This is a genomic window from Pseudomonas grandcourensis (genome assembly GCF_039909015.1).
GTDB lineage: Bacteria > Pseudomonadota > Gammaproteobacteria > Pseudomonadales > Pseudomonadaceae > Aquipseudomonas > Aquipseudomonas grandcourensis.
Genome location: NZ_CP150919.1, coordinates 2509222 through 2565050 on the forward strand (window position 1 = coordinate 2509222; position 55829 = coordinate 2565050).

Annotated in this window: 57 protein-coding genes (2 of these 57 only partly in view); 27 read left to right on the forward strand and 30 right to left on the reverse strand. The window is 62.0% G+C overall.

Annotated elements, in window-relative coordinates; genetic code table 11:
• The 7 genes from AABM52_RS11245 to AABM52_RS11275 form a co-directional block, all read left to right on the forward strand.
• Window positions 1-491 carry the 3' portion of a LysR substrate-binding domain-containing protein gene (locus AABM52_RS11245; protein WP_347911813.1) on the forward strand. It extends 442 nt beyond the left edge of the window, so 491 of the gene's 933 nt are visible here — the last part of the coding sequence; the start codon falls outside the window, past its left edge; it ends in the stop codon at window positions 489-491.
• A 231-nt stretch (window positions 492-722) separates the two neighbouring features.
• Complete coding sequence (gene aldA / locus AABM52_RS11250) at window positions 723-2147, forward strand: aldehyde dehydrogenase (RefSeq protein WP_347911814.1); 1425 nt, start codon at window positions 723-725, stop codon at window positions 2145-2147.
• 84 nt (window positions 2148-2231) lie between these two features.
• A complete protein-coding gene (locus AABM52_RS11255) occupies window positions 2232-3566 on the forward strand; it encodes an MFS transporter (RefSeq protein WP_347911815.1) in 1335 nt (444 codons plus the stop codon).
• Window position 3567: 1 nt separating this feature from the next.
• A complete protein-coding gene (locus AABM52_RS11260) occupies window positions 3568-4785 on the forward strand; it encodes a mandelate racemase/muconate lactonizing enzyme family protein (protein WP_157709804.1) in 1218 nt (405 codons plus the stop codon).
• A gap of 66 nt (window positions 4786-4851) precedes the next feature.
• On the forward strand, window positions 4852-6462 hold the full coding sequence (locus AABM52_RS11265; protein ID WP_347911816.1) for a GMC family oxidoreductase N-terminal domain-containing protein: 1611 nt from the start codon (window positions 4852-4854) through the stop codon (window positions 6460-6462).
• Window positions 6463-6577: 115 nt separating this feature from the next.
• Window positions 6578-6985: a response regulator gene (locus AABM52_RS11270; RefSeq protein WP_347911818.1), complete on the forward strand. Its 408-nt coding sequence runs from the start codon at window positions 6578-6580 to the stop codon at window positions 6983-6985.
• A gap of 60 nt (window positions 6986-7045) precedes the next feature.
• The gene (locus AABM52_RS11275; protein ID WP_347911820.1) at window positions 7046-7708 is read left to right on the forward strand and encodes an HAD-IA family hydrolase; all 663 of its coding nucleotides are present in this window, start codon (window positions 7046-7048) and stop codon (window positions 7706-7708) included.
• A 19-nt stretch (window positions 7709-7727) separates the two neighbouring features.
• Here the strand turns inward: AABM52_RS11275 and AABM52_RS11280 are convergent, their stop codons facing one another.
• Together AABM52_RS11280 and AABM52_RS11285 are read right to left on the reverse strand one after the other, a co-directional pair.
• Complete coding sequence (locus AABM52_RS11280; protein WP_347911821.1) at window positions 7728-8387, reverse strand: isoprenylcysteine carboxylmethyltransferase family protein; 660 nt, start codon at window positions 8385-8387, stop codon at window positions 7728-7730.
• Window positions 8388-8459: 72 nt separating this feature from the next.
• The gene (locus AABM52_RS11285; RefSeq protein WP_347911822.1) at window positions 8460-9404 is read right to left on the reverse strand and encodes a GlxA family transcriptional regulator; all 945 of its coding nucleotides are present in this window, start codon (window positions 9402-9404) and stop codon (window positions 8460-8462) included.
• Window positions 9405-9528: 124 nt separating this feature from the next.
• Between AABM52_RS11285 and AABM52_RS11290 the strand changes: the two genes are divergently transcribed.
• Window positions 9529-10320, forward strand: a complete 792-nt coding sequence (locus AABM52_RS11290) for an SDR family oxidoreductase (protein WP_347911823.1) — start codon at window positions 9529-9531, stop codon at window positions 10318-10320.
• Window positions 10321-10424: 104 nt separating this feature from the next.
• On the forward strand, window positions 10425-11357 hold the full coding sequence (locus AABM52_RS11295; protein WP_347911824.1) for a pyridoxal-phosphate dependent enzyme: 933 nt from the start codon (window positions 10425-10427) through the stop codon (window positions 11355-11357).
• Between the two features lie 53 nt (window positions 11358-11410).
• On the opposite strand, the gene AABM52_RS11300 is transcribed toward AABM52_RS11295, so the two are convergent.
• Window positions 11411-11731: a DUF2388 domain-containing protein gene (locus AABM52_RS11300; RefSeq protein ID WP_347911825.1), complete on the reverse strand. Its 321-nt coding sequence runs from the start codon at window positions 11729-11731 to the stop codon at window positions 11411-11413.
• A gap of 118 nt (window positions 11732-11849) precedes the next feature.
• Here AABM52_RS11300 and AABM52_RS11305 point away from each other — a divergent pair, with 118 nt between their 5' ends.
• The 4 genes from AABM52_RS11305 (at window position 11850) to AABM52_RS11320 (ending at window position 15161) form a co-directional block, all read left to right on the forward strand.
• Window positions 11850-12959, forward strand: coding sequence for an NAD(P)/FAD-dependent oxidoreductase (locus AABM52_RS11305; RefSeq protein WP_347911826.1), 1110 nt, complete (start codon window positions 11850-11852; stop codon window positions 12957-12959).
• A 72-nt stretch (window positions 12960-13031) separates the two neighbouring features.
• Window positions 13032-13628 carry a DinB family protein gene (locus AABM52_RS11310; protein ID WP_347911827.1) on the forward strand — a complete coding sequence of 199 codons (597 nt, stop codon included), beginning with the start codon at window positions 13032-13034 and terminating at the stop codon, window positions 13626-13628.
• Window positions 13629-13923: 295 nt separating this feature from the next.
• Window positions 13924-14721 carry an SDR family oxidoreductase gene (locus tag AABM52_RS11315; protein ID WP_347911828.1) on the forward strand — a complete coding sequence of 266 codons (798 nt, stop codon included), beginning with the start codon at window positions 13924-13926 and terminating at the stop codon, window positions 14719-14721.
• A 29-nt stretch (window positions 14722-14750) separates the two neighbouring features.
• A complete protein-coding gene (locus AABM52_RS11320; protein WP_223464459.1) occupies window positions 14751-15161 on the forward strand; it encodes an SRPBCC family protein in 411 nt (136 codons plus the stop codon).
• Window positions 15162-15296: 135 nt separating this feature from the next.
• Here the strand turns inward: AABM52_RS11320 and AABM52_RS11325 are convergent, their stop codons facing one another.
• The 3 genes from AABM52_RS11325 to AABM52_RS11335 form a co-directional block, all read right to left on the reverse strand.
• Window positions 15297-16700, reverse strand: coding sequence for a HAMP domain-containing sensor histidine kinase (locus AABM52_RS11325; protein ID WP_347911829.1), 1404 nt, complete (start codon window positions 16698-16700; stop codon window positions 15297-15299).
• Window positions 16678-17361 (reverse strand): response regulator transcription factor, encoded by a 684-nt coding sequence (locus tag AABM52_RS11330; protein WP_347911830.1) that lies wholly within the window; start codon window positions 17359-17361, stop codon window positions 16678-16680. The genes AABM52_RS11325 and AABM52_RS11330 overlap by 23 nt, the downstream gene beginning before the upstream one ends.
• Window positions 17362-17567: 206 nt before the next feature.
• Window positions 17568-18173, reverse strand: coding sequence for a glutathione S-transferase (locus tag AABM52_RS11335; RefSeq protein ID WP_347911831.1), 606 nt, complete (start codon window positions 18171-18173; stop codon window positions 17568-17570).
• A gap of 371 nt (window positions 18174-18544) precedes the next feature.
• Here AABM52_RS11335 and AABM52_RS11340 point away from each other — a divergent pair, with 371 nt between their 5' ends.
• From AABM52_RS11340 to AABM52_RS11350, 3 genes are all read left to right on the forward strand, one after another.
• A complete protein-coding gene (locus AABM52_RS11340; RefSeq protein WP_007907888.1) occupies window positions 18545-18949 on the forward strand; it encodes a TraR/DksA family transcriptional regulator in 405 nt (134 codons plus the stop codon).
• A 238-nt stretch (window positions 18950-19187) separates the two neighbouring features.
• Entirely contained in the window at window positions 19188-20792 is a 1605-nt protein-coding gene (locus tag AABM52_RS11345; protein WP_347912616.1) for a methyl-accepting chemotaxis protein, read from the forward strand.
• 129 nt (window positions 20793-20921) lie between these two features.
• Window positions 20922-21125, forward strand: a complete 204-nt coding sequence (locus AABM52_RS11350; RefSeq protein WP_347911832.1) for a hypothetical protein — start codon at window positions 20922-20924, stop codon at window positions 21123-21125.
• 5 nt (window positions 21126-21130) lie between these two features.
• Here AABM52_RS11350 and AABM52_RS11355 read toward each other — a convergent pair whose 3' ends face one another.
• The 3 genes from AABM52_RS11355 to AABM52_RS11365 all read right to left on the reverse strand — a co-directional run bounded on the left by AABM52_RS11355 (window position 21131) and on the right by AABM52_RS11365 (window position 22136).
• Window positions 21131-21367 (reverse strand): DUF2789 domain-containing protein, encoded by a 237-nt coding sequence (locus tag AABM52_RS11355; RefSeq protein WP_347911833.1) that lies wholly within the window; start codon window positions 21365-21367, stop codon window positions 21131-21133.
• Window positions 21368-21496: 129 nt separating this feature from the next.
• A complete protein-coding gene (locus AABM52_RS11360; protein ID WP_347911834.1) occupies window positions 21497-21727 on the reverse strand; it encodes a hypothetical protein in 231 nt (76 codons plus the stop codon).
• A 160-nt stretch (window positions 21728-21887) separates the two neighbouring features.
• A complete protein-coding gene (locus tag AABM52_RS11365) occupies window positions 21888-22136 on the reverse strand; it encodes a hypothetical protein (RefSeq protein ID WP_347911835.1) in 249 nt (82 codons plus the stop codon).
• A 412-nt stretch (window positions 22137-22548) separates the two neighbouring features.
• Between AABM52_RS11365 and AABM52_RS11370 the strand changes: the two genes are divergently transcribed.
• From AABM52_RS11370 to AABM52_RS11385, 4 genes are all read left to right on the forward strand, one after another.
• Complete coding sequence (locus AABM52_RS11370) at window positions 22549-23019, forward strand: hypothetical protein (protein ID WP_218483702.1); 471 nt, start codon at window positions 22549-22551, stop codon at window positions 23017-23019.
• Window positions 23019-23222, forward strand: a complete 204-nt coding sequence (locus AABM52_RS11375; RefSeq protein WP_347911836.1) for a hypothetical protein — start codon at window positions 23019-23021, stop codon at window positions 23220-23222. The genes AABM52_RS11370 and AABM52_RS11375 overlap by 1 nt, the downstream gene beginning before the upstream one ends.
• Window positions 23223-23340: 118 nt before the next feature.
• Window positions 23341-24354 carry a glycine betaine ABC transporter substrate-binding protein gene (locus AABM52_RS11380; RefSeq protein ID WP_347911837.1) on the forward strand — a complete coding sequence of 338 codons (1014 nt, stop codon included), beginning with the start codon at window positions 23341-23343 and terminating at the stop codon, window positions 24352-24354.
• Between the two features lie 101 nt (window positions 24355-24455).
• Window positions 24456-24893, forward strand: a complete 438-nt coding sequence (locus AABM52_RS11385) for a DUF3995 domain-containing protein (RefSeq protein ID WP_347911839.1) — start codon at window positions 24456-24458, stop codon at window positions 24891-24893.
• 33 nt (window positions 24894-24926) lie between these two features.
• Here AABM52_RS11385 and AABM52_RS11390 read toward each other — a convergent pair whose 3' ends face one another.
• From AABM52_RS11390 to AABM52_RS11420, 7 genes are all read right to left on the reverse strand, one after another.
• The gene (locus AABM52_RS11390; RefSeq protein ID WP_090456437.1) at window positions 24927-25289 is read right to left on the reverse strand and encodes a Na+/H+ antiporter subunit G; all 363 of its coding nucleotides are present in this window, start codon (window positions 25287-25289) and stop codon (window positions 24927-24929) included.
• The gene (locus tag AABM52_RS11395; RefSeq protein WP_151215032.1) at window positions 25286-25564 is read right to left on the reverse strand and encodes a K+/H+ antiporter subunit F; all 279 of its coding nucleotides are present in this window, start codon (window positions 25562-25564) and stop codon (window positions 25286-25288) included. The genes AABM52_RS11390 and AABM52_RS11395 overlap by 4 nt, the downstream gene beginning before the upstream one ends.
• Window positions 25561-26049: a Na+/H+ antiporter subunit E gene (locus AABM52_RS11400; RefSeq protein WP_347911840.1), complete on the reverse strand. Its 489-nt coding sequence runs from the start codon at window positions 26047-26049 to the stop codon at window positions 25561-25563. The genes AABM52_RS11395 and AABM52_RS11400 overlap by 4 nt, the downstream gene beginning before the upstream one ends.
• Window positions 26046-27731, reverse strand: a complete 1686-nt coding sequence (locus AABM52_RS11405) for a monovalent cation/H+ antiporter subunit D (RefSeq protein ID WP_347911841.1) — start codon at window positions 27729-27731, stop codon at window positions 26046-26048. Before AABM52_RS11405 ends, AABM52_RS11400 begins: the two co-directional genes overlap by 4 nt.
• On the reverse strand, window positions 27728-28072 hold the full coding sequence (locus AABM52_RS11410; protein WP_166361673.1) for a Na+/H+ antiporter subunit C: 345 nt from the start codon (window positions 28070-28072) through the stop codon (window positions 27728-27730). The genes AABM52_RS11405 and AABM52_RS11410 overlap by 4 nt, the downstream gene beginning before the upstream one ends.
• The gene (locus AABM52_RS11415; protein ID WP_347911842.1) at window positions 28072-30990 is read right to left on the reverse strand and encodes a monovalent cation/H+ antiporter subunit A; all 2919 of its coding nucleotides are present in this window, start codon (window positions 30988-30990) and stop codon (window positions 28072-28074) included. The genes AABM52_RS11410 and AABM52_RS11415 overlap by 1 nt, the downstream gene beginning before the upstream one ends.
• A 205-nt stretch (window positions 30991-31195) precedes the next feature.
• Window positions 31196-32215 (reverse strand): DMT family transporter, encoded by a 1020-nt coding sequence (locus AABM52_RS11420; protein ID WP_347911843.1) that lies wholly within the window; start codon window positions 32213-32215, stop codon window positions 31196-31198.
• Between AABM52_RS11420 and AABM52_RS11425 the strand changes: the two genes are divergently transcribed.
• Complete coding sequence (locus AABM52_RS11425) at window positions 32210-32773, forward strand: helix-turn-helix domain-containing protein (protein ID WP_008052559.1); 564 nt, start codon at window positions 32210-32212, stop codon at window positions 32771-32773. The genes AABM52_RS11420 and AABM52_RS11425 overlap by 6 nt on opposite strands.
• A gap of 14 nt (window positions 32774-32787) precedes the next feature.
• Window positions 32788-34194, forward strand: a complete 1407-nt coding sequence (locus AABM52_RS11430) for an FAD/NAD(P)-binding protein (RefSeq protein WP_347911844.1) — start codon at window positions 32788-32790, stop codon at window positions 34192-34194.
• A gap of 253 nt (window positions 34195-34447) precedes the next feature.
• Here the strand turns inward: AABM52_RS11430 and AABM52_RS11435 are convergent, their stop codons facing one another.
• Window positions 34448-36697, reverse strand: coding sequence for an Ig-like domain-containing protein (locus tag AABM52_RS11435; protein ID WP_347911845.1), 2250 nt, complete (start codon window positions 36695-36697; stop codon window positions 34448-34450).
• Window positions 36698-36732: 35 nt separating this feature from the next.
• Complete coding sequence (locus AABM52_RS11440) at window positions 36733-38079, reverse strand: hypothetical protein (protein ID WP_347911846.1); 1347 nt, start codon at window positions 38077-38079, stop codon at window positions 36733-36735.
• Between the two features lie 280 nt (window positions 38080-38359).
• Between AABM52_RS11440 and AABM52_RS11445 the strand changes: the two genes are divergently transcribed.
• The 4 genes from AABM52_RS11445 (at window position 38360) to AABM52_RS11460 (ending at window position 44103) form a co-directional block, all read left to right on the forward strand.
• Window positions 38360-39805, forward strand: a complete 1446-nt coding sequence (locus AABM52_RS11445) for a HAMP domain-containing sensor histidine kinase (protein WP_347911847.1) — start codon at window positions 38360-38362, stop codon at window positions 39803-39805.
• Between the two features lie 185 nt (window positions 39806-39990).
• Window positions 39991-41106 (forward strand): SCO family protein, encoded by a 1116-nt coding sequence (locus AABM52_RS11450; RefSeq protein ID WP_347911848.1) that lies wholly within the window; start codon window positions 39991-39993, stop codon window positions 41104-41106.
• A 101-nt stretch (window positions 41107-41207) separates the two neighbouring features.
• The gene (locus AABM52_RS11455; protein ID WP_347911849.1) at window positions 41208-42701 is read left to right on the forward strand and encodes an ATP-binding protein; all 1494 of its coding nucleotides are present in this window, start codon (window positions 41208-41210) and stop codon (window positions 42699-42701) included.
• A complete protein-coding gene (locus AABM52_RS11460; RefSeq protein ID WP_347911850.1) occupies window positions 42670-44103 on the forward strand; it encodes a sigma-54 dependent transcriptional regulator in 1434 nt (477 codons plus the stop codon). The genes AABM52_RS11455 and AABM52_RS11460 overlap by 32 nt, the downstream gene beginning before the upstream one ends.
• Here AABM52_RS11460 and AABM52_RS11465 read toward each other — a convergent pair whose 3' ends face one another.
• Window positions 44104-44484 (reverse strand): hypothetical protein, encoded by a 381-nt coding sequence (locus AABM52_RS11465; protein ID WP_347911851.1) that lies wholly within the window; start codon window positions 44482-44484, stop codon window positions 44104-44106.
• Between the two features lie 172 nt (window positions 44485-44656).
• Between AABM52_RS11465 and AABM52_RS11470 the strand changes: the two genes are divergently transcribed.
• Window positions 44657-45469 (forward strand): class I SAM-dependent methyltransferase, encoded by an 813-nt coding sequence (locus AABM52_RS11470; RefSeq protein WP_347911852.1) that lies wholly within the window; start codon window positions 44657-44659, stop codon window positions 45467-45469.
• A 14-nt stretch (window positions 45470-45483) separates the two neighbouring features.
• On the opposite strand, the gene AABM52_RS11475 is transcribed toward AABM52_RS11470, so the two are convergent.
• From AABM52_RS11475 to AABM52_RS11525, 11 genes are all read right to left on the reverse strand, one after another.
• Window positions 45484-45792 carry an addiction module antidote protein gene (locus AABM52_RS11475; RefSeq protein ID WP_007973802.1) on the reverse strand — a complete coding sequence of 103 codons (309 nt, stop codon included), beginning with the start codon at window positions 45790-45792 and terminating at the stop codon, window positions 45484-45486.
• A 2-nt stretch (window positions 45793-45794) separates the two neighbouring features.
• Entirely contained in the window at window positions 45795-46088 is a 294-nt protein-coding gene (locus AABM52_RS11480) for a type II toxin-antitoxin system RelE/ParE family toxin (protein WP_347911853.1), read from the reverse strand.
• Between the two features lie 183 nt (window positions 46089-46271).
• Window positions 46272-47066, reverse strand: a complete 795-nt coding sequence (locus tag AABM52_RS11485; protein WP_347911855.1) for a ChbG/HpnK family deacetylase — start codon at window positions 47064-47066, stop codon at window positions 46272-46274.
• Window positions 47038-48255, reverse strand: a complete 1218-nt coding sequence (locus AABM52_RS11490) for a GNAT family N-acetyltransferase (RefSeq protein WP_347911856.1) — start codon at window positions 48253-48255, stop codon at window positions 47038-47040. Before AABM52_RS11490 ends, AABM52_RS11485 begins: the two co-directional genes overlap by 29 nt.
• A 4-nt stretch (window positions 48256-48259) precedes the next feature.
• Window positions 48260-48949: an N-acetyltransferase gene (locus tag AABM52_RS11495; protein WP_347911857.1), complete on the reverse strand. Its 690-nt coding sequence runs from the start codon at window positions 48947-48949 to the stop codon at window positions 48260-48262.
• Window positions 48950-49037: 88 nt separating this feature from the next.
• Window positions 49038-50957 (reverse strand): hypothetical protein, encoded by a 1920-nt coding sequence (locus AABM52_RS11500; RefSeq protein WP_347911858.1) that lies wholly within the window; start codon window positions 50955-50957, stop codon window positions 49038-49040.
• On the reverse strand, window positions 50954-52258 hold the full coding sequence (locus AABM52_RS11505) for a lipopolysaccharide biosynthesis protein (RefSeq protein WP_347911859.1): 1305 nt from the start codon (window positions 52256-52258) through the stop codon (window positions 50954-50956). The genes AABM52_RS11500 and AABM52_RS11505 overlap by 4 nt, the downstream gene beginning before the upstream one ends.
• Window positions 52255-53256, reverse strand: coding sequence for a polysaccharide deacetylase family protein (locus AABM52_RS11510; protein ID WP_347911860.1), 1002 nt, complete (start codon window positions 53254-53256; stop codon window positions 52255-52257). The genes AABM52_RS11505 and AABM52_RS11510 overlap by 4 nt, the downstream gene beginning before the upstream one ends.
• Window positions 53257-53268: 12 nt before the next feature.
• A complete protein-coding gene (locus AABM52_RS11515) occupies window positions 53269-54405 on the reverse strand; it encodes a glycosyltransferase (RefSeq protein WP_347911861.1) in 1137 nt (378 codons plus the stop codon).
• Window positions 54398-55366 carry a glycosyltransferase gene (locus tag AABM52_RS11520; protein ID WP_347911862.1) on the reverse strand — a complete coding sequence of 323 codons (969 nt, stop codon included), beginning with the start codon at window positions 55364-55366 and terminating at the stop codon, window positions 54398-54400. The genes AABM52_RS11515 and AABM52_RS11520 overlap by 8 nt, the downstream gene beginning before the upstream one ends.
• A protein-coding gene (locus tag AABM52_RS11525) for an O-antigen ligase family protein (RefSeq protein ID WP_347911863.1) crosses the window boundary here: on the reverse strand, window positions 55363-55829 show its end. 901 nt of this gene lie beyond the right edge of the window; the window shows 467 of its 1368 coding nt (coding positions 902-1368); its start codon lies beyond the right edge, outside the window; the stop codon is at window positions 55363-55365. The genes AABM52_RS11520 and AABM52_RS11525 overlap by 4 nt, the downstream gene beginning before the upstream one ends.

The following is a 55829-nucleotide window of genomic DNA, read 5'->3' on the forward strand; positions in this document are numbered from 1 at the left end:
GCGATGGCGAATGGGACGGGCTGGACAGTTCGCTGCTGATCCAGGAGCGGCATATCGCGGTGTGCGCGCCGTCCCTGTATGCGCGGGAGTGGAGCGAGCAGGGCCTGGACCTCAATCGCCTGACGCTGCTGCATGTGCTGGCCCGGGAAGACCAGCGCTACCTGACCTGGAAACACTGGCTGGACGCGGCGCGCATCAGCGGTGTCGACACCCAGGGCGGCTATGAATTCGACCTGCTGGACCTGGCGATCCAGGCCGCCACCGATGGCCTGGGGATCACCATTGCCGACTGGCATATGGTCGCCTCGGAACTGGCCAGCGGGCAGTTGACCCAGGTGCTGAATGTGCACGTCGACGGGCACCAGTCCTACTGGCTGGTGACCCGGCCGGAGCAGACCGAGATGCCTCAATTGCAGGTGTTCAGCCAGTGGTTGCAGGAGGAGATCTGGTTGGCGCAGAGGCAGTTGGAGCCTTCTACCGCCGCCGTCTAGACACCACAACCCCCTGTAGGAGCGAGCCTGCTCGCGATAGCGGTGGGTCAGTTGTATTGATGGCGTCTGACACTCCGCCATCGCGAGCAGGCTCGCTCCTACAGGGAAATGTGTTGTTTTCAGGGTAACCTGCATTTTTCGAATGTTTCACAGCTCAATAAATCGTTTGTTCAACGCGGGCCAGACGCCAAAACTGCCCGGACTGGATAAAAACAACGATGGGCGATTCACATGCGACTCGAGCGAAACTTTGTTAACGGCCACTTCACTGAACCTGCCAGCGAGGCGCTGATCGCGGTCTATAACCCCGCGACCGAAGCGCTGGTGGGGCACGTCTCGGCGGCCACCGCCGATGAAGCCACGGCGGCGGTCGAAGCGGCCCTGGCCGCACAAAAAGTATGGGGCAAGCTCACCAGCATCGAGCGCGCCGAATACCTGCGTGCCTTCGCCGATGCCCTTGAAGCCAACGCACAAAATATCGGCGAGGCGCTCGCCGCCGAATCCGGCAAGAGCGTGGCCGACGCCAGCAACGAGGCCCGTTATGCGGCGCAAATCACCCGCTATCACGCTGAATGGGCGCGCCGTATCGAGGGCGAGATCATTCCCAGCGATTCGCCGAACGAAAACCTGTTTTTGCACCGCGAGCCGATTGGCGTGGTCGCCTGCCTGATTCCGTTCAACTACCCGGTCTACACCCTGTTGCGCAAGATCGCCCCGGCGTTGATTGCCGGCAACACAGTGGTGGTGCGTCCAAGCAACAACACGCCGACCTCGGCCTTCGAAATCGCCAAGGCCGTGCAGCAATCCGGTCTGCCGGCTGGCGTGGTGAACATTCTGACCATGGACCACGGCACCGCCGCTGTCGTCTGCACCCATAAGGCCGTGGGCCTGATCACCCTGACCGGTAGCGTCAACGCCGGGCGCATCGTGCTCGATTACTGCAAGGCCAACATCGCCAAGCCGTCCCTGGAACTGGGGGGCAAGACCCCGGCGATCATCGAGGCCGACGCCGACCTCGAAGCAGCCGCCAGCGCCATCGTCGCTTCCAAGACCACCCACTGTGGCCAGTTGTGCACGGCGGTGGAGCGGGTTTATGTGCAGGAAAGCGTCTACGACCAATTCCTCGGTCTGCTGAAACAGAAAATCAGTGCCGTGAAATTCGGCGACCGTGCCACCGATGCCAGCCTGATGGGGCCATTGGTCAACGCCAGCTCGCAGCAAAACATTCACGCCATGGTCGAGCGCGCCATCGCCGATGGCGCGGTGCTGGAAACCGGTGGCGTGTTGCCTGAAGGCAAGGGTCATTTCTACCCGCCGACCCTGCTCAGCGGCTGCCGTCAGGACATGGAGATCATTCAGGAAGAAATCTTCGGCCCGGTGCTGCCGGTGCTCAAGTACCGCGACATCGACGAAGCGCTGGCCATGGCCAACGACCACCAGTTCGGCCTGTCGTCGGTGCTGTATACCGAGAACTACCGCACCGCACAGAAAGTCGCCAACGCCATCGAGGCCGGTGAACTGTACGTCAACCGTACCCCGGCCGATCCGTACCAGGGCTTCCACGCCGGCTGGAAACGCTCGGGCCTGGGCGGTGATGACGGCAAGCACGGCATGCTCGAATTCACCCAGACCCGTCTGGTGGTGATGAAGTACTGATCCACCGGCAACACGCCTCACGCTGCACTTATAAAAACAATTATCAGGGGCGCCCGGACACCGGGCTGCCCGAGGTTTCTCCAGATGTCCAAGCCTGCAACCACTGTTGCCGCTGTTCAGGGTTCGAACGCGGGTTCAAAAAGCCACAGTGACAAAGGAAGTCGCTATTTCCAGTTGATGCTGTTGGTGCTCGCCGCCGGTGCGATCTACCCGATCCTGTACCTGCGTCAGGTCTACCAGACCACCATGCTCGAAGTGTTCCAGATCAACCACAGCGAGCTGGGTTACCTGTACTCGATGCTCGGCACGATCTTCCTGGTCTCGTATCTGCCCAGCGGCTGGCTGGCGGATCGCATCGCCCCGCGCTTCCTGATTTTCTTCTCGCTGGTGGCTACCGGCGCCTTGGGCCTGTGGTACTCCACCGCGCCATCGATGACCGGTTTGATGATCATCTTCGGTTGCTGGGGCCTGACCACCGGCCTGACCTTCTGGGCCTCGGTGCTCAAGCGGGTGAAGATGATTGCCCATCACACTGAACAGGGCCGGTTCTTTGGCGTTCTCGATGGCGGTCGCGGCCTGGTGGAAGCCTTGCTGGCCACCGTGGCCCTGGCGCTGTTCGCCTTCGCCACCGAAACCCGTGGCGAGTCGGTCGCCGAAGGTTTCAAGCATGTGGTGTACCTGTATTCCTTCACCTGTATCGCCATCGGCTGCGTGCTGGTGCTGATCAAGGACCCGAAGGCCATGGAAGACACGCCGGCGGTGGAGAAGGGCAAGTTCAACCTGCTCAGCGACCTGACCACCCTGGTGAAAATCCCCGAGCTGTGGCTGGTCACCGCCATTGTGTTCTGCGGTTATCACATTTTCTGGGCCACCTACAGTTTCTCCGATTACCTGCAGGGCGGCGGCATGACGGCGGTGATGGCCGGCACCATCACCACCATCAAGTTGTGGATGCGCCCCATCGGCGGTATCGGCGGCGGCTGGCTGGGTGACAAGTTCTCCAACATCTCGGTGCTGTGCGTGGCGTTGCTGCTGGCGAGCCTGGCGATGATCGGCCTGATCGTGTTCCCGGCCCTCAACAGCCTGGGCCTGCTGATCGGCACGGTGATTTTCATCGGCCTGATGACCTACGCCATTCGCGGGCTGTACTGGGCGATCCTCGACACCTGCGACATTCCGCTGCGCATCACCGGCCTGGCCATCGGCATTGTCTCGGTGGTGGGTTACCTGCCAGATGCCTTCATTCCCTTGGTCAACGGCTACCTCACCGAACATTTCCCCGGTGCCTTTGGTTACAAGCTGTATTTCGGCTACATCGCCTTCGTCGGCCTGCTCGGGACCCTGGCGGCCCTGACCTTGCGCGCACGTATCAACCGTAAGTCTTTGAACAAGACATTTTTGAACAAAACAGGTGCCTGAGATGAAAATCGTCGCCCTTGAAACCCATATTGTCGCCGTTCCGCCACCGCACATCGGCGGGATGTACTGGTTGTTCGTCAAAATCAAAACCGATTGCGGCATTGAAGGCGTCGGCGAAATCTACGCCGCAACCTTCGGCCCCAAGGCCATGCTGCCAATCATCGAAGACGTGTTCGAACGCTACCTGCTGAACCAGGACCCGCACCACATCGAACGCTTTTTCCGTCAGGCCTATTCGAGCGGCTTCACCCAGCGCCCGGACCTGACCATGATGGGCGTGGTCAGCGGCCTGGAGATGGCCTGCTGGGACATCATCGGCAAGGCGGCGAACAAGCCGGTCTACGAGTTGCTCGGTGGCAAGGTCAACGAACGCCTGCGTTCCTACACCTACCTGTACCCGGTCAACAGCAAGGGCGAGTACGACTACGACGACCCGGACCTGGCCGCCGAGTGCGCCATCGAGAACATGAACAAAGGCTTCACCGCCGTGAAGTTCGACCCGGCGGGGCCGTACACCGCGTACTCCGGTCACCAGATTTCCCTGGAAGTGCTGGAGCGCTGCGAGACCTTCTGCCGCAAGATCCGCGAGGCGGTGGGTGACAAGTGCGACCTGCTGTTCGGCACCCACGGGCAGATGGTGCCGTCCTCGGCCATTCGTCTGGCCAAGCGCCTGGAGAAGTACGACCCGCTGTGGTTCGAAGAACCTGTGCCACCGGGCCAGGAAGACGCCATGGCGCAAGTCGCGGCCAAGACCAGCATCCCGATTGCCACCGGTGAGCGCCTGACCACCAAGTACGAATTCTTCAAGCTGTTGCAGGCCGGCGGTGCGTCGATCCTGCAAATGAACGTCGCCCGCTGCGGCGGCCTGCTGGAGGCGAAGAAGATCGCCAGCATGGCCGAGGCGTATTACGCGCAGATCGCCCCGCACCTCTACAACGGGCCGATTGGCGCGGCGGCGAGCTTCCAGTTGGCGACCTGCACGCCGAACTTCCTGATCCAGGAAAGCATCATGACCTGGGGCGGCTTCCATGCCGAAGTCCTGACCAAACCGCTGCAATGGGAGGACGGCTACATCATCCCGTCCACCGAGCCGGGCCTTGGCGTGGAGCTGAACATGGACGTGGTGCGCAAGCATTCGCCGTACACCGGCGAGCGGCTGCACCTGCAAATGGCGCCGACTCCGGCGGATGTAAAAGATACATCGCCGGCCAGGGGCTGACGGGACGCTCCTACGGGGCATCACCCATTCCGTTTTTTTGTACAACGACTTACGCGGTAACCGTGCATGACATACGACTACATCATCGCTGGCGCCGGCGCAGCAGGCTGCGTTCTGGCCAATCGCCTCTCGGCTTCCGGGAAACACACGGTGCTGCTGCTGGAAGCGGGCGGGAAAGACTCGTCCTTCTGGTTCAAGATCCCGGTCGGTTTCGCCAAAATGTATTACAACCCGACCTTCAACTGGATGTACTACAGCCGCCCGCAAAAGCAGCTGGACAACCGCGAGATCTACGCCCCGCGCGGCAAGGTGCAGGGTGGTTCGGGCTCGATCAACGCGATGGTCTACGTGCGTGGCCAGGCCCATGACTTCGATGACTGGGCGGCCAACGGCAACGACGGCTGGGGCTTCAAGGACGTGCTGCCGTACTTCCGCAAGCTGGAAAACCACCCGCTGGGCGACAGCGAGTACCACGGCGGCAGTGGTCCGATCAGCATCACACCGATGAAGGGCCAGACCCATCCGATCTGCGATGTGTTCCTCAAGGGGTGCGATGAACTGGGCTACCCCATCAGCGACGATTTCAACGGGCCGAAATTCGAAGGTGCGGGCATCTACGACGTCAACACCCGCGACGGCCAGCGCTGTTCCAGCAGCTTCGCCCATTTGCACCCGGCACTGAGTCGACCGAACCTGACCGTCGAGCATTTCGCCCTGGTGGACCGGGTACTGTTCGACGACCGGCAACGCGCGACCGGGGTCTCCATCACCCAGCACGGCGTGGTGCGCACCTTCAGTGCCAACAAGGAAGTGATCCTGTGTGCCGGTGCCGTGGACACGCCGAAGATCCTGCAATTGTCCGGCGTCGCCGATCAGGCGCTGTTGGCCAAACACAACATCCCGATGGTCAAGCACCTGCCGGCGGTGGGGCAAAACCTGCAGGATCACCTGTGCGCCAGTTACTACTACAAGGCCAACATCCCGACGCTGAATGACCAGCTCAGTTCGCTGTTCGGCCAGTTCAAGCTGGGCCTGAAGTACCTGTTCACCCGCAAGGGCGCGCTGGCGATGAGCGTCAACCAGGCCGGCGGGTTCTTCCGTGGCAACGCGCAGCAGGCCAACCCGAATTTGCAGCTGTACTTCAACCCGCTGTCGTACCAGATCCCGAAAAACAACAAGGCCAGCCTCAAGCCCGAGCCGTACTCAGGCTTCCTGCTGTGCTTCAACCCGTGCCGGCCGACCAGTCGCGGGCACATCGAAATCGCTTCGAAAAACCCGCGGGACGCGGCGCTGATCGACCCGAACTACCTGAGCACCCAGAAGGACATCGACGAGGTGATCCAGGGCAGCCGCCTGATGCGCAAGATCATGCAGGCACCGGCGCTCAAGGGCATCACCGTCGAAGAAGTGCTGCCGGGGCCGGTGGTCGAAACCGATGAACAGATGTTGCAGTACTTCCGCGAAAACAGTGGCTCGATCTACCACCTGTGCGGTTCCTGCGCCATGGGTTCGGACGATTGCAAGTCGGTGGTGGACAAGCGCCTCAAGGTCCACGGGCTGGACGGTTTGCGCATCGTCGATGCGTCGATTTTCCCCAATGTGACGTCAGGCAACACCCACGCCGCGGTGCTGATGGTGGCGGAGAAGGGGGCTGACCTGATCCTGCAGGACGCTTGATACCGGTCACCCGATTGCATCAAAAATGAATTTCCGCCGAGTCCGCTGCTCATACCTTTTAGGTGGCGGATCAGAACCCGCGAAATCATTGAGGCAATCAGGGAGCGGCACGGTCATGAGTCGAGTACCGACGGCGGGCGGGGATCTTCCTGGCGGGTTGATTCTGGTGGTTGAGGACGACCCGCTTATCCTGGAGTTTCTCTGTGAGATTCTTCAGGAGGAAGGTTTTGTCGTCGAGCCGCAAATCAGTGCGGACGCGGCAGCGATCTATCTGGAACAGCATGCGCCGCAGGTGCATATGCTGCTGACAGACATCACCATGCCCGGCACGCTCAATGGCGCGGACCTGGCCAACCAGTTCGGCGATCGCTGGCCGGACAAGCCGATCATGATCATGTCCGGTTTCGAAACCCCTGAAAGCGCAGGCGTGCGGCACGCGGTCTCGTTCATCAAGAAGCCCTGGATGATTGGCGGGCTGCTCGATTGCGTGGGCCAGACCTTCAAGTCCAAACGATTCAACTGACCGGCGCGCAGATGCTACATTGCCGGGCAAATCCGTCCGGCACCCGCGAGGTTCGTTTCCTTGTCCGATCACCCTGTTTTCAACTCGACTTACCGTGCCTTTCTGTTCGACATGGACGGTACCGTCCTGACCTCCATTGCCGCCGCCGAGCGGGTCTGGACCACCTGGGCGGTGCGCCATGGTGTCGATGTCGAGACCTTCCTGCCGACCATTCATGGTGCCCGCGCCATCGACACCATCAGGCGCCTGGGCTTGCCCGGGGTGGATGCCGAGGCGGAAGCCGCGTGGATTACCGAAGCGGAAATCGACGACGTCGACGGGGTGTTGGAGGTGGCTGGCGCGGCGAAGTTCTTGCGGTCCTTGCCGGCCGGCCAATGGGCCATCGTCACTTCCGCCCCGCGGGAACTGGCGTTGCGGCGGATGGCGGCAGCGGGGATTCCCGAGCCTGCCGTCATGATCACCGCCGAGGATGTGACCGCCGGTAAACCGGACCCCGCGGGTTACCGCCTCGCGGCCCGACGCCTGGGTGTCGAGCCTGGGCAGTGCCTGGTTTTTGAAGACGCCACGGTGGGGATTCTGGCGGCCGAGGCGGCGGGGGCGGACTTGATGATTGTCACGGCGACCCATGAGCAGCCGATCGAGACGCCGCATGCGACGTTGGCAAGCTATGAGTCGGTGCGGGTTCTGGTGGAAGCCGAAGGTCTGCGTCTGCACGCCGTCTAATGTTGGATCAGTGTTCCTGTCAGTAAAGCCCGGGGATCAACCGCCAACTGCGGGCGCAATAGGCGTCGTATTCACTGCCGAACTGCGCCCTCAGCAAGGCTTCTTCCGAGTGAATGCGCGCGATCAGCGGGATCAGCGTCAGCGCTACCAATATCAGCCCGACAGCAGAACGAAAGGCCAGTGCCCAACCCAGGCCGATGACCATCATCCCCAGATAGCTGGGGTTGCGCAGGTTGCGGTAGATCCCCTCGGTGACCAGTCTATGCCCCGGCTGAATCGCCACCAGCCCGCTGAAGCGCTTGCCCAGCACAAACACCGGCCACAACCGCAGTGCCCCGCCCAGGATGAACAACAGTGCGCCGAGCCAGCGCACGCCTTCACCGCCAAACGTCCAGAAATCGATGCGGTCGGTATAGGCCGGCAGAAAGCCGCTCAGCAACCCGATCACGCCGAAAGCCGGGAGGACCCAGCGGTTGGCCCGGTCTTCGCGTTCCCCCGAACTCAGGTTGACCTCGGTGAACAGAGAAGCGACAGCCATGATCAGGGTGGCCAGGGCAACGACGACCAGTGAGCCGTGGCTGAAATAGGCTATGAAACCACCCAGCCCCCAGATCGCCAGGGCGAGGTAGGCGAGGGTGCTGACGACGGCGAAAAACGCCAGTTTGGCCGAAATTTTCATGGTGCCTCCAAAAGTAACCTCCATCAGGTTCAGTGTAGATACCGATGCTTCCCACGCTGAGCGGGGGAGCGATCAAGGCACCTCTGCTCGCGCATTGCGCCGAATCACCTGCGGCGGTTGCCCGAACACCCGCAGGAAGGTTTCGCGCATGCGCCGACGGTCGGCGAACCCGGTTTCCAGGGCGATCTGGTCGAGTGTCAGGCGTCCGCGTTCGAGCATCTGTCGCGCCGCTTCCAGGCGCAGGTTTTCGACGGCCTTGGCCGGCGATTGCCCGGTTTCGGCGCGAAACGCCCGGCTGAATTGCCGGGGGCTGAGGTTGGCCACTTGCGCCAGTTGCTCCACCGAAAGGGTCTGGGCCAGGTGTTCCCGGGCGTAGCCGAGCACGGTCTGGATGCGATCGGATTTCGGCTCCAGCTCCAGCAGCGCCGAGTGCTGCGACTGACCGCCCGCGCGGCGGTGGTACATCACCAGTTTCTGCGCCACGGCCCGGGCCAGCTCGGCGCCGTGGTCCTTTTCCACCATGGCCAGGGCGAGGTCGATGCCCGCCGTCATGCCGGCGGAGGTCCAGATCGAGCCATCGATCACGTAGATGCGATCGGCCTCGACCTTGATCGCCGGAAACCGCGCCTGCAGTTCCCGGGCGTAGGCCCAGTGGGTGGTGGCTCGCCGTCCATCGAGCAAGCCGGCCTGGGCCATGACGAACGCCCCGGAACAGATCGACGCCGTACGGCGAGCAGTGTTGATGCTGGCCCGCAGGTAATCCAGTACGACCTCGGGGGCCTGTTCGACGATGGAGTCGCCACCGACCACGATCACCGTGTCGAACACGCGCCCGTCGAATGCCTCGGTACCGACACTCAGGCCGCCGGAGGCGCGCAGGTTGTGACCGTTTTCGGACAGCACGCGCACGTCATACAGCGTCTCGTTAGCACTGAAATTGGCGTATTCGAACACCGGCATGGCGGCCAGCGCCATGGACTGGAAACCCTCGAAAACCACGAACGCCACGCTGATCATGGATCTGTCCTCAAACAGTGATGTCCTGAAAACGTACTTTAAACGTCATTTGAGACGGGCGTAAGTCCCTTTATAACGGTGTGCACCCGGCGAATCTCTCGCCTCACCGTAGAGGAATTGCACCATGGCGCTTTCATCCAAAGGCACTGCACTGATCACCGGCGCTTCTTCGGGCATCGGCGCGGTGTATGCCGACCGCCTGGCCCGACAGGGTTACGACCTGATTCTGGTGGCCCGCAGCCAGGGCAAGCTCAATGCCCTGGCCAACCAATTGAGCGACGAAACCGGGCGCACCGTGGAGGTGGTGGCCGCCGACCTGACGAACAAGGCGGATGCGCTGCGGGTCGAACAGATCCTGCAAAACGACGCCAGCATCACCTTGTTGGTCAACAACGCCGGAGTCGGTGCCGTCATGCCGCTGCTCGGCAGTCCCGTGGATGACATGGAGGCGATGATCAACCTCAACGTGACGGCGTTGATGCGCCTGGCCTATGCCGCCGTACCCGGCTTCGTCGCCCGGGGCGCCGGTACCGTGATCAACATCGCCTCCATCGTCGCCATCGCCCCGGAAATCCTCAACGGCGTGTACGGCGGGACCAAGGCGTTCGTCTTGAGCCTGAGCCAGTCGATGCAGCATGAACTGGCGGACAAAGGCCTGCGCATCCAGGCGGTGTTGCCGGGGGCGACCGCGACCGATTTCTGGAGCGAGGCCGGCAACCCGGTGGAAAACCTGCCGAAGGACATCGTGATGTCCGCCGAAGAGATGGTCGATGCCGCGCTCGTTGGCCTGGCGGCTGGCGAAGTGGTAACCATTCCCGGGCTGCACGACGGCAGCCAGTGGGATCGTTACGAGGCCCAGCGCAAGACGTTGTCCGGGTTGTTTGGCAATAGCGTGGCGGCGCCGCGTTATCGCTGAGACGGTCACCCCGAGGCCGGGTGAACTAAACTTGCATGAGAGGACCGTTCACCGCTGGCTCGTTGACCTGTTCGGCGAGCCGGTGGCGTGTAACAGGAGCCGACATGCTTCACATCCGAACGCCTTTGATCCTGCACCCTGGCCTCTCGACCCCGACCCGCCGTATCTGGCTGAAACTGGAAAACCTGCAACCCAGCGGCTCGTTCAAATTACGCGGCATGGGCTTGCTGTGCAGCCGGGCTCAGCAGCAGGGCAAGCGCAAGGTGGTCTGTCCCTCCGCCGGGAACGCGGGACTGGCCACGGCCATGGCCGCTGCGTGCCTGGGGCTCAAGGCATGCATCGTGGTACCGCACACCACCCCGCAAAGCACCCGGACGCGGATCAGCAATACCGGCGCCGAGGTGATCGTGCACGGCAAGGTCTGGGACGAAGCCAATCAACGGGCACAGGAACTCGCCCAGGACCCGCGCAGTGAATTCGTGCCGGCCTTCGACCACCCGCTGTTGTGGGAAGGGCACAGCACCATGGTCGATGAAATCCTTGAAGACTGCCCGCCAGTGGATGTGCTGGTGACATCGGTGGGCGGCGGTGGCTTGCTGGCGGGGCTGCTCACCGGACTGATTCGTCATCGGCACACCGATTGCCGCATCGTAGCCTGCGAAACCGAAGGCGCGGCGTCGTTCGCCGCGGCGGTGGCGGCCGGGCACCCGGTCAAACTGGCGAAAATCGACACCGTCGCTACCTCCCTGGGCGCCGCGCAAGTGGCCGCCTGGCCGGTCAGGCACATCGGCGATTTCCCCTATGAGTGCGTGGTGCTCAGTGATGATGAGGCGATCATGGGCGTGGTGCGTTACGCCAATGATTTGCGACAGCTGGTCGAACCAGCGTGCGGGGTTTCATTGGCGATTGCCTACCTGGATCACCCGGCGATTGCCGACGCCCGTGACGTGGTGATCGTGGTGTGCGGCGGGGTAAGTATCAATGCGCAGCTCGTGGCCGGGTGGGCACGCTTGTCCGCAGGCACACGCGCCGGGTAGGGCCGGAAACGCTATCCCGGTGTCACAAGCCCTACCGCTGGCGATGACGATCTTCAGTGATCGGCGGCAACGCCTTCCTGGACGAGAATGGCGCGGGCCAGGTCTTCGTCGCTTGCGTTGTTGAGGGCAGGATTGTCCTGACGGATCTTTTTCAACACCGCCTCCAGGTAAGCACCACGAATCGCACCGCCACTGGCGACGAAACTGGATGCGTCATCCCGGGCGGGAATCATGAGTTTGTGGTCTTTGAACGTCGAGTACAGCGAGGCGGAAACCCCGGCTGAGGTGGCGACATCTTCGGCATCCACTTTGGCCATAGCCGAGCCGAAGGGCAAACAAAGTACCAGGGAAGAAAGGATAAATATGCGGCGCATGACGGTGTCCTCCGACAGCATGAAGCATAAGGGAAGTACCACATAGTTTAGGATGCGTGGCGGTCGCCGAGAGTTCCCTGGCATTAGCGAGGAGCGGGGTGAGAGGGAGGCAAGGTCGTTGAACATCGATATTCAAAGTGTGGTGATCGGGGCCGGTGTCGTCGGATTGGCAGTGGCCAGGGCCCTGGCCATGAGCGGTCGGGAAGTGCTGGTGGTCGAGGCCGGCGGGGGCATCGGCACGGGCATCAGCTCGCGTAACTCGGAAGTGATTCACGCCGGCATCTATTACCCGGGCGGCAGCCTCAAGGCGCGGTTGTGCGTGGAAGGCAAGCAGCGCCTCTACGCGTACTGCGATGAGCACGGTGTCGATTACCGGCGCGTGGGCAAGCTGATCGTGGCCACCGATGAGCCGCAGCGCGCGGCTTTGCAGCGTCTGTTGCAGCAGGGGCGTGTCAATGGTGTCGATGACCTGCAATGGCTGGACGGCCCGCAGGTCCGGGAGCTTGAACCGGCGTTGTCCTGCGTCGCGGCGCTGTGGTCGCGGTCTACCGGCATAGTCGACTCCCACGGGCTGATGCTGGCGCTGCTGGGCGATGCCGAGAGGTTTGGCGCGACGCTGGCCTTGCACACGCCGCTGCTGTCGGCCCGTTGCATCGAACAGGGTTTCGAGGTGCACATGGGCGGCAGTCAACCCATGACGTTGTGCTGCCGCGAATTGATCAACTGCGCGGGGCTGTCCGCTCCCGAGGTGGCGAGCAGCATCGTCGGTCTGCCGGGGCCATTCATTCCCCGGGCGCATTTGTGCAAGGGCAGTTACTTCAATTTCAGTGGCCGGGCACCGTTTCGCCACCTGGTGTATCCGGCCCCGGAGAACGCGGGGCTGGGTGTGCACATGACGCTGGACCTGGGCGGGCAGGCGCGCTTCGGACCGGATGTCGAATGGGTCGAGCACATTGATTACCGTGTCGAGCCCCGCCGGGCGGAGGGGTTCTATCAGGCGATCCGCCGCTATTGGCCGGGCTTGCCGGACAACAGCCTGCAACCGGCCTACAGCGGCATTCGCCCGAAAATCAGCGGGCCGACTGAGCCGGCTGCCGACTTTCTCATCAGCGCTCGCGCCGAACATGGCGTGCCGGGGCTGGTGAATCTGTTCGGCATCGAATCACCGGGGCTGACCAGTTGCCTGGCGCTCGCCGAACTCGTGGTGAAACACCTGGCCGACCGATGATCAGGGCTGGCGCTGCGTTGCGGTTATCGGGGCTATGCTAGGGGGTGCGCTTACCGCCATCGGAGAACTCTGATGATCACCGTACGCACTGCCTGCCTGCTGGCCGATTACAAACGCTGGGCCAATCAGCGCCTTTTTGACAGCCTCGCGGCGCTCCCTCCGGGCGAAGTCAAAAAAGAACGGGTGTCAGTGTTCAAAAACATGATCGGCACCCTCAATCACGTCTACGTGGTCGATTGCATCTGGCAGGCGCACCTCGAAGGCCGGGGGCATGGCTTCAAGACCTCCCACGACCTGCTGCACGCCGACCTGTCCGAACTGCGCATGGCGCAAAAAGCCATCGATCGCTGGTACTGCGACTGGAGCGCCCGGCAAACCGACGCCTCCCTGGACAAGCTCCTGGAATTCACCTTTGTCTCAGGCGAAAGCGGCACCATGAGCGCCGGCGCGATGCTGATGCACGTGGTCAACCACGCCAGCTATCACCGTGGCTGGGTGGTGCAGATGTACTTCGAGATTCCGGCCATGCCACCGGTGACCGACATGCCGGTGTATTTGCGCGAGTCAGAACCGGTGGTTTTGCAGTCGATCAATGCGCCGATAGTGGCGCCGCCCTGTGCCGTGCAGTTTTCCAGTGCGACCAGTGTTTTGCCGAATCGATATCGTTGAACTCCGGTTCAGACTATCGACGGGGCCAACAGCACTGTATCGAAAGGTGGAACGCCGGATCGCACCCTGTATCTCGAGAGCTGACAGGTAGGCCACACTCGGATACATCTGGCGAGGGAGCAATTTCCTCCTCCGCAGTAAGGTCTGCAGCTTTCATGAAGTAGCACTGGCAGCCGTTAAACAATCCCTTCAAGACGAGTGAGCAGCCCCTTGGCCCGGGCTGCCGCTACACTCTTCCCGATCCTTTTGCGCGGCGTCCGGGCGCACTCCGTTATCCCCTCATTGGAGCTTGAGCATGAAAATCGATTTGAGCGCAAAACTCGCAATCGTCAGCGGCAGCACCGCCGGCATTGGCCTGGGCATCAGCAAGGCACTGGCCGAGGCAGGCGCCACGGTGGTGGTGATCGGCCGCGACACGGCCAAGGTCGAGCAGGCAATGGCGAGCATTCGCCAGCGTGTTCCTGCAGCGCAATTGCGTGGGGTGACCGCCGACCTCGGCACCGCCGAAGGCGCCGAAAGATTGTTCGCCGCCGAACCTCGGGCGGACATCCTGGTGAACAACCTAGGGATCTTCAACACGGTGGATTTCTTCGACGCCCCGGACAGTGAGTGGACACGCTTCTACGAGGTCAACGTGATCTCCGGCGTGCGCCTGTCCCGGCATTACACACCGGACATGGTCAAACAGGGTTGGGGGCGGGTGATCTTCCTGTCTTCGGAATCCGGCGTGGCGACCCCGGCGGACATGATCAACTACGGCGTGACCAAAAGCGCCAACCTGGCGGTGTCCCATGGCCTGGCCAAACGCCTGGCCGGCACCGGCGTGACGGTCAATGCGATCCTGCCAGGCCCGACCTTTACCGATGGCCTTGAAGACATGCTCAAGGACGCCACGGCCGAATCCGGACGCAGCGCCCGGGACGAAGCCGATGCGTTCGTGCGCAAGGCCCGGCCGACGTCGATCATCCAGCGCGTGGCGGATGTCGAAGAAGTCGCCAATCTGGTGGCCTACATCGCTTCGCCGTTATCCTCGGCCACCACCGGAGCTGCCTTGCGGGTCGACGGCGGTGTCGTCGACAGCCTGGCCATCTGAACCCAAAAAATTTTGAGAGAGCACCCGACATGGCAACTGCATCAGCAACGATCGAAGTCCCGGCCTCGGCCGATCAGGTCTGGCAATTGATTGGCGGATTCAACTCGCTGCCGGACTGGATTCCGTTCATTCCCAAAAGCGAACTGAGCGAAGGCGGGCGGGTACGCCGGCTGGAAACCAGCGATGGCACGGTGGTGGTCGAGCGTTTGCAAGTGTTCGACAACGCAGCGAAAACCTACAGTTACTCGTTTGTGCATTCGCCATTTCCGGTGACTGATTATTTGGCGACGATCAAGGTTGAAGCGCTTGGCGAGCGTGCGCGGGTAACCTGGTCGGGCCGGTTTGAACCGGTTGGCGTGAGTGATGGGGAAGTGGAAGCGTTGTTTGCGGGGGTGTATCAGGGTGGGATTGAAGCGCTGCGGGCCAAATACCCGGCCTGACAGTCACGACACCAACTCCTGTGGGAGCGAGCTTGCTCGCGATGACGGTGTATCAGGTAAAAATGTATCGCCTGACACTCCGCTATCGCGAGCAAGCTCGCTCCCACAAGGGATCTAATGGTTCTTGAGGCAGTGTCAGGCCTGGGTAATCAAGCCTTCCTGGCAGTCCAGCACCAGCCGCGCGCCACCCAGTTCGCTGCTGCCCACTTCCAGGGTAAACCCGTGCAGGCTGACAATCGCCGCGACGATGGATAGCCCCAGCCCGAAGCCGCTTTTGTGATTGCCCGCCTCGGCGCGATAGAAGCGCTGGAACACCGCTTCCCGTTCCGCCTCGGGAATGCCCGGGCCGGAATCGAGCACTTCGATCCGCGTGTGCCCGCCATCATTGACCCCGCGCAGGATTACCGCGCCACCGGGCGGGGTGAATTTGATCGAGTTGCTGAGCAGGTTCGCCACCGCTTCGAACATCAGCGCGCGGTCGCCATTGAGGGGCGGCAATGACGCGGGCAGGTGCAACTGGAACACCAGGCCGTCGTCTTCCGCCAGGGGCAGGTAGAACTCATGCAGTTCTTGCAGCAACGCCACCGGGTCCAGTTGCACGAAGCCGGAGCGACGCTGGCGGTCTTCCAGTTCGGAGATCCGCAGCAACCCGCGAAAACGCGCCATCAGCGTATCGGCCTCGGCCAGCACCAGGTCCAGTTGCATGGCCTGTGGCGAGCCTTCGCCGGCTTGCTGTTGCATGCGGTAAAGCTGCGCGCGCAGACGGGTCAGGGGCGTGCGCAGGTCATGGGCGATGTTGTCGCACACGCCCTTGACCTCGTTCATCAAGCGCTCGATGCGTTCGAGCATGGCGTTGACGATGGCGGCGAGCATGTCCAGTTCGTCACGCCGATTGGACAGCGGCAAGCGCCGGCTCAGGTCACCGGCGACGATGGCTTCGGCACTGGCCTGAATCCCGCGAATGCGTCGCAATGGGCGCCGGCGCAGCAAATACCAGCCGACGATGCCCGGCACGATGGTCAGGGTCATCCCCCAGAACAAGGCGTGAAGGATGATCCGGGTCACGGCGAACAACGAACCGTTGTCGCGCACCAGCACCAGCCAGCGGCCGTCCAGGGTGCGGGTTGCCACGGCATCGCAGCTGTCGGTGGGCAGCGTCTGTTCGTCGTTGTCGTCGGAGGCATCGCAATCGCGCAGCATGTGGATCTTGCCATCGAGCGGCAAACCGTCGGGAATGTAGCGCAGGGCGCCGCTGAGGTAATGTTGCCGGGCATCGAACAGGCCGTAGGCGTCGATGCCGCGGATGTCGAAGGTCATGCTGACGGCGAGGGCGTCCACCAGTTGCTCGCCCGAGAAGCGCGAAAACAGGTGCTGGCGTTGCATCAGCGAATGCTTGGCCAGGTTGTCCAGGTAAGCGGAAACCTCGTAGTACATGACCCCCATGAGAATCCCGCTCCAGATCACGAACAGCGAACTGTAGAGCGCCAGCAGACGGCTGCTGGAAGAACGCCAGCCTTTAGACGGGTTCGGCAATGACATAACCCGAGCCTCGCACGGTCCGAATCAATGGGGCATTGCCAGGCGGGTCGATCTTCTTGCGCAGACGGCCGATGTGTACGTCGATCAGGTTGGTGCCGGGGTCGAAGTGGTAACCCCAGACTTCCTCGAAAATCATCATCCGCGAGAGGATTTGCCCGGTATTGCGCATCAGGAATTCCAGCAGTTTGTATTCGGTGGGCAATAGCGTCAGCAGTTGACCGTCGCGGCTGGCTTCGTGGCTGATCAGGTTCAGCTCCAGATCGGCCACCCGCAACGTGGTGGCCTCGGCGGTCACGGTGTTCTGCCGGCGCAGCAGGACTTCGACCCGGGCGGCCATTTCATCGGTGGCGAAGGGTTTGGTCAGGTAGTCGTCGCCACCGGCGCGCAGACCGCGCACGCGCTCATCGACGTCGGACAGGGCGCTGATCATCAGGATCGGCGTAGCCACGCCCATGGTCCGCAGGGTGGTGACGATTGCCAGGCCATCGAGCTCGGGCAGCATGCGGTCGAGGGTGATCAGGTCGTAGTTGCCGCTGACCGCTCGCTCCAGCCCTTCGCGGCCATTGTCGACCCAGTCGACGTCGAGGCCGTGGCTACTCAGTTCGGCGACAATTTCCCGGGCGGTCACGGCGTCGTCTTCGATGGTCAAGATGCGGGTCATAGGGCTGGCCTGATTAAATGTTCACAACGTTGTGCGGCATTTTGCCAAGAAATGATCGCAGGCTTTCTAAATAAAAGTTCATGGACATTCCGGGTTTCGGTCAAAGCATAAAAACCGCCGAGCAAGCCCGCTGCCACAAGAGAACGCAATCCCCTGTGGGAGCGAGCCTGCTCGCGAAGACGGTAGGTCAGGCGAAGCGAATCCAACTATTCGATCGGCGTATCCACAAACACCTCAAGCCCTTCGGCATACGCAGTGAATGCGGCAATCCGCGGAAACTGCGCCGCACTCACCTGATCCGGCACCACCAGGTTGGTAAAACTCCAGGCTACGGCGAGGGTAATGCCATCCTGCTCAAGCGAACCGTCAGTTTTCAGCGGCTGCTTATCCAGCTCTCGCTCCAGTCCCGAATAGGCTGCCGTCAGCTGTCCTTCGACCCGCTGCACCCAAGGTTCGAATTGAATCTCCGTCGGCCGCAGGTTGCGCTCGTAGTAAAGCTGCACGGATTTTTCGCTGGCGGCCAGGGCCAGGCCGATCAGGCGCAACGCGCGCAGGCGCTGACCCGGCTGGATGGGCATGAGGCTGTTGCCGGCCAGGGTTTCGAGGTAGTCGATGATCAGCGTCGAGTCCATCAACACCTCACCGTCATCCAGCACCAGGGTAGGCGCCTTGACTACCGGGTTGATCTGCTGGAATTGTTCGAAGTGGCGGAACACCGAGACCGATCGGTGTTCCAGCGCGATTCCCAGGCATTTGGCAGAAATGGCGGCGCGCCTGACATAGGGCGAGTCCAGCATACCGATCAGCTTCATGGTCCTTTCCTTTATATGGCCATTTCGGGAGGGACAACCTTAGCTGAGGTTCGCGGCCCTGCAAATGACCGTGAATAATGCCCGGTGCCAGCCGTTTGTCTTCTATATACAGCCGCTCGATTGAATTTCTTGCTATAAACGCACTCCGATTACCGCCTCAAAGCCTGCCTTAGAGCATTTTCAGGGCTTTGTCGGACAAATTCGCAGTCTTTTCAGTTGCTGAGGCCTCAAGTCGGCCGTAGACTGCCGCCCCTCGTAAATTGAGTGCCGGGTGGCGCTTGGAACAAACGGCGCCTTTCCGATTGGCCTGACCAGGTCTGCCGGAACGCTCCCTTATTCGCCTTAATGCACGTTTTTTTATAGAGATATCAATGACAAAGGACAAGTTGCTGGCCATGCCGGCGGATGACTACATGAATGCCGAGCAACATGCTTTTTTCTCCGAGCTGTTGCAGAACATGAAAGTCGAAACCCATGAGCGCATCGAACAGAACCGCATCGCCATCGAAAGCCTGGACACCCCGGCCGATCCGGCAGACGCGGCTTCGGTCGAAGAAGAGCGCACCTGGCTGGTGAACGCGATCGATCGCGACCAGCGCATGTTGCCTCAGTTGGAACAAGCCCTTGAGCGCATCAAGGAAGACAGCTTCGGCTGGTGCGACGACAGCGGCGAGGCGATTGGCCTCAAGCGCCTGCTGATCAGCCCGACCACCAAGTACTGCATCGAAGCTCAGGAACGTCACGAGCAAATCGACAAGCACCAGCGTCAGGCCTGATTCTGCGAGGCAGTCCATCAAGATGGGCTGCCTTTGAAAAGATCGCAGCCTGCGACAGCTCCTACGCAATTGAAGTAGGGCGCTGCTGCAGGCTGCGATCTTTGTTTTCTGCCGTCTTCGATTTCCCGATTCTTCTATTGATCTGCTGCAACGTTCGCGACTAAAGGCTCATGGATAATGGCTTTATGGTGGCGTTTAATGCGAAGACAACAATTAGAAGCTTTACGGGGTGACGATGATGACAAGAGACGGGTCTCTGGTTGCGGCAGTGCCCGCACCCGTGCTGTTGCCGAAAAACCGCTGGCTGACGCCAACGCTGCAAAGCATCGCCCTGATGCTGTTGTTATGTGGCATGACGTTGGGCGGATGGTCGCTCTACCTTGGCCTGCCCCTGGCCGTATTGATTGTCTGGCTGCCTCGCCTGCGTTCGCGCGCGATCCCTGAGGCTGCTGCCCCCGCCAACCCCGATGCCATCGGCGAGTTGACCCGCGATCTTTCCTGCACCACCAGCCATAACGCACTGTCGGCCGCCGGTGTGGCGTTTTCGGTTCGGCAACTGGCGGACAAATTGCAATCGCAGCTCACGGCGGCGGCACAGATCGTCAGCAATGCCGAGGTCATGATCACCACCGAACAGGCCACCTCGACCCTCAGTCGCCAGGCGCTCAGTGCTGCCAGCGAAGCTCATCAAAGCGGAGTGGTCGGGCGTACGGAATTGATCGAGTCCATCGCGCGCATGCATCAGCTCAGCCAGCGGGCCAGCAACAGTCGTGAACTGATCGAAGCCTTGAGCCTGCGCAGCGATGATATCCAGCGGGTGACCCTGGTGATTCAATCCATCGCCAGCCAGACCAATCTGTTGGCGTTGAACGCAGCGATAGAAGCGGCGCGGGCGGGGGAGCACGGTCGCGGGTTTGCCGTGGTGGCCGATGAAGTTCGCGGGCTCGCCGCACGCACGGCGACCGCCACGGGGGAGGTGGGGGAAATGGTGGCCGACATCCAGCATCGCACGGCACAGGTGGTGGAGCAGATCCGACAACTGTCCAGCGATCTTGACTCCGGTGTCGAGCAGGTCGAGCGTACGGGGCAGCACCTGGAGAACATTGCCCGACTGGCGGCCAGCGTCGAGTCCCAGGTCGGAGCAATCGCCCAAGGGGCAGACACTAACCGCGTACAACTCGACAGCCTGTTTCACGCCATCGAACAGATGCGCAGCGATCTGGTGGTCAGCGACCAGCAGACTCAGCGTCTGGCCCAGGCGGCGGTGCAAATGGAAGGGCAGGCCGAAACCATCAGTGAGCGTCTTGCCGAAGTGGGGCTGGATGACTATCACCAGCGGATCTATGACCTGGCCCGGGACGCCGCGGGCCAGATTACAGCGCGTTTCGAAGCGGATATCGATGCCGGTCGAATCAGTCTCGACGATCTGTTCGACCGCAATTACCAGGCCATCCCCGATACCAGCCCGGCCAAGTACCAGACGCGTTTCGACCGCTACACTGATCAGGTTTTGCCAGCGATTCAAGAACCGTTGTTACCGCGTCACGAAGGATTGGTGTTCGCCATCGCCTGCACCCAACAGGGTTATGTGCCGACCCATAACAAGGTGTTCAGCCAGCCGTTGACGGGAGATGTGCAGGTCGATGCCTTGCAGAACCGGACCAAACGCAAGTTCGCCGATCGCACCGGGATCCGCTGCGGCAGCCATCAGAAGGCCGTGCTGCTGCAAACCTATACCCGTGATACTGGCGAGTTGATGCACGATCTTTCGGTGCCGATCATGCTCAAGGGCCGGCATTGGGGTGGTTTGCGCCTGGGCTACAAGCCGGAAAAGCCGCGTTAGAAACGTTGGACTGCCGGGCGATTATTGCAAATTCTGCAATTAAGCTGTGCAGGGTTTTGCTGTTTCCTCGCCGGAAAACTAATTAACATACCTACTAATTAGGTTGCTAATTAAATTGGAGGGGTCAGCATGCAAGGCAAGGTTGATGTCGCGGTCATGATCGGCAGCGGAGTGCCTGCCTATCTTCGCTCCATGGGACGCAAGGTTTGCTGGGTCGTGTTGCTCAATGGCGAGCGCCGGGGCACGGCGTTCTCCAGTCGCGACGAAGCGGAGGAGTGCAAGGCTGCCTGGCTGGCGCAATTGAGCGTCGAGAGCCCTGGCAGCCTGCATTGAGGTGGTCAGTGGGTCTGGTGCATGCGCAGGTTCAGGTCGTCGACCACCCGCGCCCAGTCAGCGTCTTCGCGCAGTTGTTCCTTGAGGAAGCCGGCCTGTTGCGGTGACCAGAACTCGGCGTCGATGAGTTTCTTGTCGCCAGGCAGGGAATGGCCGGCAATGAAGCCGTCGATCGCCTTCTGGCTGGAGTCCAGGCCGAGTTGGTCGAACAGGCCTTTCAAGTCGTGGGTCGGTGATTCCATCTTCATCTCCTTGCAGGTCATCAGTCGGGTCGAGGGACGAGGCGCACCCTGGATTCGAGGGCGCCGCACCGGTGGAGTTCGATCACGATGTTCAAGTGCAACAATGAGCATAGACCGCCAACCCGACCATCAGGCTTTCAATGCGCCCGCATCGACCGCGGCCTTGAGTTCCCGGGCCGATTCCTGGGCCGCGATGGCGGCGACATCCGGGGTTTTGAACCAGCGATCCTTTTCGACCTGGTGATAGGTCACGGTCTTGAGCGGTGGTTTGGCGCGCATGATAATCACGGCCTGGAATTCACCCTCGACTTCTCTGGCTTCACCCCGGATAAAAAACTCGCCGATATCAAATTCCGTCACGTTGCAGACTTCCCCTGGAAATACATTGTTGTTGTCAACGCAACCCGATTTTCTGCGGATCCGTTTTATTGGGCTGGCAGTATGGCAGTAGTTGCCCGTCGACGGCTGAGATAAGTCGGCGGGCAGACGAAACGTCGATGGACGCGAGCGCGGTGGGATGTCAACCGTGTGACTCAAGAAACCGGGCGAGGGCACAGGCTTCGTTATGATTGGCTCGGAAACCTCTTACACAGCCTGTAGAAATATCCTTAATGTGAAAGAAAGCAATGCCTGCCATTACCACCTGAAATCGCGGGCGGTTTGGGGCATCGTAAGCCGGTTCATGGAGGCAGAGCCGTGTCGGGTGCGGGGTTGGTGCTGTTTTCGAGGCAGGCGCCAAGGGGTAAGCAAAGTGTGTCAGCGTGCACATATGAAGTCCTTTTCATTGTTTTACCGACGTATGTACGTCGTTTTGGCTAGTCGCCAAGAGCATCGCTGCTCTAGAATCACCCTCACTGGTGGGTGAATGATGTTTATCTAAAGCAATTTTTTGCGGACGATATGTAGGAAAAGTTTTTTTCTCGATGAGATTTTTCCCCGATGTTGATAGTCCATAATTTTCTGGCAGCAGGAAGGGTGTTTTCCTTCAGCCTGTGACGAACACCAGTCAGGACGACGCGAGTGACGTTCCAGTAGTCTTCTCAAGCTTCGTGATGAATGAGTGCACTGCTCATTCAGGACTTCAACCCGGGTTCTTTGGCTACACCTTCGGCATTGCCGCTTTTTGGCTGTGCGTTCATTTTTCGCGCACGGCACCATTATTCAGATGTGGGGATGTTTCCTTGGCAGTAAGTAATCTCGATATGCATGCTTTGTTCGTGCTGGGTGATTTGCGCGCAAAGCTGGTCAAGCAGTTTCAGTCACGTTTCGTTTACATCACCGAACAGAACGCTGAAGGCATCTACATTGCCGAAATCGACACCGAGTCAGCCTTGGTGGTGGATGACAAGCCCGGACTCAAGCTCAAGGTCGGCGATCATTTCAGCGCGTCCGTGCTACCCAGTCGCGAAGGCGGCAAGCTGGACATCAAGTTCCGCGACATCAAGCTGACGGTTTACGGAATAGGCGACTACGCCTTCGTGACCACTGCCGACGGTCAGGGGGTCGTGTTCAAGGAAGGGCACAGCGTGGTGATGGTGTTCGCTGCCCATCAACAGTTGCAGGAAGGCCTGACCAAGACCCTCAAGGCCGTGACCGCCAAGGCGGCCAAGTGGCGCAAAGGAGAGCTGGTGACCTTCAAGGCCAGCGAGTGATGACCCTGACCCGCGCCGATTTCCACGAACAGAACCTGACCAGCGCTCAAGACGAAGCGCGGCGGCTGCTCGGGCAGAAGACCATTCTGCAAGGAGCCTGGCTGAACTGGGTGGCGTCACAGCTTTACCAACTGCAACCGGCGGAGTACGCCAGCATGGTCAGGCGAGAGCTGATGGGTTTGCAGGAAACATCCGAAAACTGATCCACGCACCTCGAAAGCAGGAACCTCTACTACAGTCATTGGACTGAGTATTCAGAGGCTTCGCGGTCTACTGCCAGGCCATCCTGCTATTGCTGTGAACAGCACGAGGTGCAAAAGCATGAACGGATTTCGACGGTTGCTGGCTGCGGTCCTGGCCACTTTCGGTTTGCTGGCGACACCCGTCCCGGTGTCTGCCGCCCAGAAGCCGATCCACTTCGCCGACCTGAACTGGGAAAGCGGCAGCCTGATCACCGATGTCCTGCGCATCATTGTCGAGAAGGGCTACGGGCTGCCGACCGACACCTTGCCGGGCACCACCATCACCCTGGAAACCGCGCTGGCCAACAATGACATCCAGGTCATTGGCGAAGAGTGGGCCGGTCGCAGCCCGGTGTGGGTCAAGGCGGAAGCCGAAGGCAAGGTCGTCAGCCTCGGCGACACGGTCAAGGGCGCTACCGAAGGCTGGTGGGTGCCGGAGTATGTGATCAAGGGCGACCCGGCCAAGGGCATCAAGGCGCTGGCGCCGGACCTGCGCAGTGTCAGCGACCTGCCAAAATACAAAGACGTGTTCAAGGATCCGGAAGCCCCGACCAAGGGACGTTTCCTCAACAGCCCCATCGGCTGGACCTCGGAAGTGGTCAACAAGCAGAAGCTCAAGGCGTACGGGCTGGACGATAGCTACGTAAACTTCCGCAGCGGTTCGGGGGCGGCACTGGATGCCGAGATCAGTTCGTCAATTCATCGTGGCAAGCCGGTGCTGTTTTACTACTGGTCGCCCACGCCGTTGCTCGGCCGCTTCAAGCTGATCCAGCTCGAAGAGCCGCCGTTCGACGCCGAAGCCTGGAAGACCCTGACCGACGCCGACAACCCCAATCCACAGCCGACCCGTTCCCTGGCCTCCAAGCTGTCGATCGGTGTGTCCACCCCTTTTCAGAAGCAATATCCGCAGATTGCCGAGTTCTTTGCCAAGGTCGAGTTTCCGATCGACCCCCTGAACAAGGCGCTGGCCGAGATGAGCGAGAAACATACTCCACCGCGCCAGGCGGCAGAGGCGTTCATGAAGGCCCATCCCGACGTCTGGCGGGCCTGGCTGCCCAAGGACGTAGCGGATAAAGTCTCGGCCGGAATGTGAGCTGGTGCCGGTATGAGCATTTGGTCTTGCACGCGGCCGCGCACTTCAGGAAAAGCCGACTAGCCTGTTCTGTTCATATCCCTTTCAAGGATTCCTGAACCATGACCCTGTTGTTGGCTCAGTCGCTGGTGACGATCTTCGCCGTGATCAGTCTGGTGCATGTCTATTGGGCGTTGGGTGGCGAGTGGGCGGCGGTGGCGGCGGTGCCGCAAGTACCGCAGGAGGGCAGTACGCAACTGAGGCCGGCGTTCAAGCCACGAGGCTGGATCACCCTGGTGGTGGCCGGGCTGTTGCTGTTGATTGCCGTGCTGGTGTGCTTGCGGGTGGGGTGGTGCCTGCCACCCTTGCATCACTGGTCGTTGCAGTGGTTGATCAGCGCGATCGCGATTTTGCTGTTTGCCCGGGCCATTGGCGATTCGGAGCTGGTGGGTTTTTTCAAAGAGGTCAAAGGCTCGAAATTTGCCCGGCTCGACACCTGGGTTTACTCGCCGTTGTGTGTGGTGCTGGGGGCAGGGTTGTTGGCGGTGGCCTGGGTCTGAGACAGGCCGGTCCAGTCAATACAAATCCTTGGTCTAACTACCGCTCTCGGTCCGCCGGCTGCTCACCTCGGCCGGCACATCATCCCCGGCCATGCGTTTGCGAAACAGCGCCGCGCGGGCTAGCAGCAAGGTCGTCACCGGCACGGTAATCGCCAGCAGGATCGGAATCAGCCAGGCGTGCAATACCGGTGCGGACTTGAGCGCCGAAAAATAGATGATCGACGCCAGCGCCACGCACCAGGTCCCAAGGGTCGAGGCCAGGGCTGGTGGGTGCATGCGCTGGAAGTAGTCCTTCATGCGCAACAGGCCCGTGGCACCGATCAAGGCGAACAGACTGCCGAGCACCAGCAGGATCGCCACCGGGATCTCCACCCACAACGACAATGGCGTATTCATTCGATCACCTCGCCACGCAGCAGGAATTTCGCCAGGGCGAACGAGCCGACGAAACCGAACAGGGCGATCAGCAGCGCCGCCTCGAAGTAGGTGTCACTGGCATAGCGAATGCCCAACGCCAGCATCATCAGCATTGCGACGATGTACAGGTAGTCCAGCGCCAGGACCCGATCCTGGGCCGACGGCCCCTTGAACAGGCGGAGCAGGGTCAGGATCATCGCCAGGGAAAAGAAGAACAGGCTCAGCAGGATCGCGTTCGACAGCAAGGGGCTCATTCGAAGATCTCCATCAACGGACGTTCGTAGGTCGCCTTGAAGTGCTGGATGAACAGCGCCTCGTCGTCCAGGTCGAAGACGTGCAACAGCAGAATGCTGCGGTCCAGCGCCAGCTCCGACCAGACCGTACCGGGCACCACCGTGGTGATCATCGACAATGCGGCCAGGCCGTTGGCGTCACGCAAGTCCAGCGGCACCTTGATGAATTGCGAGCGAGGCGGGCGGCGACCGGCATTGAGCACGTTCCAGGCCACGGCGAGGTTGGACACCAGCACATCGCGCCCGACCAGCAGGACCAGGCGCAGGATCACCCAGGGGCGACGGATGCGCACCGGCAGCGGACGCAGCCTGCGCATCATCAATGGCGCACAGAAACCCAGCGCGGCACCCAGCAGCAGGTTGCCGGGGCTGATCGACAGGTTCAGCAGCAACCAAAGCAGCCACAGGGCCAGCGACAGCAAGGGTGCCGGAAACAGGCGCTTCATGGCTGCACCTCCTGCGGGGCCGCTGCGGCCGACGGGTTCGGTACGACGCGCGTGTCGAGCACCGCCATCACGTATTGCTGCGGGTTGTACAAGGCATCGGCGGCGGCCTGGGTGTAGCGCAGCAGCGGATCGGCCTTGAAGGTCAGCGCAATGCTCAAGCCCAGCAGGGCGAAGATCGGCACGCATTCCAGGCGTCGCAACAGGGGCGATGGTCGTTCCGCTGGCGTCCAGAACCGCTGGATGCCCAGGCGCGAGAATGCGATCAGCGACGCCAGCCCGGACACGATCAACAACACCAACAGGCCCCACGCGGCGTTGGAAACCGGTGTGTCGCCGCTGTTGCCCAGGCCGAGCGGATTGAGCAGGGCGCCGATCAACCCGAGTTTGCCGATAAAGCCGGAGAGCGGCGGCATGCCGATGATCAGCAAGGCGCAGGCGATGAAGCTCAGGCCGAGAAACGCCATGGTCCAGGGAATCACCTGGCCGACCACGGCTTTTTGGTCGTCATCGAGGTTGGTGCCTTTGGGCGGATGCAGGGATTCCAGTGGCCGCGGCAGCAGTTCGGCTTCATCTTCGAGCTGGATTTCGTTGGCCGAGCGTGAGCGCTCGATCAGTTCGGCCAGCAGGAACAGTGCGCTCAACGCCAGGGTGGAACTGAACAGGTAGAACAGCGCCGCGCCAACCAGGTTCGGTTGGGCGAAACCGATGGTCGACAACAGAATGCCCGCCGACACCAGGATGCTCAGGCTGGCCATGCGCTCCAGGCGTTGCGCGGCGAGGGTCGCAATGGCGGCGCAGACGATGGTCGCCATGCCGCCGTAGATCAGCCAGTCGCCGCCAAAGAACGCCGATGCCCCGGCCTGGGCGGAGAACAACAGCGTCCACAGGCGCAGCAAGGTGTACACGCCGACCTTGGTCATGATCGCGAACATTGCCGCCACCGGCGCGCTGGCCGACGAATAGGCCGGCACCAGCCAGAAGTTCAGCGGCCACATGCCGGCCTTGGCCAGGAACGCGATGGCCAGAATCCCTGCGCCGGCGTGAAGCAAGCCGCGATCAGCTTCGGACACCAGCGGGATTTTTACCGCCAGGTCGGCCATGTTCAGCGTGCCGGTGACCCCATAGATCAGCGCCGCGCCAATCAGGAACAGCGACGAGGCCAACAGATTGATCGAGATGTAATGCAGCCCCGACGACACCCGCGCCCGGCCTGAGCCGTGGAGCATCAACCCGTAGGACGCGGCCAGCAACACTTCGAAGAACACGAACAGGTTGAACAGGTCGGCGGTGAGGAATGCGCCGTAAAGGCCCATCAACTGGATCTGGAACAGCGCGTGAAAACTCGAACCGGCGCTGTCCCAGCGGGCCATGGCGAACAGCAGGGCACTGACGCCGATGATACCGGTCAGCACCAGCATCAGCGCCGACAGGCGATCGACCACCAGCACCAGGCCGAACGGCACTTGCCAGTTGCTCGGCAGGTACACACCGATAGAACCGGGCACGCCGGTGGTCTGTGTCCATTGCAACAACGCCACGGCAATGCCCAGCCCGAGCAGGCTGGAGAACAGATTGATCTTCGCCTTGAGCGGGCGGTGCTTCTCGCCGAGCATCAGCATGATCGCAGCGGTCAGCAATGGCAGCAGAATAGGCGCGACGATCAGGTGAGTCATCGCCATCATTCCTTGGGCTCCCGGCCATCCACATGGTCGGTGCCGGTCAGGCCCCGGGAGGCCAGCAGCACCACCAGGAACAACGCGGTCATGGCGAAGCTGATGACGATCGCCGTCAGCACCAGGGCTTGCGGCAACGGGTCGGTGTAGTGCAACAGATCCTGCGGCACGCCGTCCTTGATGATCGGTTCCTTGCCGATGAACAGGCTGCCCATGCTGAAGATGAACAGATTGACGCCGTAGGACAGCAGGCACAGGCCCATGATCACCTGGAACGTCCGTGGGCGCAGGATCAGCCAGACGCCGGACGCGGCCAGTACGCCGATGGCGATTGCGATGACTTCTTCCATCAGACGGCTCCTTTGGCGGCAACGGATCTGGGCTGGGCGGCGGTTTTGTGGCCGCGCACCGATTGGTGGGCGAGGGCGGTGAGGATCAACAGAGTCGAGCCGACGACCACGCCGTACACACCGATGTCGAAGAACAGCGCGCTGGCCAGGTGAATGTCACCCAGCAGCGGCAACGAGAAATGCCAGGTGTGGGTGGTCAGGAACGGATAGCCGGCGACCATCGCGCCCAGGCCCGTGGCCGTGGCAATCATCAGGCCCGTGCCCATCCAGCGCAGCGGCCGCAGGCTCATTTGCGCCTCGACCCACTGCGTGCCGGCGACCATGTATTGCAGGATGAACGCCACCGACATCACCAGCCCGGCGACAAAACCGCCGCCCGGTTGATTGTGCCCGCGCATGAACAGGTAGAACGACACCACCAGCGCCACCGGCAACAGCAGGCGCACCAGCACCGCCGGCACCATCATGAAGCCGAGGGCGGTGTCGCTGGCGTGGCGCGGGTTGACCAGGTCGGTGACCACGTCCGGCGCGAGCAGGCGTTGCTGGGCCGGTAACTGAAGGCTTTCTTTCGGTGGGCGGAAGCGGCGTAGCAGTGCATACACGGTCAGGGCCACGGCGACCAGTACGGTGATTTCACCGAGGGTGTCGAAGCCACGGAAATCCACCAGCATCACGTTGACCACATTGCTGCCGCCGCCTTCGGGCAAGGCACGGCTGAGGTAGAACGAGGAAATATCGTTGGGGGTCTGGCGCGTCAGCATGGCGTAGGCCAGCAACGCCATGCCGACACCGACCGAGGTCGACAGCAGCAAGTCGCGGATACGTCGTACCCGCGCCCGGCGCAGACTGCCCGGCAACGGCGAGACCTCCTCGATCCGCCGTGGCAGCCAGCGCAGGCCCAGCAGGATCAGCACCGTGGTCACCACTTCGACCGCCAGTTGGGTCAGGGCCAGGTCCGGCGCGGAAAACCAGACGAAGGTGATACAGGTCATCAGGCCGCAGACGCTGACCATGGTCAGGGCTGCGAGGCGGTGATACTTGGCCTGATAGGCCGCGCCAAGGGCGCAGGCGATGGCCAGCAACCACAAGGTGACAAACACGATCGACCCGGGGATTTTCGGCCGGTCACCCCAGTGAAGGCTGCTGTGCAACATGGGAATCAACCCGGCCAGCACGGCGGCGAGCACCACCAGGAACAGCTGCATTTGCAGGCGTTTGGTGCCAATCCGCGGTTCCAGGCGCCGGGCCAGGCGCATGATGGCGACCAGCGCGTATTCGAACAGGTGCTTGCCGTCCAGGCGACCGATGACGGGCGGACGGTTGAAGCGCCCGCGCTTGAATTGATTGCGCAGCAACAGATAGAGCACGGTGCCGCAGGACAATGCGATCAGGCTCATGATCATCGGTGCGTTCAGGCCGTGCCAGATGGCCAGGCTGTACTCGGGCAGCGTACCGCCAACCACCGGTTGCGCCGCCGCCGCGAGCAGCGGGCCGACTATCTGGGCCGGGAAGATCCCCACCAGCAGGCAAGTGAACACCAGCAATTCCACCGGCGCGCGCATCCAGCGCGGTGGCTCGTGGGGCGTGTGGGGCAAGTCGGTCGCGGGCGGACCGAAGAACACATCCACGGTGAAACGCAGGGAGTAAGCGACGCTGAAGGTACCGGCAATGGTTGCCACGATCGGCAAGCTCAGTTCGACCCAGCGCGTGGCATTGATGAACACGGTTTCGGCGAAGAACATCTCTTTGGACAGGAAGCCGTTGAGCAACGGCACGCCGGCCATCGAAGCGCTGGCGACCATGGCCAGGGTCGCGGTAAACGGCATCAGCTTGTACAGGCCGCTGAGTTTGCGGATATCGCGGGTGCCGCTTTCGTGGTCGATGATGCCGGCGGCCATGAACAACGAGGCCTTGAACGTCGCGTGGTTGAGAATGTGGAACACTGCGGCGACGGCAGCCAGCGGGCTGTTCAGGCCGAGCAACAGGGTGATCAGGCCGAGGTGGCTGATGGTCGAGTAGGCCAGCAAGCCCTTGAGGTCGTTCTGGAACATCGCGCAGTACGCCCCGAGCAACAGGGTGCAGGCACCGGCGCCGCTGACGATGTAGAACCATTCTTCACTGCCGGAAAGCGAAGGCCATAGCCGCGCGAGCAGGAAGACACCGGCCTTGACCATGGTCGCCGAGTGCAAATACGCCGACACGGGCGTCGGCGCGGCCATGGCGTGGGGCAGCCAGAAGTGAAAGGGAAATTGCGCACTTTTGCTCAGGGCGCCGATCAGGATCAGGGGTAATAGAATCGGGTAGAGGACATGGGCGCGAATCAGATCGCCGGTGGCCAGGACCTTGTCCAGGTCATAGCTGCCGACCACATGGCCGAGCAGCATGACCCCCGCCAGCAGGCACAAACCGCCCGCACCGGTCACCATCAGCGCCATGTAGGCACCGCGGCGGGCATCGGCGCGATGGTGCCAGTAGCCGATCAACAGGAACGAAAACAGGCTGGTCAGTTCCCAGAAAAACACGATCTGGATCAGGTTGCCGGAGATCACCAGGCCCAGCATGGCGCCCATGAAGGCCAGGAAAAACGCGAAGAATCGCGGCACCGGATCGTTCGGCGACATATAGTAGCGGGCGTACAAGGAAACCAGGGTGCCGATGCCCAGCACCAGCATGGAGAACAGCCAGGCGAAACCGTCCATGCGCAGGATGAAGTTCAGGCCCAGGCTGGGCAGCCAGGAAAACTCTTCGCGAATGACGCCGCCATCGGCGATCTGCGGGTACAGGAAGGCGACCTGAAGGGTGCCGATCAGGGCGATCAGACCAGCCAGCAGGGATTCGGCGTTACGGGCATTGTGCGGCAACACGGCCGCCAAACAGCTGCCTATGAAAGGCAGAAGCAGTAGAACTATCAGGGACATAGGCTTCTAATCTGCGGAAGTTTGTGAAGCATCATACGTGCCAGCTCCCGGATCACCAAACGCCAAGCTGTCGCAGAATCCTACACGGTAGACGGAAAAGCCCTGGTTCACATTGTTTCAGAGAAAGGTTGGGGAGCCAGTTCCTGCCCCATCGCGAGCCTGCTCGCGATGGAGGCCTATCTGGCAACGCAAAGTTTGCGGCTTATCACTGTGTTTCCTGCTCCAGCTCTTCCTCAGCCGCAGCCTTGCCCTTGGTCTTCAACTCACTGACTATCACCGCCGCCACAATCAAACCGGCCCCGACCAGGGCAATCGCCGGCAAGCGTTCCCCGGCAAGACGCCCGACAATCCCGGCCCATACCGGTTCGCCGGCATAGATCAGCGTGGCGCGGGTCGGTGACACGCTTTTCTGCGCCCAGTTCATCGCCACCTGAATCGCCGCGCTCGCCGCTCCAAGACCCAGCGCGCTGCACAGCAGCAACCAGGAGAAGTCCGGAATCGCCTCGTTGGTCGGCACCACCATCAGGAACGACAGCGCCGAAGTGACCGCCAGTTGCACCACCGTCACCCGGCGTACATCGACCTGGCCGGCATAGGTGCTGATCAGGATGATCTCCGCCGCAATGGCCACGGCGCTGATCAAGGTGGCGATTTCACCGGGGCTGAAATTGAACGACGCACCGGACGGCCCGGACAGCAGCATCAACCCGGTAAAGGCCAGCATGATGCCGATGCTCGGCATCAACCCCGGACGCCGCCCCAGCACCAGCCATTGCAACAACGGCACAAACGGGACGTACAGCGCGGTAATAAATGCCGATTGGCTGCTGGGAATACTCTGCAACCCGACTGTCTGCAAGCCGTAGCCGAGCATGATTGCCACGCCGATAAACGACCCGGCCTTGAGTTCGAACAGGGTCAGGTCGCGCAGGTGACGCCAGGAAAACAGGGCGACGATGCTCGCGGCGGCGGCAAAGCGCAGGCCGACGAAAAACATCGGGCCGCTGACGGTCATCGCATGCTGTACCAGCAGGAAGGTGCCGCCCCAAACCATGGTGATCAGCACCAGCACGCATTCGGCCTTGCTGAACCTTGTAAAACGGGAGGAAGCCTTTGGGGAGTTCACCGACGTCATGACCTTGCACGCTACTGGAGGGGGACGCACAATGCGTCGAATGTTGCGCAGTATACTGCCCAACCCCACTAAGTGAGCAATATAGTGCACAAAGATTCTACCCAACGGGCATCGGTCCTCCAGCACGTCAGTCAAAATGTCCGCCGTTTGCGTCATGCCGCCGACTTGAGCCAGACGGCGCTGGCAGAAAAGTCCGGTGTCAGCCGTCGAATGCTGGTGGCGATCGAGGCTGGGGAAAAGAACGTCAGCCTGACCACCCTCGACCGCGTCGCCGAAGCCCTCGACGTCGCCTTCAGTGATTTGATCCAGGCGCCCGACGCCCGGGATCCCAGCCGTATCAATGAGCTGGCCTGGACCGGCACGATTCCCGGCAGCAGGGCGGTGTTGCTCTCCAAGGCCCAGGCCAGCCGCGAAGTCGAGCAGTGGGAGTGGTGCCTGCAGCCGGGCGAGGTGTATCCGTCGGAGCCGGACGCCGATGGCTGGAGCGAGCAGATTTATGTCTTCGAAGGTTGCCTGACCGTTATGCTGGGCGACCAGCCGCAGAGTATCGCGGCGGGTGAATTCTTCATGTTCGCCAGCAACCAGCCGCACTGTTATCGCAATGACGGGGCGGTGGCGGCGAAGTTTGTGCGTAATGTGGTGATCTGAACAGGGAGTGCACGATGGGCCATAGCTTGACCAATGACGCCGACATCCTGATTGTCGGTGGTGGCCTCAGTGGCGCCATGCTGGCGGCGCAGTTGATGCGCCGGCCGGGCCGGTGCCGGGTGCTGGTGATCGAGCCCCGGGCCGAGTTGGGGCGGGGCGTAGCCTACAGCGCGGTGGAACTGGGCCATACGCTCAACGGCAACGCGGCGCGGGTGAGTCTCGACCCGGACAACGCCGACGACTTTACCCAATGGCTGACCGATTACATCGAGGCGGGCGGCTGGCCGGAATCGAATCAGCAGCACGTGCCGGTCAGCGAACTGTTTCCGCCACGGGGAATTTTCGGCCTGTACGCCCGCCAGCGCCTGGCAGACGCGCAGGCGCTGGGCGCATTGAGCGGTTCGACGGTCGAGCATGTGCAGGCCGAAGTGGTCGATTTGCAAGCCGATGCAGACGCCGTGCGGTTGACCTTGAGTGATGGCCGAAGCTTGCAGGGCGCTTTTGCGGTCTTGGCCACCGGGGTTTTTCCCGCCGCGTGCACGCCACAAACCCGATCCTGCGGTTTGAACGCTGCAGCCCTTGATCCGTGGGACGTGGCGGCCATGCAACGACTCGATCCGCAGTCGACGGTCATGATCATCGGCTCGGGCCTGACCATGATTGACGCCGTGGTGTCCCTGGATCAGGCCGGGCATCGCGGGCCCATCGAAGTGTTTTCCCGCCATGGCCTGCGGCCCCATGTGCGTCGCCAGCCACCGGGCTGGGTGGATTTTCTCGCGCAGGATCAGCACATCCGTACACCTCGCCAGTTGATGCGCGAACTGCGTCGGCACTGTCGGGACGCCATCGCCCAGGGCATTGACTGGCAGGCGCCACTGAACACGGTGCGGGCACACATCGGCCGCTTGTGGCACCAGGCGACGGACGTGCAGCGTCGACAGTTCGTGCGGCACGTGCGGCCGTGGTGGGAAAGCCATCACCACCGCTCGTCCCCCCTGAGTGCCGAGTTGGTGGAGCGCTTGTATGAAGAGGGTCGGTTACGTATTCACGCCGCCTCGTTCGAGGGGCTTGAGGGTTCGACGGGCGACGGCGTCAGTATCCGCCTTCGGCGGCGCGGCGAGGCACACACCTGTGTCGTCAGCGCTGGCGCCCTGATCAATTCCAGCGGTATCGAATATGACTGGCGTCGGGTCGCGCGGCCATTACCCCGGCAACTGCTCGCCCGTGGCCTGGTCCGACCGGGCCCGTTGGCCCTGGGCATCGCCGCAGAGGTCGATGGCGCCGTCCTGAACGCCGAAGGGCAGCCCGCCAGCCGGCTGTTTGCCATGGGCCCGCCGTTGCGCGGCATGTGGTGGGAAAGTACAGCCGTCGCTGATGTGATGAGCCAGGCCAAGGCGCTGGCCGAGCGACTGGTGCGTTAGGGCCGCCCATTCAACACACCACGCAGTCACCGGGGGTGTTGGGGTATGACTCACTCACATAGGTAACAAAACAGTCCCAGCCCATTGGATTGAGCTTGGTTGGGCACTGCTCCAGTGATGGTAGTCAGACCACCGCTGGATTGCTTCCATCAATGCCCCCGGCAAAAAAAACGCGGCCCCCCCACCTGAGGCCGCGGTTTTCCTTAGGGTTGAAGCCTGCCCCATCAACCAACGTGGCTAATGGGGCGCGGGCTCAGTTGGCGATCACCGGCACTGTCCGCACGGAACCTTGGGACGAGGTGATCGTGGCGGTCGGGTTCGCCGACGGTACGACCGTGGTGGTGTTGTTCACCGTCAACCGCCAGCGACCGTTCCCCGGTACGGTGGTGGTGCCCAGGGTGACCAGACCGGTCGGCGTGGTGACCTTGATGGTGATGGTGTTGCCGGTGGTCACCGATGATGTGCCGGCAAAGTCCCAGGTGAATCGGTTATTGGAACGGGCACTCACCGTTGCGGTGGTCACTGCGAAGGTTTCTGCGGCAGGCCTTGGCGAGACCTGCACCGTGACCGTGGCCGGCGATGTCGACTGGGCGCCGAAGCTGTCCCGGGCGATATAGGTGAAGGTCGTGGTGAAGGCCGTGGTGAAGGTGGCCGGTGGGGTATAGGTGAGCACCGTGCCGTTACTGCTGACGGTGCCGCGATTTGCCGGTGGCTGAGTGAAGCTGGCGACCGCGAGTGGCACATTGCCTTCTGGGTCGGTGTCGTTGGCCAGCACGTTGATTGGAATCGCCACACCCAGTGTCGTGACGGCATCGGCGACTGCCACCGGAGGCCGGTTAGGCGCCACGGTAATGGTCACGGTTGCCGCTGTCGTGGAGGCCAGCCCTTTGATGTCTTGGGCCTTGTAGGTGAAGGTCGTGGTCAGCGGTGCGTTGACGACAGCGGGAGGGGTGTAGACCACTGCCGTAGTGCCGCTCAATGCCACGCGGCCCTGGCCGGTGGCCGGTTGGGTCAGCGCGGTAATGCTCAACGGCGTATTGCCGTCCGGATCCCTGTCGTTGGCCAGCAGGTTGAGGGTGATCGGCACGCCGAAGCTGGTGCTGCCGGTATCGGCGACGGAGATCGGTGCCTGGTTCGCACCGGTGTCCGGCGCCGTGCCCACGACCACCACGGGTTCGGTGTCGCTGCCGCCGGCGGCGGATTTGACCGTCACGGTTGCAGGGGGTTGGGACAGGTCAGCCACCGTCAGGCGTTGCAGGATTCCGGTTTTCGACAGCCGTCCGTAACCCTGGGCGACCATGTCCGGTACCACCACTTCGTCCGTGGAGGTGGCCTCGATCAGCAGGCTGTGGTTGCTCCAGCTGTAACGGGCGGTCTGGATTTTCACCACGTCCGAGAGCTTGCTCGACACCGCGGTCGGGCGGGTGGTCCCGGCGGGGTTGGTGGCGGTAACCACCACGACCGGCGGCACCGTTGCGTTGGCCAGCAGATGCTGGGCGAAGAACACGCCGTTGTTGTCGCTCACCATGTTGGTCTGGCAAGGCGACACAGGCGGGCCGGGGACCAGGGCGATGCTTTCGCGAAAGCACAGGGTCGAACCGTTGGCGGCTTTGGCAAACACTTCGACCCGGGTGGTGGCGCCGCCCGTGCCGGCTATGCGGCGGTAGGTGGCTCGGGTCAGGTCCACCGCGGTTTGCGCGCGGTTGTCGAGCACCTTGCCGGACAGGGTGAAGAGGTTGGTCTGGAGGGTTCCGGCCGGACCCTGGATGCGCACGAAGTTGGTGTTGTTGGGGCTGCCGGTCACGGCTTCGGTGAGGTTGGGGTCGCCAACGAAGGTTTCGACGGCGCCGGTGTCCGGGTTCACCTCGGTGTAGGGGCCGTTGACGCTACGCAGGAACGGCCCGATCGCACCGTTGACCGCACCGCTGAAAACCCCCGGCGCACCGATGCCGACGTCCCGGGTGATGTTGATCGCGCGACGGCCGGGGGTGGTGACGTTGACCGTTTCCACGCCATAGGGGTGGGTAATGGTGTAGGTCCCGGCAGTAGGAATGTTCACCCGCATACGAATCCGCGCGAAGCTGATCTGGTCGCCATCGAGCGGGTTGCCACCGGCAAATGCAGCCTCGATCCCGGCGACATAGGCGTCCATGCCATAGCCGGCGGTGTTGTTGGGGATGCTGGTCTCGGCAAGGAACCAGAAGGCTTCGTCCGGCCAGTTATCCGGGAACACCATCGGCAGGGTGTCGTCGAAAATGCCCGGTGTCGGCAGCAGGGTGCACATGTAGGCCGGTGGCACGCTGGCGGCCACCCGCGAACTGGCGGCGCGTGACTGGCACAGCTCCATCGACAGTTGATTCTTGTCCTGATACCAGATCGGGAATTTCCCGGTGGCAAAGGTGTAAGGTCCGGGATCGACGGCGGCGAGTTGTGCCAAAGCACTGCCGGTCAGCGATAGAGTCAGTCCCAGGGCGTTGAGCGCCAGGCGTGGCCATTTGTTCATGATGCCTCCTGATGAGGATCCGGGCATGTGGGCGTTCATTGCACGATGACCACTTCTTCGGTATCGCTGCCGCCATTGGAGGACGACACACGAACCTGGGCTGGCGGAATCGGCGAGATGCCGGTGGCCAGGCTTTTCACGGCGCCGTCACCACTCAGGGCGCCGATGGCGATACCGGTGCCGGAGGTGGCGGTGAGCACCGGTGGCGACGTTTCATCGCTGGTCGAGGCCACGATGGTGATTTGCCCGGTGCTCAGGCTGTACTCGGCGCGTGAGATCGTCACCAGGTCGGTCAGCGGCATGGGCAAGGTGGTCGGTGTGCTGCTGGCGATGGCCAGGTGGTTGTCGGCGGTCACCTGCAAGGTGCTCGGCAGCGTCGGATTGTTCGGCGACTGCGCATACCAGTGGCCGGTAGTGTTCGCCTCGGTGAAGTTCAGCACCGGGTTGTTGCTGCCCAGGATCACGGTGGCCGGTGGCGGCGGGGCCAACACGAACACGTCCTGTTGGGCCACCGGGGCGCTGGTGCCGGCCTGTCGCGAGTAGGTGCTGCGCTCGGCGATCACCGGGGTCGGCCGGACCACCTTCGACAACTTGCCGGATACGGCGAAGAGGTTGGTGCGCAAGTCCAGGCCGTTGGGGCCTTCGATGCGCACGTAGTTGGTGTTGAACGGGCTGCCGGTGACGGCTTCGGAGAGGTTCGGGTCGCCAACGAACTGTTCGGCCTGGCCAGTGCTCGGGTTGGTCTCGGTGTAGGGGCCGCTGACGCTGCGCAGAAACGGCCCGACGTCGCCCTTGAGCGCGCCGTTGTAGGTTTTTGGCGCACCGATGCCAATGTCCCGGGTCATGTTGATCGCCCGCCGGCCGGGGGTGTCGACGTTGAACACTTCGACGCCGTAGGGGTGGGTGATGACATAAGTGCCGGCGGTTGGCACGTCGATGCGAACACGGATACGGGCGAAGCTGATCTGGTCGCCCTCCAGTGGATCCCCACCACTGAAGGCTGCTTCGAGCGCCGAGACATAGGTCAGGTCGATGCCTCGGGCGGCATCGACGATGGTCGTTTCGCCTGTTGCCCAGAACGCTTCGTCGGGGAAATTGGTCGGGAAGACCAACGGTTGGGTGTCATCGAAAATGCCGGGATTAGGGATCAGCGAGCACATGTAAGTCGGGGCGCCCGGCGCGCTGGCAACTCTGGAACTGACAGCCTTCGATAAACACAGGTCAAGGGTTCGGCCGTGGCTGTCTTGATACCAGGCGGCGAAATTGCCATTGGCTGGCAGGTAGGGTCCGGGGTCTACGGCAAATAGCGCGGCCTGGGCAATACCTTGTGCTAGAGCGGTCACAACCAGGGCGGTCGCGGTTTTGCACAGTAACGGGTGCATGAGTATTCCCTCTGTCGAAGTACTTGCCCCTTGGGGTGGGCCAGTTGGCTTGGGTGTTCGGCAACTTCCATACCAATCGGCGAAAACGCCCGTGAGAGGCCCGCAGTAAAGGTGTTGGTGCAATCGCCGGCGGAACACCGGGACGATATGGAACGGGCAACTGTCCCCAACTTTGGGGGTGACGGGGCCGCGGGGCGGGTGGGGTATCGCAGCCCCCAGGTTCGGGCAATCGGCCATGGCTGGGCTATAAACCTATAGGGGGTTTCCGGGAACGGTGTCCATGAACACAATCGCCAAAGTACTTGCGACCGACAGCGAAGTTCGCTTGAACACGCGCAAGGAGCCGTTCAATCTGCTGCGCTGGTTTTCACTCGTCAGCATGGCGGTGATCGGCACGGTGGCGGTGGCGCTGGGGGCGGTATCCACGCGGTTCGTGATTACCGAAAGCGTGCAGCGCGATGCGCTCCTGACCTCACAATTCATTCAGGCGATCGCCTCGGCCGAGGTGCGCCATGTGTCGATTCCCAACGTCAGGACCATGGGCGAGTTGCTCGACCCACGAAAAGACAAGGACTTTCCCGACATCGACCCGCTGTCCCGTGCCAGTGTCCGTGGTGAATTCCTCGACCATATCGAAAACTTGCCGGACGTGATCCTGGTCAACATCTATGCCCCCGACCGCATGGTGATCTGGTCGACCAACCCGGCCTTGATGGGCATCACGGTCCATGCCGATGAAGACCTCGAGCGGGCATTCAACGCCAGGACTTCGGTGTCGACCAGTTACCACGGTGTGGACAAAACCCGCATGGAGCAGAAGTTCCTGGAGCCACCCAAATACGCCTTCATCGAAAACTACATTCCCCTGTTCGACGCCGATGGCAGCACCGTCACGGCGATGGTCGAGATCTACAAGGAACCGCAGGACCTGATCAACCGCATGGAGCGCGGCCTGGTGCTGATCTGGCTGGCGACCGCCCTGGGCGGCGGTCTGATTTACCTGGGGCTGTACTGGATCGTGCGGCGAGCGGCGATCCTGCTGGCGATGCAGCAGAAGCAATTGATCACCAACGAAACCTTTGTGGCGCTGGGGGAGGTGTCCTCGGCGGTTGCCCACAGCCTGCGCAATCCGCTGGCGAACATTCGTTCAAGCGCCGAGCTGGCGATAGAGTTCGACAGCGGCCCGGCACACAGGAACATCAACGACATCATTGGTCAGGTCGATCGCATGTCGACATGGGTACGGGAGTTGCTCCAGTCCCTGCGACCGCTCAATGACGAGGCGGAACCTGTGAACCTGGTGGCGGCCCTGCATGACAGCCTGATGGCTTACGAGCACCAGATCGGCAAGGCCAAGGTCAACGTGGTGTTCGAGCCGGACCAGACGCCCATGGTGCTGAGCCAGCACGTGCAACTGACCCAGATCCTCAACAGCCTGCTGTCAAATGCGGTGGAAGCCATGGACGGCGGCGGCACGCTGACCATCCGGATCGAACCGCGCGATGCCCAGCGCGTCAGTGTGAGGGTGAGCGATACCGGCAAAGGCATGAACGATGAACAGCGCACCATGGCCTTCCGGCCGTTCTTCACCACCAAGCAGGGCGGGCTGGGCGTCGGGCTGGTGCTGGTCAAGCGGATCATGGAGCGATTTGGCGGCGCGGTGGCCCTTGATAGCAGTGAAGGCGAGGGCACCACTGTGCACCTTTCGTTTGTTCTGGCTCCCTGAAAACGGGGATGGACTACCCCCAACATTGGGGATCAATCCCCGGTCATCTCCTCGGTCATCGCACATTGATTTTGATAAATCATTGTTTTGTCGAGCTTTAGTACGTCTTTATAAAAAGAACACATGATTGGCGAGGTCCTTGCAAAACCACCGTCACCCCCTTCACCACATCGAGGCGGCTGGTGATGGAAAATAAAGAGATGCATACACCGCGCTCACGAGCCTTGGGCATGCACCTGGTGCTGATGCTGGTGACCGGCTTGCTGGCCAGCCAGGTGCTGGTCGCCAGCCAGCCGACGTCGACGCCCGAACCTGCTCCGGCACCCACTGGTGAACCCGCGGTCGTTGAAGCCGTCACCCCGTGGGGTGCCGACTATTTCCCCAACACCCCGCTGACCGACCAGGACGGACAGCCGCTGCATTTTTTCGATGACCTGATCAAAGACAAGGTGGTGGTGATCAACTTCATCTTCACCTCGTGCAGCGACTCCTGCCCCCTGGAAACCGCGCGTCTGCGCCAGGTGCAGAAACTGCTGGGGGATCGGGTCGGCAAGGACATCTTCTTCTACTCCATCAGCATCGACCCCTTGAGTGATACCCCCGAGGTGCTCAAGGCCTATGCGCAACGCTTCCAGGTCGGGCCCGGGTGGAAATTCCTCACCGGGGAGTTCGCCGAAGTCACCGACCTGCGCAAAAAGCTGGGGCTGTTCATCGAAGGCGTCGATAACGGGCGCAACAAGGACCATAACCTGAGCCTGATCGTCGGCAACCAGGCAACAGGCCGCTGGATGAAAGCCTCGCCGTTCGAGAACCCGTGGATTCTGGCCGACCAACTGGCCAATACCCTGCATAACTGGAAACAGCCCAGTGTGGAAGAAAGCTATGTCGATGCACCGGAAATCCGCCCGCCGAGCAATGGCGAAGAGCTGTTTCGCACCCGCTGCGCGTCTTGCCACAGCCTCGGTCCGCTGGACGGGCAGGGCATCGGCCTGCGCAGCATCGGCCCAGACCTGATCGGCGTGACCTATCAGCGCGATCCGGCCTGGATCAACCGCTGGATCCGCGAACCTGACCGCATGCTCGCGGAAAAGGACCCGATTGCGATGGAACTGTTCGAGCGCTACAACAGGATCGCGATGCCCAACTTGCGGCTGGATCCACATTCCGCCCAGTCCCTCATCGATTTCCTGAAAGAAGAAACCGACCGTCAGCATCCGCCAGTGGCGCCATTGGCCAGTGGGAACGAGGAGCCCGAACGACATCATTCGGTCGCGCAACCCGAGTCACCCCGGGTGCAATAGTGTCAAAAAAATTACGCGGGCCGGTCAAGGTTATCAATGCCACCTACACTGATCCTGAAAGCGGCTGAACAGGCTCGATTTCAAGCACCCAGGACACAGCCATGCAGATACTCGAACAACAAAAAGTAGCTGCGCCGCAGGCCCCGGCAGCACAACGCAAGGGGTGGCGACCGCAGTTCAATTTGCTGCGCTGGTTCTCCCTGGCAAGCTTTCTGATCATCGCTGTGGTGGCATTGGGGCTGGGTTACATCTCCACGCGCTTTGTGGTCGATGAAAGTATCGAGCGTGATTCAATGCTGACCGCGCAGTTCATCCAGTCCATTGGCGAGGCCGAAATCCGGCATGCCGGCATTGTCCCGGGCCGGACCATGGGTGAAATGCTGGACCCGCGCATGGACGATTCCGACCCCGACGTCAACCCCGCATCCCGGGCCGCTGCGCGTGTTGAGTTTCTCGACCATGTGAGGCACCTGCCGGACATCCTGCTGGCGACGGTGTACGCCCTGGACCGCACCGTGGTCTGGTCGACCAACTCCGATTTGATCGGCGTGCGCATCGAAGGCGACTTTGAGCTGGACGAGTCGTTCGAAATGAAATCGCCGGTGTCCACCAGTTACCACGAAATCGATGAGCAGCGTCCCGAGCAACGCCTGCTGCGCGACCCGGAGTATCTGTTCGTCGAGAACTACATTCCGATGTTCAACGCCGACCGCAGCAAAGTGATTGCCATGGTGGAAATCTATAAAGAGCCGCTGGATCTGGTGGAGCGCATCCAGCGTGGCTTCAAGGCGATCTGGCTGGCCACGCTGATCGGCGGGGCGGCCATTTACCTGGGGCTGTTCTGGATCGTGCGACGCGCGGCGACGCTGTTGCAGAGCCAGCAGAAACAATTGATCGCCAACGAGACTTTTGTCGCCCTTGGCGAGATGTCTTCGGCGGTGGCCCACAGCTTGCGCAACCCGCTGGCCAATATCCGTTCAAGCGCCGAACTGGCCCAGGACATTGCCAGCCAGACCGCACAGAAAAACATCGGCGACATCATCAGTCAGGTCGACCGCATGTCGCGTTGGGTTCGTGAACTGCTGGTGTCGTTGCGGCCGATGAATGACGACTGTGAAACGGTCGATCTGGTGCTGGCCCTCGAAGACACCCTGAGTGCCTTTGAGTCCCTGATCAAGCGTTCGGATGTCGAAGTGCGTTTCTCCCCTGTCAGCGTGCCACCGGTCGTCAGCCAGCAGGTGCTGCTTACGCAAATACTCAATAGCCTGTTTGCCAATGCACTGGAAGCCATGCCCAAGGGTGGCGTGCTGACGATCGAGGTCGACTCCTCGGTGTCCGGCGACGTGAGAATGACATTGACCGACACGGGCAAGGGCATGTCCAAACAACAGCAGCAAATGGTCTTCAAGCCGTTTTTCACCACCAAGCAAGGTGGGTTGGGCGTGGGCCTGGCACTGGTCAAAAGAATAATGGAGCGGTTTGACGGCTCGGTCGAACTGACCAGCCGGGAGCAGGAAGGAACCCGTGTTTGTCTCAATTTCAAAGTGGCAACGGGAGGGGAATATGGAGCACAGCATTCTGCTGGTCGAGGATGACGAAATCCTCGCCGAGAATATTCAGACTTACCTGGAGCGCAAGGACTTCGAGGTGACCGTCTGCCACTCGGCTGAAGATGCACTGGAGCAATTGGGTTCGTTCGCGCCTGACGTGGTGCTGACCGACAACTCGTTGCCGGGCATGAGTGGTCACGACCTGATCCAGAAGCTGCGCATCAGCGCGCCGGATCTGAAAGTGATCATGATGACCGGCTACGGCAATGTCGAAGATGCCGTGGTGGCGATGAAAGAGGGCGCCTTTCACTACGTCACCAAACCGGTGGCCCTGCCAGAGCTCAAGCTGCTGCTGGACAAGGCCCTGGCCACCGACCGCATGGAGCGCACGCTGTCGTTTTACCAGGAGCGTGAGGCCCAGAAGTCGGGGGTGCAGGCACTGATTGGCGAGTCGGCGCCGATGGCGTACCTCAAAGGCACCATCACCCAGTTGCTCGACGCCGAGCGGCGCATGGCCAACAGCGACCTGCCGCCGGTGCTGGTGGAAGGCGAGACGGGTACCGGCAAAGAGTTGGTGGCCAGGGCCTTGCACTTCGACGGCCCGCGCGCCAAAGGCCCGTTCATTGAATTCAACTGTGCTTCGATCCCGTCCAATCTGGTGGAATCGGAACTGTTCGGCCACGAGAAGGGCGCCTTCACCGACGCCAAGGAACGTCGCATGGGGCTGGTGGAAGCGGCCGATGGCGGCACGCTGTTCCTCGATGAAATCGGTGAAATGGACCTGCTGCTGCAAGCCAAGCTGCTGAAACTGCTGGAAGACCGGACCATTCGCCGGGTCGGTTCGGTGAAGGAGCGCAAGGTCGATCTGCGGGTGATCAGCGCCACCAACTGCAATCTCGAACAGATGGTCCAGCAAGGCAAGTTCCGCCGCGACCTGTTCTTCCGCCTGCGCATCATTTCCATCAAGGTGCCGCGCCTGTATGCCCGTGGCGCCGATATCCTGCTGCTGGCCCGGCACTTCCTGGCGCTACATGGCAAACGCTACGGCAAGCCGAACCTGCATTTCAGCGACCAGGCCGAAGATTTGCTGCTCAGCTACAGCTGGCCGGGCAACGTGCGCGAATTGCGCAACATGCTGGAGCAAACCGTGTTGCTGGCACAAAGCGACACCATCGCCGTCCATCAGTTGAACGTCTGCCTGAGCCTGATGGATGAGCCACCGATGTTTCATCACGAGCCGCCACATTTCAGCGAACAGCGGGCGTCCTTCAATGGCAGCGATTCCATGAACCTGCCGGAAGTGGAGCGCGACATGGTGCGCAAGATGCTCGACAAGACCGACTGGAACGTCACCAAATCGGCACGCTTGCTGGGTCTGAGCCGTGACATGTTGCGCTACCGGATCGAAAAACTCGGCCTCGCCCGTCCGGACAAACGTCAGTGGTAATCACTGCAACACCGGGCCCTGCGTCAGGCAGGACATCATGCAACCGGAATTTTCGACTTCCTGGTTCACGTAGACGCCACGCTCCGGATCGTAGGAGCGGATAAACACCCGAACCGTGGCGTCGGCCACCGTGGGCAGGCGCGAGTCCGAGAACACGTGCTCGCTGGAAACCGGGATGAAATCCCCGGGGGCGGTCGGGATGTACGAGCCCGGCGGGATGATGTTCATGGACGGGGGGGCGGGGTGCGCGAAGGGTTGGTCGGCGCCGTAATAGTTGAATTCGCTGCTGTAGTTGGTGGTGTTTGGCATGTCGTCGGCGTGGGCGACAGCGGAGGCGCCAAGGCAGAGGGCAAGCAACAGCGTCAGGTCGGTCTTTTTCATGGCAACACCTGCTGGATCGGTTTAACCACATTCTCCCCAAGGGTATTAACTATAGCTGCCGTCGTGGACAGCCGTCGGTGCTGCGCGGATTACAAGTTCGCAACATCTGCCAGGATGGCGTTGATCTAGACTCCGGCCGGTTAAATCGACGACCTAAACCCTGGAGCGTGCAATGGAACTGCCGACAAAAGAACAAGCCATCGCCAGCAACCGCGAGGCCTGGAATGACTCCGCCCGTCACCACAAGGACTCCAGCGAATGGCAAGCCTTGTTGAAGGGCGTGGCCCAAGCGGATTTCTCCTGCCTGGACGACACCCTGACCGCTTTGCTGACCCAGACAGGAGTCGATGGCAAGGACGTGGTGCAACTGGGCTGCAACAACGGTCGTGAAAGCCTGTCGCTGTTCGCCCTGGGGGCGCGCAGCGTGGTGGGTGTCGACCAGTCTGAAGCCTTTCTCGGGCAGGCACGGGAACTGGCGTCCCGCTCGCCCCACGCGCCGCAATTCATCGAAGCGGACATCCACCACTTACCTGCTCAATTGCAGGAGCGCTTTGACCTGGCGCTGATCACCATAGGGGTCTTGAACTGGATGCCGGACATCGGCGAATTCTTCCGCCATGTGGCGAGTACGCTGAAGCCGGGTGGGGCGCTGGTGGTGTACGAAACCCACCCGTTCCTGGAAATGTTCGACCCCGAGGCAGCCGATCCTTTTCACCCGGCCAGCTCATACTTCCGCCGCGAACCGTTCGTGCAGCACGAACCGATCGTCTACGAAGGCAGGATCGAACAACCGGCCGCGCCGTCTTACTGGTTCGTCCACACCCTGGGCGACCTATTCAGCGCGGCCATTGCAGCAGGGCTGCAGATCCGTCACTTCAGGGAATACCCACACTCCAACCGCGAAGAACTCTATGACCGCTATCAACAGCAGGCAGCGCAGATGCCGTTGTGTTTTACGTGGGTGGTGGTGAAGCCCGCAACGTAACGTGGAGAGTCTAATTAGAGATTTGAGTGATTGACGGTGTGCCCTGGCTGCGCGCAGAGATCTATGCCCAAGGCATGAATGACCTTCAGGACTGTATCGAAACGTGGTTTTGCTCCCGGGGCGAAGGCTTTGTAGAGGCTTTCGCGACCCATTCCCGAGTCTTTGGCAATCTGTGTCATACCACGGGCTTTAACCACATAGCCGATAGCGCGAAGAAACTCCTCATTGTCACCGTCTGCCAGTACCTGAGACAGGTACTCGCTAATGGCTTCATCACTGTCGAGCAGGGCCGCCATGTCGAAATTCGTCAAAGTCTGGCTCATGGTTAAACCTCCTTTGCCATTTTTTTTGCGCGTTTGATATCGGCGTTTTGAGTTGATTTGTCACCACCGGCCAGCAGGACAATGACGACACCACCTCGCATCGTGAAGTAAACCCGGTATCCGGCACCAACGTCCACGCGCATTTCAGAAACTCCATCACCGACCGGTTTGTTATCGCCGAGATTACCCGCAGATGCACGGTCAATGCGACGAGCTATAGCTAGCTTGGCCCGCAAATCGCGAACTGAGGCGTGCCATGCTGCGAAAGTGGTGGTTTGCTGGATAAGATAATTCATTGCTCTAATGTATCCAAGTGGATACGGGTGAGCAGTCAGACATTTCCGCGATCAGGTGGTTTTTTTCTGAGGAAGTTGTAGGCGACCCTATCGCGAGCAGGTGTTCGGTGTCGTACTCGGTCTTGCATACGACAACAATCCAATGTAGGAGCGAGCAGGCTCGCTCCTACAGGGGGGATGGTGTTACTCCAGAACCGTCTGCGCCCGGTGAGGCATGGAATCGCGAGCGGCGGCATAGGCCACTCGCGGCACACCCGGCAAGCGCTGTTCCAACAGTGCACTCAAGGACTCTCCCGGTTCCAGGTAGGCATCGCCGAAGTCGGCGCCGAGCTGGTTCGGGTGGGCGACGATTTCCAGCAGTCCGTCGGGTGGCGGTTCGGCGTTGCGCAGATCCACTGGGGTGCACACGTAGTCGGCGGTGGCACCGGCCAGGTTGCTCAGGCGACGGTTGAGCAGGTCCTTGAACACGCGCTTGGGCAGGCTTAGGTTTTGCCCCAGGTTGCGCGCCAAGCGCACCGGCACCCCCTGGCGGGCGGCGAAGCGCGCGACGATCTCGCCGATCGGCCAGATGTTGTGCACGTGTTGATGGGAGTCCAGGTGACTGGGGCGCAGGCCGTTGTCCAGGCAGCGCTGCCACTGGGCTTCGAGTTCTTCGAGCACGGCGTGGCGATCCCGGCGCCCGAGCCAGAGGCGGGTGCGGGACAGGTTGAGGTCGAACCCGCCGGCGCTGTCGCAAAAGGTCGGGCGTTGCGCAATGCCTGGGCTCAACGGACGGCCATAGGTCAGGTTGAAGTGCAGGCCGATGCGGCCTTCGAGCAACGGATGCCGGGCCAGGAGGCAGGCCGCTTCGAACGCCGGCATGTTGGCCATGGCGGTGGCGGAACTGATGAGTCCGGCCTGGAACGCACCCAGGATCACTGCGTTTTCGCAGGCACTGAGGCCAAAGTCGTCAGCGTTGACTATCACTTGCCGAGGCATGTTCACCCTCCTTGAGTTTTTCCGTAGGCGCAGGTGCTTTGACCGCAGGGGTCGCGACGGGCGCCGGGGTGGAGACTGCGGCCGCCGCGCGCCGGGCGCGCCATTGCTGCAATCGGGGTTTGAAGCGTTGCCAGACCCGCAAGGCCAGCCCCAGCACCAGACCGTTTGGCCGCCAGGAGTAGAAACTCCAGCGCCAGTGTTCCAGTTGTCCGGTCATGCGTTCATGCAGTTGATGGCTGGAGTTTTCCAGGCTGACCCGTGACGCATCGATCCACTGCCAGTGGTCTTCCAGGCCCCAGCGAATCCACTCTTCGAGCAGCACCCGGCCGCTGCCCAGGTCGGCATATTGCGGCAGGAACGCCAGGTTGTAGTCGTACAGTCGGCCCTGTTCCAGCAAGCCGAGGCGATAGCTGATGCAGCGTCCCTCCAGTTCCAGCACCACCACGCGCACCAGGCCTCGGGCTGCCAGGGCGGTGAAGGCGCGGTCCATCCACTGGCGATGGCGCGCATCGGCAAAAATCCCGACCCCTTCATCGCCTTTCCAGCTCACCGCTTCGACTTCGCTGATTTCCTGCAACAGCGGCCCCATGGTCAGGGCGTCGGGGGTAATCCGCCGCACCTGGGCACCACAGGCGGCGATGCGTTTGCGTGCGCGGCGCAGTTTGTAGCGTGGGTCGCCGCAGACTTCCTGATGGTCGGCCTCGCTGATCAGGTGCACCGGCACCCGACAGCTGAGGCGTTGTTCGGCGGTCGAACTGTGTGCCTGCCACGGCGCCAGGGCCTGAGCCTGGGCCGTGGAACCGGCCAGTTCGTTGAGTTGCAGCACGGCATGGGGCAGGTGTTGCCGGATCTGCCTTAGCGCGTCGCGTAGATTGTCGCCATCCAGCCTCGTCAACAGCGCGAGGCGGTCGGCGAGGGGATAGCCCAGATGATGCAGGACCCGAAACGGCAAACGCGCAAAGCGCTCCACGGACGCCACCAGCGGGAGGCACAGCGCCAGTTCGTCACCCTGCCAGCCGAGCAGTACGTGCAACTGCTCGCCGGGCTTGAGCGCCAATTCCGATGCGTAAAGCCAGGCCAGGGTGTTGAACGGCGTGTGGTCCGTGACACGCTGGCGCAACGCTTCGTAAGCCGCTGCCGGAAAGTCGTGGGTGCACAGCGACGTGCGCCATTCGAATCGTGCGCTCATGGGATCACGTCGCCTCGGCAGTGACAGGTTCACGCACCGGTTTGCGCAAGGTGTCCAGGCGCGAGCCGGTGTAGCGTGTATCGCGGAACAAGCGCCAGCGGCCAAACAGTTCGTAGACGTTCGTGATGCGTCCCTGTTCGCTGTAGCCGGTGCGTATATGCAGCTTGAGCGCCGGGATGTTGTGCCACTCGCACACGTCCACCACCTTGTTGCAGCCTTGGGCGTGCATGGCTTTCCACAGCTCGGTTTGCAGGTCCATCGACAGTTTGGTACCCCAGTAGGCCCTGGCCAGTTCGCCACCGAACTCGAAGAATTCCCCCGGCTTCACCGGGAACCAGCAACCGTAGTAGTGCTTGTCGAGATAGTTGCGCGCGGCACCCCAGATGAACGCCACCGCGTCCCCCTTGTCGTCCAGGTGCATTTGCCCGGTGTAACCCTCCCGGGCCAGTTCGGCCATGGTCTCGACCCGGTCACCGAAGTGGCGGGTGAAGGCCACGGCATTTTGCGGGGTGATGCTGACGACCCGCAGCGGCGGGTAGGGCTTGAGTTTGTGCGGTGGCACCGGGCTGACCAGGTCTCGCTCCATCCACAGCAGTTCCTGGTGGGAAAACACGTAGTGCTTCCAGGCTTTTTTCAAGGTGGCGCTCAGGCCTTTTTGTCTGATGTGTTCGCTGAGTTTTTGCATTGCACTCATGTTGTTGGCTCCTGACGGGATTGCCCGCGAGTGGAGTGATTCCCGCGTGCGGCGAAATGCCGACGCGGCCAGGCACAAGAGGGGGCGGTCATGGGGCGATCCAGCTGAGGGCGAACAGGGTTTGCCCAGGCAGCTCGAAGCTCACGTGACCGTCCCGGCAGTTGAAGGGGGCGTCGCGGCTGCGGTTGTCGGCGCCGAAATAACGCAGGGAGCCCTTGGCCAACGGGCAGGCCGCGCCGTTGAGGTCGACACGCTGCAAACGCGTGCCCTTGTTCACCCCCAGCAACGTGCGCTTGAGGTCGTCGGCCATGGCCAGCACATCGACTTCGAAGGCGTCGTTGTCCAGGCGCACCACCTTGTGCAGCCAGTGTTGCTGGATGAATTGCTGGGCCAGGCCGACGGGCTTGAGTTCGAAATCATTATCGCCAAGCACCCGCAGCATGCCTTTGGGGTACTCGGGTTCGTCCGCGGCCTGGAACCAGCCGAGCATGTCGAGCAGGCCGTCCTGGGACGAATTGATCACCACCGAGGCCCACCACAACGAGGCGTAGTGGGTTTCCTGATCGTAAGGGCTGAGGCTGGCGCCGCTGGACATGTTGGTCTGGTCGAGCAGCAAGGCCTTGCGCGGCCGACCCTGGGCGTCGAGCCCCACCAGGTCGGCGGCACGGCGCACGCTATCGCGATAGACACGGGTCGCGAGCAGGTCGCGGATCATCCATTCGTGCCAGGCCAGGGCGTCAATCTGGTCGCCGGAGTCTTTGAGCAAGCGCCGCGCCCAATCGATGCCGCGCCGCTCGGTGGCGTGCTCAGCCAGCGGGCCGTTGATAAAGCGCGAGCTGGCCGGAATGGCAATGCGCACGCCGGCCCTGGCGTTGTCGGGGTTGCTGCGCACCTGCCGGGCCATGCTGTTGAACACGGTCTGGAAACTGGCGTAGTCCGGGTAGTTGAGGTTCGGTTCGTCAGCGAAACCGATGTAGTGCGTGCCCTTGCCACCCAAGGCGCGGGTCGCGGCCAGCCAGGCATCGAGGCCGCCATTGCTGGTGCTGTCGGCGCGCAGTTCGGCCTGGCGCTGGCTGCCGGCCAACAGCGTGATGTCCTGGGTGATGCCGAAGCGGTCCTGGTACAGGCTGCGGAAAGCGTCCTCGTAGTGCGGCTGCGTGGCCATGATGTCGACGAAGCTGTAGTAGGTCGCTGCCTGGGGTTTGAGCGCATCGAGCACGGCAAAACTGGAGGGCGGTGGCATCACGTAGGGCAGGGCGATGCCCAGGTTCGGCGTGTTGCCGAGCAGCTCCTTGTCCAAGGTCAAGCGGGTCTGGCCGTCGTCTTCGCGCAGGGGCTTGAGCTGTTGCGGATTCTGCGCGAACAGATTGGCTGTGCCGTCGAGCCAGAACGCCGCTTTGCCGCTGCCTTGCAGACGCAGGCGCCAGACCTGATCGCTGCTGGCGACCGGCAGCTCGGCTTTGTCGAACTGCCAGTAGGCACGGTAGGGCTTGAGGGCCAGCGTCAGTTGCTTGCCGTCACCCACGCGCTGGGCCTGCAGGGTGCTGACGCCGTCGTGGAACTTGCCGGCGAGCACCGCGTGTTCCCCGGCCGCGACCTTGAAATACAGCTCGTCGCCGTCACGGGTTTCCGCGCTGAAATGCACCTTGGCCGGTGCGAACAGCGCCACGGTGCGCTCGTCGTGTTCTACGCGGTAGCGGCGGAAGCTGTAGCCCGGAATCTCCAGGCGATAACTGCTGGTGCCCGGTGCCAACGGCCAATGCTGGGTGCCTTGGATTTCGGCGGCGGCGATCGCCCGTTCGCCCTGGAGCCTGCCCTGGCCATCGAGCAGATACAGGTGTTCTTCGTTGGCACCGGCCTGCCACGCCGGCACCCATTGCACCGTCACGGTATCGGGACGATCGGTTTGCAGGTACAGGCTGCCGTCGCGGATATCGGCCCAGCGCATCGGCCCGGCACAGGCGTCCACGCTCAAGCCAAGGCTCACCAGCAGCGCGAAGTACTTCATGCCGACTTCCGTTGCAGGACCAACAGCATCGGGGCGATGTCGCTGGGCAGGATGATCAGGGTCTGCCAGAACGGGACCTTGCTCAGGCGGCAATACATCACCAGCAGGGCGACCGTCACCGCCAGGTAGGCGATGGACGAGGCCGCCGCCGCGCCGACGATGCCGTAGGCCGGGATCAGCACCAGGTTCAGCGCCAGGTTGAGCAAGGCACCGAGGCCCATCAACAGGGAAATCGAACCGGGCCGATCCTTGCCCAGCAAGTCCAGGCGCAGGATGCTCGCGTAGCACAGCCCGAGCAGGCCCGGCAGCAGCGCGAGCAGCGCCGGATAGGCCGGTTGGTAGGCCACGCCGAACAGGGTGACGATCAGCCATTCACCGATCAGCGCCATGCTCAGGCAGGCGCCGAGCATCACCGTGGCCGTCAGGCGCAAGGCCAGTGGCGTGACTTTGTCGATGCCTTCTTCCTGTTGCAGCAGGCGTTTCATCAACGGCGTGGTCACCGCTTCCGGGACGATCAGCAGCAACTCGGCGGCGGCACTGGCCATCGCGTAATGACCCAGCGCGGTACTGCCGAGCAGGGCGCCGATGAACAGGTAGTCCGAGCGCAGGATCACTTGCTGGAACAGCAGGTCTGGATGACTGCGGGCGCTGAAGCGCAGCAGTTCGTTCTGGCCGGCGCGGTCCCATTGCAGGGTCAGCGGTTGATTGCGCTTGAGCCACACCCAACCGACCAGCACCACCAGGCTGATGCCCGCCAGCCAACTGATCAGCGCCGCCTCCAGGGCTGCGCTTTTCCACATCCAGAAAAGCGCGAGGAACAACAGCAGCGGTGCCAGCGACTCGATCAGGCGCAAGGCGTTGAAGGCAACCACGCCACCGGAAGCGTTGTGCAGGGTCAGCAAACCACTCTTGAGCACCGTCAGCGGCACCGCCATCAATAACAGCCAGGCGAGCAGGCCCAATTGCGTGGTGATGTCCAGTTCACTGCCGAATTCGCGGGTCAGCGCCACCACCAGCAAGGTCAGCAATGCCGCCAGCAGGCAACCGAACACCAGCACCTGGCTGAGCAGCAAGCCCATCGGCCGTTGCTTGGCCGCCTGATAGCCCACCGCCGAATTCAGGCCACCACTGGTGGCAGCGCTGATCAGGTCGGGCAGGGTGCTGAGCAAGGCAAACAAACCCCGCTCGCTGGGGCCGAGAATCCGCGCCAGCAACACGTTGCGCAGCAAGCGCAGGGCGATCATCGCCAGTTTGGTGCCCATGCTCAGGGCCAGGTGCTTGAGGTAGTGGCTGCGGCTCATGGACGTGCCCCACGGTAGATGCGCCAGGACAACAACTCGGGATTGCGCGCGGTACGCTGGCTGACGCCGAAGCGCGGCAGCGCCAGTGGATCTTCGGCCCCTCGATAAATCCCGGTGCCGGTGCCCAGGGCAAACGGGAAGTCATGCCTGGCCACCCGTTGGCGCACCCGCGCATCGTTGTCGCCATTGGGGTAGCAGTAAACCGGCAACGGCCGGTTGCAGCCGTGGCGCAGCGCGTCGCGACTGCGGCTCAGTTCTTCGTCCAGGTGTTGATCGTCGAGACCGGTGAGGATGGCGTGGCTGGCGCCGTGGGGACCGAAGCGCACCAGGCCGGACGCTTCCAGGTTGCGCACTTGCTGCCAGTCCAGCGCCTGGGGCAATGACTCTTGAGGGCAGGCGTCGGTGAGGCGATTGAGGTCCAGGGGCGACAGGGTTTTCAGGCTCTGCAAAAAGTTCAGCAAGGCCAGGCTGCGGCGCTGTTCATCCGGGTTTCCGCACAGTGCCGGCAACGGACGCCCAAGTTGCTGCAAGCATTCGATCAGTTGCTGGCGTGCCTGTTCGCCATGGCTGTTCCACAGGGTTTCGCCGATGCTTTCCCACCAGAAGCGCTGGCGGCTACCGATGAAATCGGTGGACAGAAAGATGCTCGCCGGCACCTGGTGTTTTTGCAGCAACGGGAAGGCATTCACCGCGTTGTCGCGCCAGCCATCGTCGAAGGTCAGCGCCACTTTCGGCCGCCGCGGGCGCAGCGCACCCGGTTGCAGAATGTCCATCAGCGGCACGCAGTCGAAGTGTTTTTTCAACCACGCCAGCAGATGTTCAAAGGCCTTGGGCCCGACGCACAGTTCATTGCGATGGGGCAGTTCGGCGGCCTGGTCGCTGGCCAGCACTCGGTGCAGCATCAGGATCACCCCGGCGCCGTGCAGTTGATTGCGCCCCACCGGGGAGTTGAGGTACAGCCAGCCACTGGTGCGTTTTAACAATTGCTTGATCGCCATGGCACGCGCCTCTCATCGATTTTGCTCAGGGTTCCATTGGGCATAACGCTGGCCGCGCAGGAACTGCCACAGGCCGATGCTCATTCCGGCAAGGGTCACCAGAAGGAAGGCGGCGAGGCGAAAGGGTTTGGGCAAGCGGTGTTGCGAATCCAGCAGGCCGGCAATGGCCACCGTGTAGCCGAGCAGTTGCGCGATCAGGCTCAGGCGATAGAAGCCGTGATCCTCCCACAGCCAGAAATTGCTCAGCAGCAACGGCAGCAACAGGATCGGCGCCAGCCGCCGGATCAGCTTGTGGCTGATCAAGGCAAGCGCATACAGGCCGTGGGTCAGCGGATTGAGCAGCTCCCGGCGCTGGGCCAGGCTTTGCAGGCCACCCACCGTGACACGCTGACGACGGCGGAACTGCTTGGCGGCTTCGTCCACGCCCTGGTCGATCACCTGGGCCTGGGGCACGTAGACAATTTTTTTGAACGCCACCGGCGCGCAGGTGCTGATGAAGAAATCGTCGTTGACCTCCGCCGGCACGTTCTGGAACAACTCGCGACGCAAGGCAAGCAATGCGCCGTCGGCGGAGACCATGCAGCCGGTTCGGTTTTCCACGTAGCGCAGCCAACCCTCGTAGTGCCGATACAGGCTGTCGCCCACGCTCAAGCCCTTGCCGGTCACCGGGATCACCATGTGCCCGGCGCAGCCACCGACCTGCGGTTCGTTGAGCGGCGCGAGCAAATGGCCAAGGGTGTCGGTGGACCATTGGTTGTCGGCGTCGGTGAACACCAGGACCTCGCCGCTGCTGCTCGCGACCCCGGCATTGAGCGTCGCCGCCTTGCCCTGGCGGGGCAGGTCGAGCACGGTGATGCGCGGGTCATTGACCTTGCGTGCACAGGCCACGGTGTCGTCGGTCGAGCCGTCGCTGGCGAGGATGATGTGCAGCGTGCGGGCCTGATAATCCTGGGCCAGCACGGTGCGCAGTTTTTCTTCGATATGCCGCGCTTCGTTGTGTGCGGCAATCACGATGCTCACGTCCATCGGTTGTGCCGGTCCATGGCGCGGTGCCGGGTAAAAAGGCGCCAGCAACGTCAGTAACAGGGGATAGCCGAGGTAGGCGTAAACCGGTAGCAACAGGCACGACCAGAAAATGAATTCAGCCACGGGCGGGCCTCCTGGCATTCCAATGACAAAGGCTGAGGATGACCCCGGCGCCCGCCAGGTGCAGGCGCACCCAGTGCAGGCCCCAGAGTTGCAGGGTCAGGAGCGTATCGTGGTGCCTGGCGCTCTGGCGCAGGCTCAGCGCCAGGGCGGGCAGGACGGTCAGCAACAGCATCAGCGCCCCATGGTGGGGGAAGCCGTCGAGCAGGGCGGAAATGGCCATGAAATCGACCACCCAGGCGCCAATCGACAGCAGCGGAAAGCGCAGCAACCGCAGGCTCGGACCATGGGTGCGGAGCAATTGCAGATGACTGCCCTGGCGCCACAACTCCTTGCCCATCCATTCCCGCCAACTGCCTTCGTAGCCCCAATGCAGCGCCACACTTTGGTTGACCGCGAGCAGCTTGGCGCCCGCGTCGACCAGGCGCATGGTCAGCTCCTTGTCCTCGCCGGTGCGCAGTTGTTCATTGAATCCACCGACCTTGTCGAACCAGCTACGGCGCATCAGCAGGTTGGAGCTGGGCAGCCATTGCGCAACATGCAACGGCTGCGTATCAGGGCGCAAAGTGCGGCGTTGCCAGGCATCGGCGTACCACGGCGCTAGGGTCGGGGTGTGCAGGTCAAGGCCGATGACATCGGCCTGGCCGCCAGCCTCCAGGTCGAACAGCAACTTGAGCCAGTTCTCGGGCACCTCGATGTCAGCATCGATGAAGGCCAGCCATTCACCGCTGGCGATCGCCGCTCCGCGATTGCGCAAGGCGCCGATGAGCAGCCCGGGCAGCACCAGGACCTGGGCGTCGAACTGCCGGGCAATCTGCGGTCCCTGGTCGTCGGAGCCGTTGTCGACCACGATCAACTCGCATTCGATGTTGGCCGCATCGGCGGCATGCTGTGCCGCCTGCAGAGTCCGGGCGATGTGCCGGGCCTCGTTGTACATCGGGATGATGATACTGATGCGGTTCATGCCTTGGCCTCCTTTGGCGAGGCTTCTTCGGCTTTCATGCGCAGCACGCAGGTCAGCGCGAGCATGATCCACAGGTACTTGTGGTTCGGCGCGCTGAGGAACATCAGGAACAGCGTCAACGACAGAAAACTCATGCCCAGGTGGGTCATCACATCGGCCTGTGCGAAGTCCCCTCGCAACAGCCAGGCGCGGCGGGCGCGCATCAGGTTGTACAACCCCAGGGCCAGCATGCCGACGAACATCAGGCCGGCGGGAATCCCCAGCTCACTGAAGATCTCCAGGTAGGTGTTGTGGGCGCGACGGTACAGGTCCTCGGTCTTGCCGGTGATGGAAAAGACCTTGGCATAACCGGTGGTGGCGTAGTGCAGCGGGAACGTGCCGGGGCCGGTGCCGAGCAAGGGGTTCTCGGCGATCATGGCGCTGCCGACCACAATGTAGGAGGCGCGACGGCCCAGGGACGCGT

Bases quoted from the DNA above. Each gene is read 5' to 3' on its own strand.
- AABM52_RS11455 (WP_347911849.1), top strand. From the start codon at position 41,208: ATGCAGATACTCGAACAACAAAAAGTAGCTGCGCCGCAGGCCCCGGCA.
- AABM52_RS11300 (WP_347911825.1), bottom strand. From the start codon at position 11,731: ATGCGCCGCATATTTATCCTTTCTTCCCTGGTACTTTGTTTGCCCTTC.
- AABM52_RS11335 (WP_347911831.1), bottom strand. From the start codon at position 18,173: ATGAAGCTGATCGGTATGCTGGACTCGCCCTATGTCAGGCGCGCCGCC.
- AABM52_RS11295 (WP_347911824.1), top strand. From the start codon at position 10,425: ATGCTTCACATCCGAACGCCTTTGATCCTGCACCCTGGCCTCTCGACC.
- AABM52_RS11345 (WP_347912616.1), top strand. From the start codon at position 19,188: ATGACAAGAGACGGGTCTCTGGTTGCGGCAGTGCCCGCACCCGTGCTG.
- AABM52_RS11340 (WP_007907888.1), top strand. From the start codon at position 18,545: ATGACAAAGGACAAGTTGCTGGCCATGCCGGCGGATGACTACATGAAT.
- AABM52_RS11520 (WP_347911862.1), bottom strand. From the start codon at position 55,366: ATGAACCGCATCAGTATCATCATCCCGATGTACAACGAGGCCCGGCAC.
- AABM52_RS11510 (WP_347911860.1), bottom strand. From the start codon at position 53,256: ATGGCGATCAAGCAATTGTTAAAACGCACCAGTGGCTGGCTGTACCTC.
- AABM52_RS11270 (WP_347911818.1), top strand. From the start codon at position 6,578: ATGAGTCGAGTACCGACGGCGGGCGGGGATCTTCCTGGCGGGTTGATT.
- AABM52_RS11260 (WP_157709804.1), top strand. From the start codon at position 3,568: ATGAAAATCGTCGCCCTTGAAACCCATATTGTCGCCGTTCCGCCACCG.
- AABM52_RS11375 (WP_347911836.1), top strand. From the start codon at position 23,019: ATGACCCTGACCCGCGCCGATTTCCACGAACAGAACCTGACCAGCGCT.
- AABM52_RS11385 (WP_347911839.1), top strand. From the start codon at position 24,456: ATGACCCTGTTGTTGGCTCAGTCGCTGGTGACGATCTTCGCCGTGATC.
- AABM52_RS11395 (WP_151215032.1), bottom strand. From the start codon at position 25,564: ATGAGCCCCTTGCTGTCGAACGCGATCCTGCTGAGCCTGTTCTTCTTT.
- AABM52_RS11465 (WP_347911851.1), bottom strand. From the start codon at position 44,484: ATGAAAAAGACCGACCTGACGCTGTTGCTTGCCCTCTGCCTTGGCGCC.
- AABM52_RS11490 (WP_347911856.1), bottom strand. From the start codon at position 48,255: ATGAGCGCACGATTCGAATGGCGCACGTCGCTGTGCACCCACGACTTT.
- AABM52_RS11485 (WP_347911855.1), bottom strand. From the start codon at position 47,066: ATGCCTCGGCAAGTGATAGTCAACGCTGACGACTTTGGCCTCAGTGCC.
- AABM52_RS11355 (WP_347911833.1), bottom strand. From the start codon at position 21,367: ATGGAATCACCGACCCACGACTTGAAAGGCCTGTTCGACCAACTCGGC.
- AABM52_RS11290 (WP_347911823.1), top strand. From the start codon at position 9,529: ATGGCGCTTTCATCCAAAGGCACTGCACTGATCACCGGCGCTTCTTCG.
- AABM52_RS11505 (WP_347911859.1), bottom strand. From the start codon at position 52,258: ATGAGCCGCAGCCACTACCTCAAGCACCTGGCCCTGAGCATGGGCACC.
- AABM52_RS11265 (WP_347911816.1), top strand. From the start codon at position 4,852: ATGACATACGACTACATCATCGCTGGCGCCGGCGCAGCAGGCTGCGTT.
- AABM52_RS11390 (WP_090456437.1), bottom strand. From the start codon at position 25,289: ATGAATACGCCATTGTCGTTGTGGGTGGAGATCCCGGTGGCGATCCTG.
- AABM52_RS11280 (WP_347911821.1), bottom strand. From the start codon at position 8,387: ATGAAAATTTCGGCCAAACTGGCGTTTTTCGCCGTCGTCAGCACCCTC.
- AABM52_RS11255 (WP_347911815.1), top strand. From the start codon at position 2,232: ATGTCCAAGCCTGCAACCACTGTTGCCGCTGTTCAGGGTTCGAACGCG.
- AABM52_RS11410 (WP_166361673.1), bottom strand. From the start codon at position 28,072: ATGGAAGAAGTCATCGCAATCGCCATCGGCGTACTGGCCGCGTCCGGC.
- AABM52_RS11380 (WP_347911837.1), top strand. From the start codon at position 23,341: ATGAACGGATTTCGACGGTTGCTGGCTGCGGTCCTGGCCACTTTCGGT.
- AABM52_RS11430 (WP_347911844.1), top strand. From the start codon at position 32,788: ATGGGCCATAGCTTGACCAATGACGCCGACATCCTGATTGTCGGTGGT.
- AABM52_RS11435 (WP_347911845.1), bottom strand. From the start codon at position 36,697: ATGAACAAATGGCCACGCCTGGCGCTCAACGCCCTGGGACTGACTCTA.
- AABM52_RS11460 (WP_347911850.1), top strand. From the start codon at position 42,670: ATGGAGCACAGCATTCTGCTGGTCGAGGATGACGAAATCCTCGCCGAG.
- AABM52_RS11310 (WP_347911827.1), top strand. From the start codon at position 13,032: ATGATCACCGTACGCACTGCCTGCCTGCTGGCCGATTACAAACGCTGG.
- AABM52_RS11480 (WP_347911853.1), bottom strand. From the start codon at position 46,088: ATGAATTATCTTATCCAGCAAACCACCACTTTCGCAGCATGGCACGCC.
- AABM52_RS11350 (WP_347911832.1), top strand. From the start codon at position 20,922: ATGCAAGGCAAGGTTGATGTCGCGGTCATGATCGGCAGCGGAGTGCCT.
- AABM52_RS11415 (WP_347911842.1), bottom strand. From the start codon at position 30,990: ATGTCCCTGATAGTTCTACTGCTTCTGCCTTTCATAGGCAGCTGTTTG.
- AABM52_RS11405 (WP_347911841.1), bottom strand. From the start codon at position 27,731: ATGATGGCGATGACTCACCTGATCGTCGCGCCTATTCTGCTGCCATTG.
- AABM52_RS11475 (WP_007973802.1), bottom strand. From the start codon at position 45,792: ATGAGCCAGACTTTGACGAATTTCGACATGGCGGCCCTGCTCGACAGT.
- AABM52_RS11440 (WP_347911846.1), bottom strand. From the start codon at position 38,079: ATGCACCCGTTACTGTGCAAAACCGCGACCGCCCTGGTTGTGACCGCT.
- AABM52_RS11320 (WP_223464459.1), top strand. From the start codon at position 14,751: ATGGCAACTGCATCAGCAACGATCGAAGTCCCGGCCTCGGCCGATCAG.
- AABM52_RS11445 (WP_347911847.1), top strand. From the start codon at position 38,360: ATGAACACAATCGCCAAAGTACTTGCGACCGACAGCGAAGTTCGCTTG.
- AABM52_RS11470 (WP_347911852.1), top strand. From the start codon at position 44,657: ATGGAACTGCCGACAAAAGAACAAGCCATCGCCAGCAACCGCGAGGCC.
- AABM52_RS11325 (WP_347911829.1), bottom strand. From the start codon at position 16,700: ATGTCATTGCCGAACCCGTCTAAAGGCTGGCGTTCTTCCAGCAGCCGT.
- AABM52_RS11500 (WP_347911858.1), bottom strand. From the start codon at position 50,957: ATGAAGTACTTCGCGCTGCTGGTGAGCCTTGGCTTGAGCGTGGACGCC.
- AABM52_RS11330 (WP_347911830.1), bottom strand. From the start codon at position 17,361: ATGACCCGCATCTTGACCATCGAAGACGACGCCGTGACCGCCCGGGAA.
- AABM52_RS11315 (WP_347911828.1), top strand. From the start codon at position 13,924: ATGAAAATCGATTTGAGCGCAAAACTCGCAATCGTCAGCGGCAGCACC.
- AABM52_RS11400 (WP_347911840.1), bottom strand. From the start codon at position 26,049: ATGAAGCGCCTGTTTCCGGCACCCTTGCTGTCGCTGGCCCTGTGGCTG.
- AABM52_RS11450 (WP_347911848.1), top strand. From the start codon at position 39,991: ATGGAAAATAAAGAGATGCATACACCGCGCTCACGAGCCTTGGGCATG.
- AABM52_RS11365 (WP_347911835.1), bottom strand. From the start codon at position 22,136: ATGTGCACGCTGACACACTTTGCTTACCCCTTGGCGCCTGCCTCGAAA.
- AABM52_RS11495 (WP_347911857.1), bottom strand. From the start codon at position 48,949: ATGAGTGCAATGCAAAAACTCAGCGAACACATCAGACAAAAAGGCCTG.
- AABM52_RS11285 (WP_347911822.1), bottom strand. From the start codon at position 9,404: ATGATCAGCGTGGCGTTCGTGGTTTTCGAGGGTTTCCAGTCCATGGCG.
- aldA (WP_347911814.1), top strand. From the start codon at position 723: ATGCGACTCGAGCGAAACTTTGTTAACGGCCACTTCACTGAACCTGCC.